Origin of the sequence: Algoriphagus iocasae (assembly GCF_014206875.1) — a bacterium.
GTDB lineage: Bacteria > Bacteroidota > Bacteroidia > Cytophagales > Cyclobacteriaceae > Algoriphagus > Algoriphagus iocasae.
This window is the reverse complement of record NZ_JACIJO010000001.1, coordinates 519,043-576,713: the sequence shown is the minus strand read 5'-3', so window position 1 is coordinate 576,713 and position 57,671 is coordinate 519,043. Positions and strand designations below refer to the sequence as shown.

46 protein-coding genes (2 of these 46 only partly in view) are annotated in these 57,671 nt (G+C 38.5%); 27 read left to right on the top strand and 19 right to left on the bottom strand.

Annotated elements, in window-relative coordinates; genetic code table 11:
• From gatA to FHS59_RS02415, 11 genes are all read left to right on the top strand, one after another.
• Positions 1–1,111: the 3' portion of an Asp-tRNA(Asn)/Glu-tRNA(Gln) amidotransferase subunit GatA gene (gatA, locus tag FHS59_RS02465; protein WP_184492827.1), read on the top strand. The gene continues 317 nt to the left of window position 1, outside the view; only the last 1,111 of its 1,428 coding nucleotides appear in the window; the start codon falls outside the window, past its left edge; it ends in the stop codon at positions 1,109–1,111.
• 15 nt (positions 1,112–1,126) lie between these two features.
• Entirely contained in the window at positions 1,127–2,521 is a 1,395-nt protein-coding gene (locus FHS59_RS02460; protein ID WP_184492826.1) for a LysM peptidoglycan-binding domain-containing protein, read from the top strand.
• Between the two features lie 123 nt (positions 2,522–2,644).
• Positions 2,645–3,742 (top strand): DUF4837 family protein, encoded by a 1,098-nt coding sequence (locus tag FHS59_RS02455; RefSeq protein WP_184492825.1) that lies wholly within the window; start codon positions 2,645–2,647, stop codon positions 3,740–3,742.
• A 22-nt stretch (positions 3,743–3,764) separates the two neighbouring features.
• On the top strand, positions 3,765–6,038 hold the full coding sequence (locus FHS59_RS02450) for an NADP-dependent malic enzyme (protein WP_184492824.1): 2,274 nt from the start codon (positions 3,765–3,767) through the stop codon (positions 6,036–6,038).
• Positions 6,035–6,634 carry a Holliday junction branch migration protein RuvA gene (gene ruvA, locus FHS59_RS02445; RefSeq protein ID WP_184492823.1) on the top strand — a complete coding sequence of 200 codons (600 nt, stop codon included), beginning with the start codon at positions 6,035–6,037 and terminating at the stop codon, positions 6,632–6,634. The genes FHS59_RS02450 and ruvA overlap by 4 nt, the downstream gene beginning before the upstream one ends.
• A gap of 177 nt (positions 6,635–6,811) precedes the next feature.
• Positions 6,812–13,780 (top strand): T9SS outer membrane translocon Sov/SprA, encoded by a 6,969-nt coding sequence (sov, locus tag FHS59_RS02440; RefSeq protein WP_184492822.1) that lies wholly within the window; start codon positions 6,812–6,814, stop codon positions 13,778–13,780.
• A gap of 56 nt (positions 13,781–13,836) precedes the next feature.
• Positions 13,837–14,211: a glycine cleavage system protein GcvH gene (gene gcvH / locus FHS59_RS02435; protein WP_184492821.1), complete on the top strand. Its 375-nt coding sequence runs from the start codon at positions 13,837–13,839 to the stop codon at positions 14,209–14,211.
• A gap of 22 nt (positions 14,212–14,233) precedes the next feature.
• Positions 14,234–14,593: a VanZ family protein gene (locus FHS59_RS02430; protein ID WP_184492820.1), complete on the top strand. Its 360-nt coding sequence runs from the start codon at positions 14,234–14,236 to the stop codon at positions 14,591–14,593.
• Positions 14,594–14,660: 67 nt separating this feature from the next.
• A complete protein-coding gene (locus FHS59_RS02425) occupies positions 14,661–15,335 on the top strand; it encodes an energy transducer TonB (protein WP_184492819.1) in 675 nt (224 codons plus the stop codon).
• Positions 15,336–15,480: 145 nt separating this feature from the next.
• The gene (locus FHS59_RS02420; protein WP_184492818.1) at positions 15,481–16,152 is read left to right on the top strand and encodes an energy transducer TonB; all 672 of its coding nucleotides are present in this window, start codon (positions 15,481–15,483) and stop codon (positions 16,150–16,152) included.
• A gap of 99 nt (positions 16,153–16,251) precedes the next feature.
• Positions 16,252–17,829: an N-acyl-D-amino-acid deacylase family protein gene (locus tag FHS59_RS02415; protein ID WP_184492817.1), complete on the top strand. Its 1,578-nt coding sequence runs from the start codon at positions 16,252–16,254 to the stop codon at positions 17,827–17,829.
• A gap of 9 nt (positions 17,830–17,838) precedes the next feature.
• Here the strand turns inward: FHS59_RS02415 and FHS59_RS02410 are convergent, their stop codons facing one another.
• From FHS59_RS02410 to FHS59_RS02400, 3 genes are read right to left on the bottom strand one after another with little or no spacing between them, the layout of a single operon-like run.
• Positions 17,839–18,720 (bottom strand): YicC/YloC family endoribonuclease, encoded by an 882-nt coding sequence (locus FHS59_RS02410; RefSeq protein WP_184492816.1) that lies wholly within the window; start codon positions 18,718–18,720, stop codon positions 17,839–17,841.
• Between the two features lie 15 nt (positions 18,721–18,735).
• On the bottom strand, positions 18,736–22,023 hold the full coding sequence (locus FHS59_RS02405) for a TolB-like translocation protein (protein WP_184492815.1): 3,288 nt from the start codon (positions 22,021–22,023) through the stop codon (positions 18,736–18,738).
• Between the two features lie 22 nt (positions 22,024–22,045).
• Positions 22,046–23,092 (bottom strand): NAD(P)/FAD-dependent oxidoreductase, encoded by a 1,047-nt coding sequence (locus FHS59_RS02400; RefSeq protein ID WP_184492814.1) that lies wholly within the window; start codon positions 23,090–23,092, stop codon positions 22,046–22,048.
• Between the two features lie 56 nt (positions 23,093–23,148).
• Here FHS59_RS02400 and FHS59_RS02395 point away from each other — a divergent pair, with 56 nt between their 5' ends.
• Genes FHS59_RS02395 through FHS59_RS02375 form a run of 5 tightly spaced genes read left to right on the top strand, consistent with a single transcriptional unit; the run spans position 23,149 to position 30,218 of the window.
• Positions 23,149–23,802, top strand: coding sequence for an MBL fold metallo-hydrolase (locus FHS59_RS02395; protein WP_184492813.1), 654 nt, complete (start codon positions 23,149–23,151; stop codon positions 23,800–23,802).
• On the top strand, positions 23,799–24,491 hold the full coding sequence (gene pssA, locus FHS59_RS02390; RefSeq protein ID WP_184492812.1) for a CDP-diacylglycerol--serine O-phosphatidyltransferase: 693 nt from the start codon (positions 23,799–23,801) through the stop codon (positions 24,489–24,491). Before FHS59_RS02395 ends, pssA begins: the two co-directional genes overlap by 4 nt.
• On the top strand, positions 24,488–27,736 hold the full coding sequence (gene porU / locus FHS59_RS02385) for a type IX secretion system sortase PorU (protein WP_184492811.1): 3,249 nt from the start codon (positions 24,488–24,490) through the stop codon (positions 27,734–27,736). Before pssA ends, porU begins: the two co-directional genes overlap by 4 nt.
• The gene (gene porV / locus FHS59_RS02380) at positions 27,733–28,947 is read left to right on the top strand and encodes a type IX secretion system outer membrane channel protein PorV (RefSeq protein WP_184492810.1); all 1,215 of its coding nucleotides are present in this window, start codon (positions 27,733–27,735) and stop codon (positions 28,945–28,947) included. The genes porU and porV overlap by 4 nt, the downstream gene beginning before the upstream one ends.
• Entirely contained in the window at positions 28,947–30,218 is a 1,272-nt protein-coding gene (locus FHS59_RS02375) for a M16 family metallopeptidase (RefSeq protein WP_184492809.1), read from the top strand. Before porV ends, FHS59_RS02375 begins: the two co-directional genes overlap by 1 nt.
• Here FHS59_RS02375 and FHS59_RS02370 read toward each other — a convergent pair whose 3' ends face one another.
• Genes FHS59_RS02370 through FHS59_RS02360 form a run of 3 tightly spaced genes read right to left on the bottom strand, consistent with a single transcriptional unit; the run spans position 30,219 to position 32,497 of the window.
• A complete protein-coding gene (locus FHS59_RS02370; protein WP_184492808.1) occupies positions 30,219–31,169 on the bottom strand; it encodes a glycosyltransferase in 951 nt (316 codons plus the stop codon).
• Between the two features lies 1 nt (position 31,170).
• Positions 31,171–32,100 carry a GNAT family N-acetyltransferase gene (locus tag FHS59_RS02365; RefSeq protein WP_184492807.1) on the bottom strand — a complete coding sequence of 310 codons (930 nt, stop codon included), beginning with the start codon at positions 32,098–32,100 and terminating at the stop codon, positions 31,171–31,173.
• The gene (locus tag FHS59_RS02360) at positions 32,072–32,497 is read right to left on the bottom strand and encodes a sugar 3,4-ketoisomerase (RefSeq protein ID WP_184492806.1); all 426 of its coding nucleotides are present in this window, start codon (positions 32,495–32,497) and stop codon (positions 32,072–32,074) included. The genes FHS59_RS02365 and FHS59_RS02360 overlap by 29 nt, the downstream gene beginning before the upstream one ends.
• Before the next feature lie 115 nt (positions 32,498–32,612).
• Between FHS59_RS02360 and FHS59_RS02355 the strand changes: the two genes are divergently transcribed.
• Positions 32,613–33,224: an IMPACT family protein gene (locus FHS59_RS02355; RefSeq protein ID WP_184492805.1), complete on the top strand. Its 612-nt coding sequence runs from the start codon at positions 32,613–32,615 to the stop codon at positions 33,222–33,224.
• Here the strand turns inward: FHS59_RS02355 and FHS59_RS02350 are convergent.
• Genes FHS59_RS02350 through FHS59_RS02340 form a run of 3 tightly spaced genes read right to left on the bottom strand, consistent with a single transcriptional unit; the run spans position 33,217 to position 36,452 of the window.
• On the bottom strand, positions 33,217–33,819 hold the full coding sequence (locus FHS59_RS02350; RefSeq protein WP_184492804.1) for a 3'-5' exonuclease: 603 nt from the start codon (positions 33,817–33,819) through the stop codon (positions 33,217–33,219). The genes FHS59_RS02355 and FHS59_RS02350 overlap by 8 nt on opposite strands.
• Complete coding sequence (gene nhaC / locus FHS59_RS02345) at positions 33,816–35,273, bottom strand: Na+/H+ antiporter NhaC (protein WP_184492803.1); 1,458 nt, start codon at positions 35,271–35,273, stop codon at positions 33,816–33,818. The genes FHS59_RS02350 and nhaC overlap by 4 nt, the downstream gene beginning before the upstream one ends.
• A gap of 51 nt (positions 35,274–35,324) precedes the next feature.
• Entirely contained in the window at positions 35,325–36,452 is a 1,128-nt protein-coding gene (locus FHS59_RS02340) for an NAD(P)/FAD-dependent oxidoreductase (protein ID WP_184492802.1), read from the bottom strand.
• Between the two features lie 79 nt (positions 36,453–36,531).
• On the opposite strand from FHS59_RS02340, the gene FHS59_RS02335 reads away from it, so the two are divergent.
• Positions 36,532–37,011, top strand: coding sequence for an Mpo1 family 2-hydroxy fatty acid dioxygenase (locus FHS59_RS02335; protein WP_184492801.1), 480 nt, complete (start codon positions 36,532–36,534; stop codon positions 37,009–37,011).
• On the opposite strand, the gene FHS59_RS02330 is transcribed toward FHS59_RS02335, so the two are convergent.
• A complete protein-coding gene (locus FHS59_RS02330) occupies positions 37,005–39,293 on the bottom strand; it encodes a patatin-like phospholipase family protein (RefSeq protein ID WP_184492800.1) in 2,289 nt (762 codons plus the stop codon). The genes FHS59_RS02335 and FHS59_RS02330 overlap by 7 nt on opposite strands.
• A gap of 217 nt (positions 39,294–39,510) precedes the next feature.
• Between FHS59_RS02330 and FHS59_RS02325 the strand changes: the two genes are divergently transcribed.
• Positions 39,511–40,008, top strand: coding sequence for a DUF4494 domain-containing protein (locus tag FHS59_RS02325; protein WP_184492799.1), 498 nt, complete (start codon positions 39,511–39,513; stop codon positions 40,006–40,008).
• A 50-nt stretch (positions 40,009–40,058) separates the two neighbouring features.
• Here FHS59_RS02325 and FHS59_RS02320 read toward each other — a convergent pair whose 3' ends face one another.
• The 3 genes from FHS59_RS02320 to FHS59_RS02310 all read right to left on the bottom strand — a co-directional run bounded on the left by FHS59_RS02320 (position 40,059) and on the right by FHS59_RS02310 (position 42,514).
• Positions 40,059–41,087, bottom strand: a complete 1,029-nt coding sequence (locus tag FHS59_RS02320; protein WP_184492798.1) for a DUF6515 family protein — start codon at positions 41,085–41,087, stop codon at positions 40,059–40,061.
• An 18-nt stretch (positions 41,088–41,105) separates the two neighbouring features.
• The gene (locus FHS59_RS02315) at positions 41,106–41,837 is read right to left on the bottom strand and encodes a DUF2092 domain-containing protein (RefSeq protein WP_184492797.1); all 732 of its coding nucleotides are present in this window, start codon (positions 41,835–41,837) and stop codon (positions 41,106–41,108) included.
• A gap of 68 nt (positions 41,838–41,905) precedes the next feature.
• Positions 41,906–42,514: an HD domain-containing protein gene (locus tag FHS59_RS02310; protein ID WP_184492796.1), complete on the bottom strand. Its 609-nt coding sequence runs from the start codon at positions 42,512–42,514 to the stop codon at positions 41,906–41,908.
• 71 nt (positions 42,515–42,585) lie between these two features.
• On the opposite strand from FHS59_RS02310, the gene FHS59_RS02305 reads away from it, so the two are divergent.
• A complete protein-coding gene (locus FHS59_RS02305) occupies positions 42,586–43,656 on the top strand; it encodes a PAS domain-containing protein (protein ID WP_184492795.1) in 1,071 nt (356 codons plus the stop codon).
• A 42-nt stretch (positions 43,657–43,698) separates the two neighbouring features.
• On the opposite strand, the gene FHS59_RS02300 is transcribed toward FHS59_RS02305, so the two are convergent.
• Positions 43,699–44,571 carry an SDR family oxidoreductase gene (locus FHS59_RS02300; RefSeq protein ID WP_184492794.1) on the bottom strand — a complete coding sequence of 291 codons (873 nt, stop codon included), beginning with the start codon at positions 44,569–44,571 and terminating at the stop codon, positions 43,699–43,701.
• A 191-nt stretch (positions 44,572–44,762) separates the two neighbouring features.
• Between FHS59_RS02300 and FHS59_RS02295 the strand changes: the two genes are divergently transcribed.
• Positions 44,763–45,572, top strand: coding sequence for a hypothetical protein (locus tag FHS59_RS02295; RefSeq protein ID WP_184492793.1), 810 nt, complete (start codon positions 44,763–44,765; stop codon positions 45,570–45,572).
• A 105-nt stretch (positions 45,573–45,677) separates the two neighbouring features.
• On the opposite strand, the gene ahcY is transcribed toward FHS59_RS02295, so the two are convergent.
• Entirely contained in the window at positions 45,678–46,997 is a 1,320-nt protein-coding gene (ahcY, locus tag FHS59_RS02290; protein WP_184492792.1) for an adenosylhomocysteinase, read from the bottom strand.
• Between the two features lie 82 nt (positions 46,998–47,079).
• Positions 47,080–47,841, bottom strand: coding sequence for a biotin--[acetyl-CoA-carboxylase] ligase (locus FHS59_RS02285; protein ID WP_184492791.1), 762 nt, complete (start codon positions 47,839–47,841; stop codon positions 47,080–47,082).
• A gap of 58 nt (positions 47,842–47,899) precedes the next feature.
• Here FHS59_RS02285 and rsfS point away from each other — a divergent pair, with 58 nt between their 5' ends.
• The 4 genes from rsfS (at position 47,900) to FHS59_RS02265 (ending at position 52,046) form a co-directional block, all read left to right on the top strand.
• A complete protein-coding gene (gene rsfS, locus FHS59_RS02280) occupies positions 47,900–48,247 on the top strand; it encodes a ribosome silencing factor (RefSeq protein WP_184492790.1) in 348 nt (115 codons plus the stop codon).
• A 64-nt stretch (positions 48,248–48,311) separates the two neighbouring features.
• Positions 48,312–50,381, top strand: a complete 2,070-nt coding sequence (gene ftsH / locus FHS59_RS02275) for an ATP-dependent zinc metalloprotease FtsH (RefSeq protein ID WP_184492789.1) — start codon at positions 48,312–48,314, stop codon at positions 50,379–50,381.
• A gap of 61 nt (positions 50,382–50,442) precedes the next feature.
• A complete protein-coding gene (locus FHS59_RS02270; RefSeq protein ID WP_184492788.1) occupies positions 50,443–51,219 on the top strand; it encodes a UDP-2,3-diacylglucosamine diphosphatase in 777 nt (258 codons plus the stop codon).
• Positions 51,216–52,046 (top strand): hypothetical protein, encoded by an 831-nt coding sequence (locus FHS59_RS02265; RefSeq protein ID WP_184492787.1) that lies wholly within the window; start codon positions 51,216–51,218, stop codon positions 52,044–52,046. Before FHS59_RS02270 ends, FHS59_RS02265 begins: the two co-directional genes overlap by 4 nt.
• A gap of 33 nt (positions 52,047–52,079) precedes the next feature.
• On the opposite strand, the gene FHS59_RS02260 is transcribed toward FHS59_RS02265, so the two are convergent.
• The 3 genes from FHS59_RS02260 to FHS59_RS02250 all read right to left on the bottom strand — a co-directional run bounded on the left by FHS59_RS02260 (position 52,080) and on the right by FHS59_RS02250 (position 55,111).
• Positions 52,080–52,937 (bottom strand): inositol oxygenase family protein, encoded by an 858-nt coding sequence (locus FHS59_RS02260; protein ID WP_184492786.1) that lies wholly within the window; start codon positions 52,935–52,937, stop codon positions 52,080–52,082.
• A gap of 38 nt (positions 52,938–52,975) precedes the next feature.
• Entirely contained in the window at positions 52,976–54,553 is a 1,578-nt protein-coding gene (locus tag FHS59_RS02255) for a solute:sodium symporter family transporter (RefSeq protein ID WP_184492785.1), read from the bottom strand.
• A gap of 132 nt (positions 54,554–54,685) precedes the next feature.
• On the bottom strand, positions 54,686–55,111 hold the full coding sequence (locus FHS59_RS02250; protein WP_221444429.1) for an FKBP-type peptidyl-prolyl cis-trans isomerase: 426 nt from the start codon (positions 55,109–55,111) through the stop codon (positions 54,686–54,688).
• Between the two features lie 183 nt (positions 55,112–55,294).
• On the opposite strand from FHS59_RS02250, the gene FHS59_RS02245 reads away from it, so the two are divergent.
• Both FHS59_RS02245 and FHS59_RS02240 read left to right on the top strand, forming a co-directional pair.
• Positions 55,295–56,677 (top strand): sigma-54-dependent transcriptional regulator, encoded by a 1,383-nt coding sequence (locus tag FHS59_RS02245; RefSeq protein WP_184492784.1) that lies wholly within the window; start codon positions 55,295–55,297, stop codon positions 56,675–56,677.
• Positions 56,667–57,671 carry the 5' portion of a sensor histidine kinase gene (locus tag FHS59_RS02240; protein WP_184492783.1) on the top strand. Its footprint extends 339 nt past the window's final position, so only the first 1,005 of its 1,344 coding nucleotides appear in the window; the start codon lies at positions 56,667–56,669; the stop codon falls past the right edge of the window. Before FHS59_RS02245 ends, FHS59_RS02240 begins: the two co-directional genes overlap by 11 nt.

Here is a 57,671-nt window from a genome sequence, read left to right as displayed (position 1 = left end):
AAGATTAATCGATGAAGATGCCATTATCATTGGTAGGCTGAATTGTGATGAATTTGGTATGGGAAGCTCTAATGAAAATTCGGCGCATGGAAAAGTGTTAAATGCGTTGGATGAAAACAGAGTACCTGGTGGATCTTCGGGAGGCTCCGCAGTAGCCGTACAGGCAAACCTTTGTACCGCCTCTTTGGGTACAGACACCGGTGGTTCGGTAAGACAACCTGCAGCTTTCACAGGAATTATCGGTATGAAGCCGACTTATTCTAGGATTTCAAGATGGGGATTGATCGCATATGCGTCTTCCTTTGACACAATTGGCACCTTTACAAGAACAGTAAAAGACAACGCATTGCTTCTGGAAATCATGGCTGGCCATGATGAAATGGACAGTACCTCTTCCAGAAAGCCCGTTCTTCCTTATAGCCAACTTCTTCATTTTGACAAGAAGGCTAAAGTTGCCTATCTCAAAGAATCAATTGAATCTCACGCATTACAGCCTGAAATCAAGGAAAATACGCTTTCAATTCTTGAGAAGCTAAAAGATGAAGGACATGATGTCCAAGAAGTTGAATTCCCTCTATTGGAATATATTCTTCCCACTTATTATATCCTTACTACGGCAGAAGCTTCATCGAATCTTTCCAGGTTTGACGGAGTAAAATATGGCTATCGAACTCCAAACGCTCATAATCTGGAAAGTATGTATAAACTGACCAGAAGCGAGGGATTTGGGGAGGAAGTAAAAAGAAGAATTATGCTTGGAACTTTCGTGTTAAGTGCGAGCTATTATGACGCATATTTCACTAAAGCTCAAAAGGTCAGAAGATTAATAAAAGACTTTACTGAAAATCTTTTGAATGATTTTGATTATATTATAATGCCAACTACGCCAACGACAGCGTTTAAGTTTGGAGAGCATAGTGGCGATCCGGTAGCGATGTATCTGGAAGATTTATTTACAGTTCAGGCTTCGGTTTCTGGTGTTCCGGCTATTTCTATTCCTAATGGAAAAGATGCTGAAGGAATGCCGATCGGATTACAAGTAATATGCAACTCATTTAAAGAAGCTGAGCTTTTTGCCTTCAGCAAATACTTAAGTGATTTAACCTCTTAAAACTCTTATCAACTGATGAAAAAAAACTGGAACAATACTTTCTTACTTGTGATTTCGACTTGTTTGATACCATTGTCCCCGGCTTTTTCGCAGGACGATCAGAATGTGGCAGCAACAAATTTCTCTGAGGAGGAAGTGATGCCAAACTACCACTACGAATACATTCCTGATTTCACATATGACGAAGTAGCCGATCGCATTTCCAAAATGGATCATGAGATGGCTTTTGAGTTGAATGACAGGATTTTTTCATTTATCCAATATTTCACTGTTCGTAATAGAGATTATACCAGAATGGTCTTGGCAAGGAAAGACTTGTTTTTTGACCTATTTGATGAAACTCTCAATAAGCATGAAATGCCTGTTGAGATCAAATATCTTTCTATCATCGAATCTGGCTTAGATCCTCAAATCAGGTCCAGAGTTGGTGCAATCGGACTTTGGCAGTTTATGCCAGCTACTGGCAGAATGTACGGCATGTATGTCAATAATGATGTAGATGACCGAATGGACCCTGAAAAATCAACGGATGCTGCTGCTAAGTACCTTAAATCTCTTTACAGAATGTTTGGGGATTGGGAAGTAGCCATGGCCGCTTATAATTGTGGACCAGGCAATGTAAGAAAAGCCATCAGAAGATCAGGAGGCAAGAAAACTTTCTGGGGAATCTACAATTACTTACCAAGAGAAACGAGAAGCTATGTTCCTCAGGTTCAGGCAATGTTATACATTCTTAGCCACTTAGAAGAGCATAACTTAAACTTGGAAGAACCAACCTATTACCGCGCTACAGAAAAAATCAGATTCGACAGAGCTCTTGACCTGACCAAATTGGCAGAACTGACTGAGCTATGTGAAAAAGATTTAGAATCTTTAAATCCTTCTTTAAAAAGAGGAAAAGTTCCTGAAAGTAATAAGACAATTGCTTTGAATATCCCTAAAGCAAAAGCATCATTTATCAAGCAAAATCTAGCTTGGTTAAGCGATTCCTTAAACAACTCCCCTACTACTTATCTTACTGACAACGGCGTTCTTACCTTGAAGCCAATTGAAGAGCTTGCAGAAGAACCTCAAGTGAATGCGATTACTTATAAAGTTCGCTCTGGAGATGTTCTTGGTAAAATCGCTTCCCGACATGGGGTTACTGTGACTCAGCTTAAATCCTGGAATAACCTTTATTCCAATCTAATCAGAGTTGGCCAAAACCTGACCATTTATTCAGGCACACCTCCGACTATAGCTCAGACTACTTCCAATTCCTCAGGACAACTTCTCTATACTGTTCAGCCGGGAGATTCTCTATGGATCATTTCCAAAAGACATGCAGGTTTGACAGTGGAACAAATCAAGAGATTAAACAATCTCAATAGTAACAACATCAAACCTGGTCAAAAATTAATCATAGGCTAATATTTTAGGAAGAATTCTAAGTTCAATTCTAAGGTATTTTAACTTCATTTAAATTTTTAAGTAAACCAGAATCCTTATTTTTAAGTTTGCCTTAGTGTATCAACAACCAAATTCAGCTGAATTATGAGAGCTCTTATCTATATTTTCACCCTTATAAGTTTTGGATTATTTCTAACTTCTTGTGAAAATGATCCCAATCGACCAGACAGTACCAAGCCAAAAGCTAGAGGTACAATTGGAGAAATTATTTTAGTGATCGATTCTGCCAAGTGGGCCGGTCCAGTAGGAGATGAACTGAAAGAAATTTTTGAAGCAGATCTTCCTGGGATGATTCGATCCGAGTCAAGATTTAAGGTGAACAGAGTAGATCCAAGAGCAATGACAAGAATGCTCAAAATGTCTACTAACCTAATTTATGTAACCACTTTCGATGATAAGGGTGCCGCTAGTCAGGTAATTAATTCTCAGTTTTCAAAAGAATCAAAAGAAAAGGCAGAAGCTGATCCTTCTTTATACACCCTTCGCATGGAAGATGAATATGCAGTGGGTCAGGAAGTTCTTTACCTGTTTGGTAATAATGAAGAAGAATTGGTTGCAAACCTGAAAAAGAACAAATCAAGGTTAATTAATTTATTTGAGGTAAGAGAAAGAGGAAGGTTGGAGAAAATTATTCTTGCCAGAAAAAACACAGCCGCATCCGCTGAAACAGAAAAAAATCTAGGAATTGAGGTCAATGTTCCTGCATCTTATCAAATTGCTAAGAGCAAACCAGGGTTTGTTTGGCTAAGACAGCCTACTCCTACTGCCAATAGGGCGGATATTAGCCTATTCTTTTACGAGACAGATTATGTAAGTGAAGAACAAACCTTCCCTGCTAACATCGTAGCACTCAGAGATGAAATCACCAAAAATGAAATTTTCGGTGATCCAGATGATCCTAATTCTTTTATGGTTTCTGAAAAACAAATCCCACCTGCTTTCCGAAACATGGTGATAAATGATAATTTTACAACCGAAATAAGGGGCTCCTGGAAAACTAACAACTTGAGTATGGGAGGAACCTATTTAGGTTATCTCATGGTCGATGAAAAGAAAGGGAAACTGTATTATATGGAGGGCTTTGTGTTTTACCCAAATGAAGTTCACCGTGATGCACTTCGCGAAATCGAAACCATCCTTTTAAACACCAATGTTAGTTGGACAGAAGAGCAGGGATCCTGACCCAAACTAACTTAGAGCTTTTATGGCAATTAAAATCCGAAAAGAGGATGCACTCAATTATCACACCCAAGGGAAAGCCGGAAAAATTGAGGTAATCCCGACGAAACCTCTTTCCAGCCAAATGGATTTGGCACTGGCCTACTCTCCTGGAGTAGCCGAACCTTGTAAAGAAATATCAAATGATGTAGAAAATGTCTACAAATACACTGCGAAAGGCAATCTGGTTGGAGTAATTTCCAATGGCACCGCAGTTTTGGGACTAGGAGACATCGGACCAGAAGCATCAAAACCTGTGATGGAAGGAAAAGGAGTTCTTTTCAAAAAATTCGCAGGAATAGATGTATTCGACATAGAGATCAACGAAAAAGATCCAAAGAAACTGATTCAAACAATCAAATCTTTGGAGCCTACTTTCGGAGGCATCAACCTGGAGGATATCAAAGCTCCAGAATGCTTTGAAATCGAGCAAACGCTCAAAAAAGAAATGAAAATCCCTGTGATGCATGATGATCAGCACGGGACTGCAATCATTTCTGGCGCTGCTTTGATCAATGCATTGGAACTGGTTGATAAAAACATTGGTGAAATCATGTTGGTAGTAAACGGAGCCGGGGCGGCTGCTATTTCCTGCACTAGATTTTATATCACTCTTGGAATAAAAAGAGAGAATATTGTCCTATGTGACAAAGATGGAATTCTTAGAACCGACCGAGAAGATCTGGATGAAATCAGAAGAGAATTCAGTACAGACCGCAATCTCCATACATTAAGTGATGCCTTAAAAGGTGCAGATGTATTTTTGGGACTTTCTGCAGGAAATGTAGTCAGTCAGGATCAATTAAAGTTAATGGCCGAAAACCCTATCGTTTTTGCCTTAGCAAACCCAGACCCAGAGATTTCATATGACTTGGCCATCGCAGCCAGAGAGGATTTGATCATGGCTACAGGTAGATCTGATCATCCTAATCAAGTGAATAATGTCCTTGGATTTCCATACATTTTCCGGGGAGCACTCGATGTGAGAGCTACAGCAATCAATGAGGAAATGAAGCTTGCGGCAGCACATGCAATTGCAAAACTTGCAAAAGAGCCTGTTCCTGATATTGTCAATAAAGCATACGGTGAAGATAAACTTGGTTTTGGAAGATTTTACCTCATTCCAAAGCCTTTGGATCCAAGACTTATCACGACTATCGCTCCAGCAGTAGCAAAGGCAGCGATCGAATCTGGAGTAGCCAAAAGCCCAATTACAGATTGGGATTCTTATGAGCTTGAACTTCAGGAAAGAATTGGCATTGATCAAAGATTGATGTCCGTTGTGATCGCCAGAGCGAAGAAAAATCCAAAACGAGTGGTATTTGCGGAAGCTGACAATAGAAAAATATTGAAAGCAGCTCAAATCATTCGTGATGAGAAAATTGCTATTCCAATTCTTTTAGGAAACAAAGAGCGTATTCTTACGCTGATAGAAGAAAACTCCTTGGATCTACAAAATGTGACCATCATTGATCCGATGGAAGAAAGTCAGAAACTTGCGCAGTTTGGAGAAATTTTATTCCAAAAGCGTCACAGAAAAGGAATGACCAAAAGCGATGCTGCCAGGTTAGTCACACAGCGTAACTATTTTGGTGCGATGATGGTAGAAACTGGTCAAGCAGATGCATTCATTTCCGGTTTGACGAGAGATTATCCAAAAACTGTTCTTCCTTCTCTACATACAATCGGTGTAAGACCGGGCACCAAAAGGGTGACGGGTATGTACATCATGAATACGGGAAAAGGGCCTTTCTTCTTCGCAGATGCGACTGTTAACTTAAATCCTACAGCCGAGGAATTGGTGGAAATTATTGGATTGACAGCTGAAGCGGTTAAATTCTTCAATATCGAGCCAAGAGTTGCCGTACTTTCTTACTCCAACTTTGGATCTGCCAAAGGCGACATTCCAGATAAAATGGCGAAGGCAACTGCACTTGCAAAAAAGAAGTATCCTGATTTGATCATCGAAGGAGAAATGCAAGCAAACGTAGCCTTAAACGATGAGATACAGAAAGAAATGTATCCATTCTCCAAACTGATCAATAAAAAAGCAAATACGTTGATCTTCCCAGATCTAAGTTCTGGTAACATTGCTTATAAGTTGCTTGCCGAGCTTGGTAACGCAGAAGCAATTGGACCAATTCTTTTGGGCATGAACAAACCTGTTCATATCCTACAATTGGGAAGCTCTATCCGTGAAATCGTAAATATGGTGGCTGTGGCAGTAGTGGATGCACAATCTGACCAATCAACACTATGATCGATTATTTAAGCGGAAAATTAGTTTTCAAAGATCCCACCTATGTCATTATTGATGTAAACGGAATCGGTTATCATGTGAAGATTTCTTTACAGACCTATTCAAAAATAAAAGATGAGGAGCAGATCAAGCTCCTCACTTTTCTCCATATCAAAGAAGATGCACATACTCTTTTTGGCTTTAAAGAAGAGGGAGAAAAGAAACTTTTTTTACTCCTGATCTCCATCAATGGAGTCGGTCCATCAACTGGATTAATGATTCTTTCTTCCCTAAGCACAGAGGAAATCGAACATGCAATTCTATCTGGAGATGTGGCGACTATCCAGCATGTAAAAGGCATAGGTGCCAAAACTGCTCAACGTATCATTTTGGAACTCAAAGACAAAGTTGGAAAAGGTAGCGGAACAGATTCCAATCCTTCCCAATTTGGCTTCATGAAATCTGACAATAAAGTACGTGAAGAAGCGTTAAAGGCCTTAATGACTCTTGGGTTCCCAAAAGCTGCGGCAGAAAAAAACATCGCAGCAGTATTGAAAAAAACCACTGGAGAAATTTCATTAGAAGAATTAATTAAAGCATCTTTAAAGACACCATAATTTGAAGCTGCATTGAACTTTCGGAAGTTACTGACTTTTTGCAGGAGGAGGTATTTCGGTGGTTTGCCCAAATACTTCATCCTGTTTGGGTTTTTTATTGCCTTTTCTACTTCCCAGGCACAACAAACCGTAACCGATAGCCTCCAAACGCGAATCGATTCTCTTAACTATAGGAGAATGGCTCCCTCATTTTTGCTTTGGCAAAATATGAGGACAAGCCCTCTTTACCCCTACCGAAACCCCTTCATAAAGCCTCAATCGCCATTTTTACCAACTCCACTTACTGAACAAAATGTCCAGGTCCTGGTCGATTCTACGCTTAGATATAATATCGTAGAAGAACTCGATAGTACTCGGGTTGGAAATGAACAGGAATACGATTTTGACGAATTTTCTAAAATTCAGGAATATAAAGTAAGGCAGGATTACTGGAGAAGCAGATCTCGTGGTGGAGATGGAGAAAGTGCTGTGGAAGGTCGAGGTTTAATTCCTCCTTTGACTGTAAGTCCATCTTTTGATCGGATTTTTGGTGGAGATCAAATTTCAATTGTTCCCACTGGTTATGTGAACCTCGATTTTGGAGCGATTTTCCGAAGGATTGATAACCCTACCCTACCTATCCGTCAGCAGCAAAACGGAGGATTCAATTTTGACCAGCAAATACAAATGGCGGTCAATGGTTCGCTTGGAGAGAAAATGAAGATCGGAGCAAATTTCGATTCCAATAATTCTTTTGATTTTCAAAACCAGCTGAAGCTAGAATACAATGGATTTGAAGAAGACATCATCAAATCCATTGAAATCGGTAATGTCAGTATGCCGGTTCAAAATAGATTGATCCAGGGTGCTCAAAACCTTTTTGGGGTCAAAACTCAATTGCAATTTGGTAAAATGAGCGTCACCGCTGTCGCTTCCACGCAAAGAGGACGGAGAGATCAATTGATTATTGATGCCAATGGTCAAGGGAGATCTTTTGATATCCAAGCATCCAAATACGATGAAAACCGCCACTTCTTTTTAGCGCATTTCTTCCGTGATAATTACGAAAGATGGCTTCGTGGACTTCCTCAGGTGCTATCTGGAGTGAATGTAACCAGAATTGAAGTTTACATCATGAACAGGGCTTCCAATACAGAAACCCTGCGAAACTTTGCGGCTTTCATGGATTTAGGTGAAGGCCAAAAACTCTTAAATCCTACTAATCCAAATATTGGTCCAGGAACACCAGGTGCACCTGCTGCTAATGGCTCCAATTTGCTCTTTAGCAATATTTCAAACAATCCTACTTTCAGGCCATTTGACACAGGCGGCAGAGCCATAGAATCAAGCCTGGGTCTCAAAAAAGGAGTTGACTTTGAGCAAATAAACGGATCAAGAAAATTAGGCCCGACGGAATTCTATTTCAACCCCCAACTAGGTTACTTATCACTTTTCAGAAAGCTTCAAAATGATGAAGTACTTGCTGTTTCATTTGAATACACATACAATGGACAGGTTTACAAAGTCGGTGAACTGACCGAAGATTATCAAAACCGCCAGGAAGACGAATTGATTTTCTTGAAATTATTGAGACCTGCCCGAATTAATCCTCGAGTTCCTACTTGGGACTTGATGATGAAAAACGTGTATAACCTCAATGCCAATCAGCTCCTTCGTGAAGGTTTCCAACTTCAGGTAATCTACAGAGATGACAGAACTGGCTTGGACAACCCATCATTACTGGAAGGTGAAAATGTCAAAGACAAACCACTGATCAGATTGACTGGGCTTGACAATTTAAACCCTCAAAATGACCCAGCTCCTGACGGAAACTTTGATTATGTCGAAGGGCTCACCATATTTTCCGATAGAGGCTTATTGGTCTTCCCGGTTTTGGAACCATTTGGATCAAATTTAGAGAAGAATTTCCTCCCAGGAGAAATTGTACTCAAAGACAAATATGTCTATGACACTTTGTATCGTACTACCCAAGCGGATGCCGAATTAGTCACCAGACTAAATAAATATTTTATTAAAGGCCGATTGACAGCTGGTTCAGCGTCTGAAATCCAATTGCCTGGATTAAATATTTCTCCAGGATCTGTGATTGTACAGGCAGGAAATATTCCTTTGACAGAGGGAGTTGATTTTACAATTGATTATAATGTCGGCAGGGTCGTTATTATCAATGATGCAATTCTTCAGTCCGGAAAACAAATTAGCATCAGTTTCGAGAAAGCGGATCTTGTTTCATTCCAAACAAGGAGCATGTTGGGAACAAGGATGGACTACCTCTTTAGCGATAAATTCAATCTTGGAGGTACTTTCCTTTACTTAAATGAAAGACCAAACGTCACCAGAATTGCTACTGGAAATGAAACCCTAAGAAACAGTCTTTGGGGCTTAGATGCCAACTTTGCTGACGAATCCAGGTGGTTGACAAAAATGGCTGATGCCCTTCCATTTACCAATACCAAAGAGACTTCCCTTGTCAATATCAGTGGAGAATTTGCGCATTTAATACCGGGAACATCCAACCAAGTCGACGGAGATCAGGCATCTTACATTGATGACTTTGAGGCAGCCGTAACACCATTTAATCTGGGGGGAGCAGCCAATCAAAACTGGAAGCTTGCCTCTACACCTGAAACAGACGACAACCGATTTGACCTAAGTAATCAAACAGAAGATCAACTTGGAGCTACTTATAGAAGGGCGCGTCTTGCTTGGTACAACATTGATAATATTTTTTACCGTGAAAGCGGCCCAGGTGTACCTACTAACATTACCAGAGAAGACCGTAGAAATCACTATGTGCGAAGGGTTGTTCCTCAGGAAATTTTCCCTCAACAGGACAGAACAGTAATCATCACTCCAGAACCACTTTTTGAACTCGCTTATTTTCCTAGCGAAAGAGGGATGTATAATTACAATACCAATCTGACTTTTGATGGATTACTTCCTAATCCAAAACTTAATTATGGAGGGGTGACCAGAGCCATTACCACTGAGGTGGATTTTGACAGAACGAATATTGAATACATCGAATTTTGGTTGCTAGATCCATTTATTGAAGGAGAAAACGGAAGGGTTCTCGATGGGATTTTTAATGAAAACAATACAACTGGTGGTAAGCTGTTTTTGAACCTTGGCGATATTTCGGAAGATGTCATGAAAGATGGACGGCATGCTTTCGAAAACGGACTTCCAGCCGATGGTGATCCTTCAGAAACCTCTTCAAACGAATGGGGGAGAATTACGAGAGAACAATATCTATTACCAGCATTTGACAACTCAGAATCATCCAGAGAAAATCAAGATGTGGGTTTGGATGGTCTTAAAAATGACGATGAAGCAGGCTTTTTCAATTCCAGATTCCTAAGCCGTTTAAATGTATCTCAACAAGCCAGAAACATCATTAATCAAGATGTTTCGGCTGATTTATTCCAATATTATCTGGATGAACGCTTTGACCAGGAAGATGCCAAAATCCTTGAAAGATATAAGAAGTTTAACGGCATGGAAGGTAATACCCCAGTTTCTGCTAACCAAAATCTACCTTATACCCCATCTGGCTCCAATAATCCTGACAACGAGGATTTGAATACGGATAACACTATCAATGAGCTTGAGAATTATTACGAATATGAAATCGACTTAAAGCCTGGAAATTTAATTGTAGGCCAGAATTATATCGTTGACAAAGTCACTCACAATGAAGGAGGAGAAAGTGTAGACTGGTATCTATTTAGAATTCCAGTAAGACAACCAGATCGCGTCCAGGGGGATATTTCAGGTTTCAAATCCATTCGATGGATGAGAACTTACCTAACTCAGTTTGAGCAGCCTGTTGTATTGAGAATGGCCAATTTCAGAATGATCGGAAGCCAATGGAGAGTCTTCCAAGAATCATTATACGAACGAGGTCTGTTTGAAATTCCCGAGCCAGATGTTTCAAATGTCAGAGTGGATGTTGTTGGTATTGAGCAAAACAGCCAAGGTAGCGCCACCCAAAGTCCGTATGTACTTCCTCCGGGTATAAACCGAGATCGGGATAATACTTCTACTGTAGAAAGAAGATTGAACGAGCAGTCATTAAGAGTTTGTATTGAAGATTTGGCAGCTCATGATGCAAGAGGGGTTTTCAGAAATATCACCCAAGATTTGGTTCAATTCGAAAGAATCAAAATGTTCCTTCATGCAGACAGTGAAGATGCAGTTGACGGAGAAATCACCGCATTCCTTCGAATGGGTACGGATTACACAGATAATTATTACGAAATCGAAGTTCCTCTATTCATCACTCCAAAAGGCACGAGAGACCCAAGGCAAATCTGGCCATTGGAAAATGAAATTGACATCGCTATTCAGGAAATCGTTGGAGTCAAAGTGGAAAGAGACAATAATCAAGTCCCTCTAAACCTTCCTTTTTCGCAGCAAATCAGACAATATAAAGTGACTGTGGTCGGTAGACCTGAACTTAGTTTGATCCAAGGAATGATGATTGGTGCCAGAAATCCAGGAGATACTGGTGGATCAAGTAAGAGTATTTGCTTCTGGGCAAATGAATTAAGAGTAACAGGCTTCACCAAATCCAATGGTTGGGCAGCAAATGCCTTGTTGAATGCAAAAATTGCTGATGTGGCGGTCGTTTCTGCCTCGATTAGGCATAATTCTATTGGTTTTGGCGGGTTGGAAACCAGATTATCTGAGCGAGCTCGTCAGTCGACAACTCAATACGACATTTCTACCAACATTGATATTCATAAGCTTCTACCTGAACAATTGGGAATCAGCATTCCAATGTATTTCAGTATAGAAAACTCTTCGACAAGACCTGAATACGATCCACTAAACCCAGATGTCCCATTTGAGATAGCTTTGGGTAAATTTGAAACAGATTCGGAAAGGGATGCTTATCGAAGGATTGCTCTAGATCAATTGAAAAGGAAAAATGTCAGCTTTAATAATGTCAGGAAAATCAAGACCAATCCTGATTCTAAAAATCGATTCTATGACATCAGTAATTTGTCATTCTCCTATGCATATGGAACGGTCAAGCAGACAAATGCCCAGATTCAAGATTATGATTTCAAGACCTACAAGGGAAATATCACCTATAGTTTCCAGCCTACAGCTTGGACTTTAGAACCATTTAAAAATTCAGAATGGTTGAATTCTCCATATTTACGCCTCATCAAAGATTTTAATATAAATCTTGCTCCTACCCTCATTTTAGCAAGATTGGATGTAGACAGAAGATTTTTGCGATCACAATACAGAAACGATCAACTCAGTACTTCGGGGGTTGATCCTTTGTTCCAAAAGAGTTTCTTCATGAACAGATTCTATACACTCAATTGGGATCTTACCAGAAATCTCCGAGTGGATTATTCCTCTAGGATTATGGCTGTAATTGATGAGCCTGAAGGTGATTTGGATTCTCAGGCCAAGCAGGATTCGATAAGAAACAATTTCTGGAATTTTGGAAGAAAAACGAATTACAACCATTCTGTCAACCTGAATTACACCATTCCTTTTGACAAATCTCCGATTACTGATTGGATTAGGGCAGATTATAAATACAATGCTACTTACACTTGGCAAACAGGAGCTATTGGCCAAAAAGACACCTTAGGAAACGTCATCCAAAACTCCCGCGATCAATCTATTACAGGAAAACTTGATTTGATCAGATTATATAATAAGAGCAAAAAACTAGCAGCTCTGAATGCCCCTAAAAGACCGAATGTTCCGGGCAGAGGAAACGTCCAAGCCGAAGATACAATCGGAACGCCTTTCAGCAATAAACTTCTAAAAGCCTTGATGATGGTTAAAGAAGTAACCTTTAATTATGGGCTATTAGAAGGCACATTCCTACCTGGATATTTACCAAACACTGGTTTACTGGGGATGGACAGGGCATTTAGCAATCCTGGTTTGGCATTCTTATTTGGAAGTCAAGATCCTGGTGTGAGGTACTCATTGGCAAATGGTGGATACATGGCTCCAAGTTCAGAATTAACCCAACCTTTCCGCCAAAACAGAGCGATGAACCTGAGATTGGGAAGTTTAATTGAGCCTTTCCAGGACTTCAGGATTACACTGACTGCAAGCAAAAGGGAAACGGGAGATTATCAGGAAATATTCAGGAATTCGATGGACAACCCTGGTGACTTTGTATCAATAAGTCCAAATCGACTGGGAGCATATAGTATAACCACGATTATGATAGGGACAGCATTTTCTAAAGATGACTTTGAAAATAACTCGCCTCTATTTACTGACTTCGAAAATAATCGATCAGTTATCAAAGGAAGGTTAGATGCAGAAAATCCAGCTGCTGGAGAATATTCAATTAATGGCCAAGACGTATTAATCCCTTCATTCTTAGCCGCATACAGAGGACAAAACCCTTCAGAAACCAAATTAAATCCTTTCCCGAAAACTCCATTACCTAACTGGAGATTGGAATACCGAGGATTATCCAGATTGAAAGGCCTAAGTGATATATTCAGTAGCATCAATATACTTCATGGTTATACTGCTACATATGACGCAAGTAATTTCTCCAATTCCCTACAATACCAGCAAGGATTGGAACTTTATAATACCCTTCAAAGAATACCAAGGGCGGATGCCACCAATGATGAGGGACAGTTTATCCCTATTTATGTGCTAAATCAAGTAGTGATGACGGAACGGTTTTCACCATTGATTGGACTTGATCTATTGACAAAGGATCGATTGAATATCGCTATCCAATACAATAAGGAAAGGAATTTGGGTCTTAACTTCTCAAACTCTCAAGTAACAGAGCAAAGAAGCAATGACTTCGGAGTTGACATCGGCTATACAAAAGCCGGGGTAAAAGTGCCTTTCAAAATCCAAGGGCAACAAAAAATATTGAAAAATGACCTGACTCTTCGCTTAAACACAAAAATCGTAGATACTAGACAGGTTCAGAGAAAAATAGAAGAAGGAAGTACCATCACTAATGGAAACTTAAATATCCAGATCAGGCCGACAGTTGGATATTTAATCAATCAAAACTTAAGTGTGACACTTTATTTTGACAGAACCATCAATGATCCTCGCGTCACCACTGCTTATAGAAGATCTTCTACTTCTTTTGGAGGACAATTAAGATTTAATTTGTCACAATAGATTTTATTTAGCCTGATTCCTTTTAATTTTGGGACTCTTTACTAAAAAATTCAATTATGAATATTCCACAAGAATTAAAATACACGAAAGACCACGAGTGGGTAAAAATCGAAGGTGATATCGCAACCATCGGAATTACTGATTTTGCACAATCAGAACTAGGAGATATTGTTTATGTGGAAGTTGAGACTGTGGGTGATTCACTAGAGGCAGAAGAAGTTTTTGGAACAGTAGAAGCTGTAAAGACAGTATCTGATTTATTTATGCCGATTGCTGGTGAAGTAACAGAATTGAACGAAAAATTAGCCGATGAGCCAGAACTTGTCAACTCTGATCCTTACGGAGAAGGCTGGATGGTGAAAGTTAAAATTTCTGGAGATACTTCTGGACTACTTTCATCTGAGGAATACGCGGAATTAGTAGGAGCTTAATTCATAAGTTTTGAGATTAATCTTGAGTTTAGCCTGGCTGATCACCATTTCAGTTGCAATGCTTACTCCAGGAGATAAATTTCCAGAAGTGGATGTATTTAACTTTCAAGATAAATTCATTCATTTTATCTGCTTTAGCGTATTAAGTTTTCTTTGGTGCGGAGTAGGAATATCGACTGAAAACAAGGGCAAATTCAGCAAAAGACTTCTTATTAACTATTTGATTTTCGGGGCTTTAACCGGAATTATATTGGAGTACTTGCAACAATTTGTACCCTTTCGTACGTATGATTATATGGACATGACAGTGAACCTGATAGGTGGAATCGCAGGATTCTTCACATATTTTAAGCTGTCATCTACAAAAAACAACTTGGAATAATCGTCCTAAATTCTTAGACTTGTTATTCTAAAATAGAAAAAAATTAACCTGTATAAACCAATTCACCATGGAAGCAAAAAAGACTCCTAAGGCTGACCTAACCAAAAAATCAGGAATGTTCCTGAATCTTGGTTTAGCAGTGGCTGTAGGCGCTACTCTTGCTGCATTTGAATGGAAGTCATTTGACGACGGTGCTCTAAAGGACCTGGGCCAGGTGACTGACAATTTCGAAGAGCTGATTGATATTCCAATCACTGAGCAGCCGCCACCACCACCACCACCAGTAGAACAGCCTATCATCGAGGAAATCCCTGACGAAGTAGAAATCGAAGAAAAAATCGAGGTTAACTTTGATGTGGATGTGAAAGAAGAAACTGTCATCAAAGAAGTTGTAATCGCTGAGGCTCCTGTTGAGGAGAAAGCTGATGAGATCTTTGACGTAGTGGAAACTCAACCAAATCCTCCAGGTGGAATGTCAGGTTGGAATCAATACCTAAGCAAGAACTTGAAGTACCCTACTCAAGCGAGAAGAATGGGAATCGAGGGAACTGTAATTGTGGTATTCGTTGTAAACACAGATGGTTCTATTCAAGACGTTGACGTTTTGAGAGGAATCGGAGGAGGTTGCGATGAAGAAGCAATCAGAGTAGTTTCTTCAGCTCCAAAGTGGGAACCAGGTAAGCAAAGAGGTAGACCAGTTCGTACTAGAATGAGACTTCCAATCAGATTTAAACTGAGCTAAAAAATAGAGACCCGACGAATCGGGTCTTTTTTTTGCCCAATTTTTAACAACTTTTTAATTAGTTAATAAATGTTACTGAGTTAGTCTTTTGGTTTTGAAGTGGTTAAATTCTTAGGAATTCATTTTTACCTAAACAAACAAAACCATGGAAAACAAAAAGAACCCAAGTTCGGACATTGGTCGATTGTCCGGTATGATTTTTAATCTGGGGTTAATGCTCAGCGTTGCTTCAGTATTGGTGGCTTTCGAATGGAAAGCTTATGAGGACTACCAAATCAAAACCTTTGATAAGGAAGATAATACCTGGGATATTTTGGATATACCTGTCACCAACCAAGATCCCCCTACACCTCCCCCGGTAATTCAGCAACCAGAAATTGAAATAATAGAAGACGACATTATCATCGATAAACTGGATGCAGTCATAGATTTCGGAATCGAGGAAGAGCCAATTCCAATTGATCTAGCTCCTAGTGGTCCTCCTGTGGTGGAAGATCCCGATGAAATCAAGGAGTTTGTAGAAGTTCAGGCCTCTTTTAAAGGAGGAATGGAAAAATGGTATGAATACCTCAAAAAAAATCTCAAGTATCCTACTCAGGCTAGAAGAATTGGATTAGAAGGGACAGTGATTGTGAGATTTGTGGTCAATACTGATGGCTCTATCCAAGACGTTGAACTTGTCAGAACTGTAGGAGGAGGTTGCGACGAGGTCGCTTTAGATGTGATTAAAAACTCACCTAACTGGCTACCAGGAAGAATGAAAGATAGGCCTGTCAGGTCGCGAATGACCATGCCTATTAAGTTTCGACTGAATTAAACCAATTTAAACTCGCACGAAAGCTTACATCGATTGATGTAAGCTTTCTTTTTTATATATAAATTCAGTTCTTACAAATGACCAAAACCACCCCTTCATATGAAGACGCTCTATTATTTCTTTGCATTTCTGTTACTTTTTTCCTGCCAATCCAAAACAGAAGAGTTTGATATTATCATTAAACACGGGACAATTTATGATGGATCAGGAGGAGCACCTTTCGTTGGGGATATAGGGATTAAAGGGGATCAGATCATAGCCATTGGAGAAATTGATCAAAATGCTGATAAGATTATTGATGCAACAGGTTTAGCAGTATCTCCAGGTTTTATAGATATGCATACTCATTTAGAACCAATCATGGAACTTCCTTTGGCAGAAAGTTTACTCAAACAAGGAGCAACTTTTGCACTAGGAGGTCCTGATGGAGGTGGTCCTTGGCCATTTGGGACTTATTTGGATAGCTTAGAGAAAATGGATCTGGGATTGAATGTTGGTTTTCTTGTAGGGCATAATACAATTAGAAAAGAAGTGATGGGGATGGAAGATCGAAAGCCATCTGATGAAGAGTTACAGCTTATGGAATCTTATGTCGAAACAGGAATGAATGAAGGTGCATTTGGTATTTCTACAGGCTTAAAATATTTACCTGGCACTTTTTCGGAACTTGATGAGGTAATAGCACTCTCAAAAGTTGCGGCAAAACAAGGAGGTATTTATACCTCTCATCTTAGAGAGGAAGGTTTGGGTTTGATTGATGCGGTCAAAGAAGCAATCGTCATATCTCGAGAGGCTTCCATACCGGTTGTACTCACACACCATAAAGCAATCGGTGTGAAAATGTGGGGAAAAAGCTCTATAACTCTTGCCATGGTTGATTCGGCAAGAAACCTTGGGCTGGATATCATGATGGATCAATATCCATATGCTGCAAGTCACACTGGTATCAGCGTTTTGATCCCAAGTTGGGCAATGGAAGGAGGGAAATTTGAAGAAAGAGTATCAAATCCAGTTCTAAAAGACAGCATTAAAGCTGGGATCATTTTTAATATTTTAAATGACAGAGGTGGCAATGACTTGAGAAGAATACAATTCTCTAGAGTGAGTTGGAATAAAGATCTAGAAGGCGAAACACTTCTAGATTGGCTGGAAATGGAGAAAATGGAGCCAACTATGCCCAATGCTGCGGAGCTGGTGATCCAAGCACAGCTAAATGGAGGAACAGGCACAATTTACCATGCAATGGATGAGAATGATGTGGAAAATATTATGAAGCACCCTATGACCATGGTCGGATCAGATGGACGACTTTCCTCACCCGGAGAAGGGCATCCTCATCCGAGAGCTTACGGAACATTCCCAAGAATTTTAGGCTATTATGTGAGAGAAAAGCAAATCCTTTTACTTCCTGAGGCAATTCATAAAATGACTGGGCTTTCAGCTAAAAGAATTGGTTTGAAAGATAGAGGATTGATCAAAGAAGGATTCTTTGCGGATATTACCATTTTCAATCCAGAAACAATTATCGATAAATCCACTTTTACAGATCCCCATCAATACCCAGTTGGGATCGAGTATGTCCTAGTCAATGGAACTGTAGAAATCGATAAAGGAGAATTAACGGGAAAAACGAATGGAAGAGTGATTAGAAAAACAACACAAAAAAAGGGGCTTTAAGCCCCTTTCTTATAAAACATTCATCGATTGTTCTTTTATTTTCTCAAGTTCATCCTTCATCAGAATAACTGATTTCTGTATCCCTGCATCATTGGCTTTAGAACCAATAGTATTGATTTCTCTTCCGATTTCCTGGCTAATGAAACCAAGTTTTTTACCCTGATTTTTCTCCTCTTCCATGATTTTGGAAAAGTATTTCAGATGAGTATCTAATCTTACTATTTCTTCTGTGATATCAAGTTTCTCGAAATAATAAATCAGCTCTTGCTCAAACCTATTCGCATCAAAGGAATTTTCATCTAACCATTCTGAAAAATGGTTTCTGATTTTTTGCTTGATTCTCTCTTTCCTTTGACCTTCTTCTTTTGCGATAACACTTAGACCTTCGGCAATTGTCCTGATGTTTTCCTCTAATTTCTCTTCTAAAGAATTGCCTTCGTCTTTTCTGAAACTATCACAGTTTTGGAGAGCCTGAATCAATACTTTTTTGATTTGCTCCCAATCTTCTCCTTCTTCTTTTACTTCAGCCGAAACATTACTGATCACATTAGGGGCTTGAAGTGCAAGTTTGAAAACATCTTGTGTAGCATCTCCCACCGCTTCAGCCATTCCTTTGAATTTATTATAGAAAGCTGTAAACAGTTCTTCATTGATAGAAACAGGAAGCTCGCTTGTGCTCTTAGATAAAAACTCAATAGAAACACTCACCTTTCCCCTGTCCAAAACACCCTGAACAAGGTTTCTGATTTCATGCTCTTTATCTGAAAACTGTCTTGGACTACGTATGGAAAGATCCAAAAATTTAGAGTTGAGTGACTTGACCTCCACATGGATGATCATCTTCTCATCCTCAAATCCGGCTATTCCAAAGCCGGTCATCGATTTAATCATAATTGATTTAGAAAATTAGAAATTGATCCCCAAAGTTACATAGAACTTCAGATCTTCATTCTTATAATTTCGAACAGGCTGTGCCACATCGAATTTCACATAATAATTCAGCAAAACAGTACGTAACCCGGCACCGTAACTTTGAAGCCAAGGGTTGTTGAAATTATTCAGGACAATGGTAAAAGGAGATCCTTCCGTATTGATTACTTCTGTATTTTGATCATTTACTTTCTCCCAAGGCGCTGAATTGTTCCATGCTGAAGCGATATCATAGAAACCTACCAATTGGAAGTTTCTGATAAAATTAGAAGTTATGTTTCCTCTGGTCAGATAAGAAAATATTGGGATTCTCAACTCTGTTGTAAATGAGATAACATTCCTGCCTCGTATTTCATCGTAATCATATCCTCTCAAATCTACGAAATCAGCAAACAGGATATTTGAATTTTCGATCCCGTTTGGATTCCTGATGGGTGATACTTCCGGTCTATTGGAAGGAGGTCTATAAAATTCATTAAACAACCAATTGTCCATCCCTCCCACTAAATAGGTCTGTGGATTGTTTCCGAAAAATGAGCCGGCATACAACTTAGAGGCAAGTATGATGTTTTTATGAATCTTCTGATAATTCCTCAAATCCATGTAGAAATTACCAAATGATCTAGAAGAGTGATTTAATGCTTGGTAATGCTGATATCCTACTTTCCCTTTGAATCCAGCTTGGGAATAAAGACCAATTGGCTCGGTTCTATCCACAACAAATTCAGCTTTTCCACCAATATAATTTACATCAAATCTATTTTGATCTGGATCTTGACCTAATATCAAGGAATCAGGATTTAAGTTAAAATATTGTGTTTTTGCCAAAAACGGAGCAATCGTGAACCTAGCGTTGATATTGAAAGGGTAAGAAAATCCAGCTTCAACTTTTGTCAGGACATATTTTTGGAAAGTGATATCTCCTTCAGAAATCCGGATAGTTTTTCTATCCAATCTTGCCTTAAAATCAATTCTACTTTTCAAATATTCATACTCGAAGAAAATATCTCCTCCAGATCTAAAATCCAACGTGGTCATCACTCCTCCGTAAAAGGAATGATTATCCAAAAGATCCGTCATTTTCCCAGTCAAACTTACACCAAATCCTCTTAGCGGATCTACCACAAATCTTGTGTTTATACTATTTGTCAGAAACTGAGGTTCCATCCCTCTTGGACCTGAAACACGCTTTTGTAGACTCTGTTTTCTGAAATTGTCTAAGAGATTGATCTTATTGCTACTTTCATTTGCATTCTCTCTGGCAATTACCGGATTCGGTAATGAATCGAAAGTATAATTATCAGTATCAATTCCGTTTTTAGATTCAAATCTCAATCGATCCAAGTTAATTGAATTAGATTTTTTGTTCTTTGTGGTATCTGAACTTACCTCCGGAGTATTTGGAATAGTAGCCACATCTTCTTTCTCAGTCGGAGGTGACTCCTTTTCTTCCATCAGCCTTCTGGCCGCAATTCGTTCATTCAACGATTTAGCTTGTTCTAATTGTACCCTAGGTGTGCTTGGTGTAAACTGGTCTGCGCTGGAATAATTTTCAATTTTCAGAAAAGCTTCCCGACCATCTCTAACCGCAAAGGCGATTTTGCTCATCCTGTTGGATACGTCAAACACTTCGATACTCTTGTCAAATCCGGAGATCTGGTTCGACACCTGATTACCGACACTTAACCTCATAAGATTATTTATCCCGCTCAGATCACTCAAATACACTAAATTATTACCATTCAGTTTTCTTGGATAGATATTCTTACTATTCGTATTTGTCAATTTAGTCGTCACAATTGTATCGCCCACCTCCATTAAATAGAGGTTATAATTGTTTGGCAAATCACCCAGTTCTATCTGTTTGACATCCAAGGAGTCTGGCAATTCTGTAAAGTTCGAAGAATAAACTATGGTAGAGTCATTTAAAAACATTGGAGTAAGATCATCAAACACATCATTGGTTAACCTTTTTCCTTGTCCCCTAGTATTCAATGTATAGATATCAGACTTACCGTTTGAAATTGCTGACAAAACCATATTCCTACCTGATTCATTAAAATCAAGGCTCAAAATCTGAGTGATGTTTCTTAAGAAAATCTTATCCTGACTGCTTCCATCGATGGATCTTAATCTCAAAGTGGTAAATCCTCTTTTGAAAGAAGCGATAGCTAAATTCGCTGAGTCTTTCCAAGCAATTACAGGAGATAAAAAGTTGGGTTCTTGGTCTTGGTAAACTGCCCCACCTTGCAAAATAGTGCGCTCATTTCCGGAACTGATTTCTCTTACCTGAATTTTATACTTCCCGCCGTTATTGATGACATAAGCCACATTGAGCCCATCAGGGCTGAATTTTATGTCATTTATTTTTCCAATTACTTTTGGGGAAGTACTTGCAACAGCATTCGACTCATCAATTTTTCTAAAATTTGAATCCACCTGCTGATTGATTGTCAAATAGTATTTTCTCCATTCGGTTTTGAATGTTTCATAATTCAAACCCACTGTATTTGCTATACTATTTTCTTCATTTCTATTGATTCTGGATAGGTTAAGAATACTTGAAATGTATCTTCTCCCATACCGCTCGGCGATATAATTCCAGACAGATTGCCCAACCAAAGCCGCCTCATGTTCTTTCAACTTTAAGATCTTGGGATTATCCTCTTCCCTCAAATAATGCCTCACAAAATCATCCATCTCCATACTCCAGCCAGAGGCTAAGTATAAAGCTATCCCATCGATATACCATTCAGGAAAGGCATTGACTAAGTTTGACTGAAATGCATCTGCAACGCTCGATCCATAAAGCATTTCTTGGATGATAACTTTGGAAGTAGCATAAAGCAAATCTTCCTTAAATTTATCCACTTCGCCCTTGTAGGAAATTTCAGCGATTAACCTGTTGAAATCCGTTTGCCCTTCTTCGAAAAGCTCCTGCTTATTTAAATTGAGATTGCTTTGGAGTAATTCCTCCGGAGAATTATAAATGTAAATTTTTGGCTTGGTATAGGCGACATACCCGATCATCTGAGTAAGCCGATCAAATTCTGATTCCAGATATTCAATCGCCATTTTGGCATTGGCTCCTCCACGGTCATAATAATACACCTCAAAATTATTTGAGGTAAAATAATACCATTCGAACTGCTGGTGTTGAACTCTGTTTTTACCGAATCGATCTTGGTCAAATTGACCCAGAACAAAAAATGAATTCAACCATAAACCAGCAAAAATCAATATTCGGAACAGGTGATATCGCATTCGTATTGCTGAAAGATGTTTTTTAAATATAATTAAAATACCTCGCTATGTCTACTTCCTTTGGGATCGTATCTTCTCCCAGTAAATATGCAGCCATTATTTTACTAAAATAAGGAACTAAGGAAACCCCTTTGGCTCCAAATCCATCGAATATGTAAACGCTTTGAGCCTCTGGATGTTTTCCCAAAAATGGTTTTCTATCTCTTGTCGCTGGTCTAATCCCAGTTTTATGAGATATTATTTCCTCCACGGGCATTTTCACCAAGTCTTTAAGTTTATCCAGAATCTCCATTTTAGCTTCCTCTGTGGGGCCTAAATGTAAATCATGTTTGGTATAGGTAGAGCCAACTCGATGGATGCCATTTCCTAAGTGAACCCGAAATACTCCTCTATTTACGATGTAATCAGGGTAAAAGGCTTGTCTCACTTCCAAAATCTCTCCTTTGACTGGGGCGAATGGTAGGAATCCAAAGAATCTAGAATCCATTGCTCCCAATCCATTACAATAAATTATGGCTTTTGATTTCAGTTCTTTATACTTCCAAAATTCCCCATCGTAGGCCAGCTCTTTCTCATTGAAATAATCCTGAATTAATTCTTCAGAAAAATATTCCTGCATAGAATCTAAAAAGGAATTGATCTTCAACCAGCCTGATTGCTTTAACAAGACTCCCCCAAAAGGGTCCTTTAAATGTTCACTTTGGCTTTCTTTGAAAATATTCTCCAGATACAACTGAAAACCACTTTCTGCACTGTTACCCATCCATTCATTCTGCTCTTCAATAGACAGAAAGGGGCGATAAATTGCTTCTTCCACCAAAAAACTTTGCCCAGTGATTTTTTCCAGTTCTTGGTAAAAGGTTTTAATCTCAGGAAATAAAAGGTCAGCATTCCATGTTTTAACCATTTTTCTTCCGGTCACTGGATTATACAAACCTGCTGCCACCCTACTAGACTGATTGCCCGAGGGTTGATCTATGATCCTAATTTTTTTTCCAGCTTGCTTTAATCTAAACCCAAGTGCAGAACCTGCAATCCCTTGTCCGATTAGCAAAAAATCAATTTCCATGGCTCAAATTAAAGGTATAATTCTTTATTTTGTTGCCTTGGCACAAAACAATTCCTATGCTTCACATCAAGTCTTTTACATTCAATCCTTTTCAGGAAAACACCTATTTGCTCTATGATGAAACAGGTGAAGGTGCACTGGTTGATCCTGGCTGTTATGAAGCATCTGAAAGACAGGAACTAAAGGATTTTATTCACGAAAACCAGATTAAAATCAGGCAAATTCTAAATACACATTGCCATATTGACCATGTCTTGGGAAATGCCTGGGCAAAAAGAACTTTTGGTGCGCCTCTTTATATTCATCAGGAAGATTTACAGGTTTTAAAATCAGTGGAAGTGTATGCCCCTAATTATGGATTTCAAGGATATGAAGCTTCTGAACCTGATGGCTTTCTGGCAGAAGGAGAGACAGTATCCGTAGGCAATGAAACTCTAAAAATAATCTTTGTACCTGGTCATGCTCCTGGCCATGTTGTTTTTTACCATCAGGAGTCTAACCAACTTATTGCAGGGGACACTTTATTTAAAGGAAGCATAGGTCGCACAGATTTACCAGGCGGAAATCATAATTTACTTCTCAGTAAAATTAAATCGGAATTGTTTTCCTTACCTTCCGAAACGGTGGCTTATCCTGGTCATGGCCCAAAAACAACCATCGGGTACGAAAAAATTCACAACCCTTTTGTGGGTGAAAGAGCAATCTATTGAAAATCAAATCCCAAATACCAAACGCTGTCACCTTACTGAATCTGCTTTCAGGAATGATTGGCATCATATGGGTACTCAATGGAAACATCGTTTCCGGTGCCTGGTTTATCCTATTGTCAGCATTTTTTGATTTTATAGATGGCTTTGCTGCAAGATTATTAAAAGTTCAAGGTGAGATGGGAAAGCAACTGGATTCTTTGGCAGATTTAGTTTCTTTCGGCGTGCTTCCTGGTTTTATTCTCTTTGCCATGGCAAAAACAACAAGTCAATTGGAATGGCTTCCTTACTGCACTTTAATTCTTCCTTTATTTTCAGCATTTCGATTGGCTAAATTCAACCTCGACACCCGCCAATCAGACCGCTTTATAGGAGTTCCTACTCCAGCATCTGCATTATTTGTAAGTACATTGCCTCATTTTGCAATCCATTGGCCTAAAATCGGGACAATCGTTACAGCGCCTTTTTTTCTTGTTGGGATTGCTGTGACATTGGCTATCCTTTTGGTTTCTGAAATTCCTTTGATAGCCTTGAAATTCAAATCATTTTCATTTTCCAAAAACAAATTCCGGTATTCTTTAATAGGAATCAGCTTGGCACTATTTGCTTGGTTGGGGTTGGCAGGCATCCCATTAATCATCCTTTCGTATATTGGATTGTCTCTTGTGGAAAATGCAATCGGAAGTGAATGAAAACCAACTCTAGGACGAAAATATTCTTAGTATTTCTTAGTCTATTCTTTTGTTGGAATTCCTATTCTCAAAGCAGATTTTTTTCTTTCAAAATCACGGAATCCGGCGTCTATAAACTCACTCCTCAGCTTCTTGCTAACCTTGGCGCAAGCTCGGCAAATGACATTTCCATTTATGGTTATCCCGGGATGCTCCCTCAAATTCTGGAACAAGAGCAATTAGAATTACAGGAAATCCCAATTTCTGTAAATGGCGATGAGGTTCTCTTCTTTTTAGAAGGGCCACATGTTTTTAACCAAAAGCCCGAAAATGGATGGGCTTATAGACATCACTTATTTGCTGACAGCCTAAGTTATTTGATTGAGGTAGGAAGGCAGGGAAAGAAGATTCCGATTCAAAAACCTACAGAAAGCAATCAAACACCTAGTACCCTTTACCAATTAAAGGCTTTTAAAGGAGAGGAAAAGAACATTTTAAACTCAGGCAAAACCTGGTTTTCGGAACCGATTTTCCCTGGAAGTTCCAGAACGATTTCAATATTTACTGAAAACAAAAATGGGGAACCTTGGAAACTCTTTGGAAACCTTATGGCAAGCGCCGTATCTCCTTCTACCCTAGAAATTCTTACAGATGATATTAGTGTTTTAAGCTTAAATTTTGACCCGATCCCTGCCACAACTTATGGTATAAAAGGAATTGAAAATGAAATTGATTTAGATCTGACACCTGAAAATTCGAAACTTGATAGAATCAGGATTCGGTTCCAAAGCTCGGATTTAAATGGTTCCGCGTATTGGGATAATTTGGTTCTTGGCATCCCTTTTACCAGTGACCAACTCAAAGCGGGAATTTATTTTCAATGGGCAAATAGCCCTTTATCCATTTATCCAAAACCCGATTTTTCGTATTGGGATATCAGTGATTTTTATAACCCCATCCAATTAGATTTATCTGAAAATATTGATGTAAGTCTTTCTAAACTCATCGTATTTGATCCAGATGAAGTAAAGGAAATTCCCAAAACTAAAGAAATCAGCATTTCCTTACGTGAATCCTCCGGCGCTGAATTACTGATTATTTATCCAAAATCCTTATCATTTGCTGCAGAAAAGCTAAAAAATCACAAAACAGCTTTGGGAATCTCGACAGAGGCCATTGATATCTCTGACATTTACGAGTCTTTTGGTTATGGAAATAGAGATCTGGTTGCCATCAGAAATTTTATCGCTTCGAGATTTCAACCAGACAAATCATTGAAAAATGTATTGATTTTAGGCAAAGGCACTTTTGATTATAAAGGTAAACTTGGCGGAAGGCCAAATTTGATCCCAATTTATACGAGTGATAATAGTCTGAATCCATTGACCACTTATAGTTCGGATGATTTTTTTGGCTTGGTGGATTTTGGACAAGGGAAATGGGAGGAGTCAAAAGAAGGAGATGAATTAGTACAGATAGGAGTAGGAAGGATACCTGTTATCAATTCTGAAGAGGCACTTATCGCTGTCAATAAAATCATTGCCTATGAAACCAAACCTGAATCGGGATTCTGGAAAAGGGATTTGACATTTTTAGTGGATGATGGAGATAATAATATTCACATGCGCGATGCAGAGCGACATGCAAACTTTTTAATGAACAGCTCTCCTGAAATCAAACTGGACAAAATATATCTGGACAGTTTCGAGCAAGAAAAATCAGGTGAAAGACAACAATCTCCCCAAGCTAAAGCTGCTTTGGAAAAAACTTTAGAAGAAGGAACTTTAGTTTTGAATTACATAGGCCATGGAAACGAAACGACCCTGACTGCGGAAGAAATTTTCAAAGTTTCCGATATCGAAAATTGGGCCCAGCAAAAGAATCTAGCCCTTTGGGTGACCGCAACCTGTGAGTTTGGGAGGCATGACAGCCCTTTTATTCGATCAGCTGCGGAAGAATTACTTATTGCTAAAGGAAAAGGAGCAATTGCACTTTTTAGTACTGGGAGACCTGTGTTTTCTAGCGTAAATTTTTCAATCAATGAAGCTTTCATTCAAGAGCTTTTCAAAAAAGAAAACAATCAAAGTCAGGATTTAGGAAGCATTTATAAAAACACCAAAAACAAAAGTTTAAATGGGCCTTTAAATAGGAATTTCACTTTGATCGGGGATCCCAGTATGAGATTAGCGGAGCCTGATTTAGGAATCCGAATTAAATCTATCAAAGATTCTAAAGGCACTTTACTTGAGAATATCCCTAGAGGTCAAGAGGTGATATTAGAGGGGGAAATCATTGATCCTTTGACAGAATCGAATCAAATCGGTTACCAAGGGACTTACGAAATCGAAATTCCTGGGTATCCTTCTTCAATAGAAACATTGGGAGATGAAAACCCATCTTTTCAATATAGGGAACAATCCGAAGTTCTTTTTAGAGGTAAGGGAGAGGTACAAGACGGTAAGTTTATTTCCAAATTCTTTTTACCGACAAGTTCAAGGAAAGAGGAATTTTACAGTCAAATCCGAATGGTTGCAATGAATCCGCAAACTAAAGTTGAATCATATGGATCAGAAAAATACAGTGTCTCGGAGGGAGCTGATTCATCTTTAGATGAGGAAGGTCCTGAGATTCAAATATATTTTAACGGAAATGCACCATCATCCCAAGCATTTCCTTCTCAAACATTACTGACCAAAATTGATTTAAAAGATATCAGCGGCATTGACATTTCTGGTCAGACGCCTGGGCAAGAAATTAAAATTCAAATTAATGGCGGAGATTTTATTAAATTAAATGATGAATTTTATGCTGCCGATAATGACTTCAAAAGCGGAAGTCTTGAGTTTTTACTAACAGGTTTAAATGAAGGAGAAAACCAAATTCTAATTGAGGCTTGGGATAATTTAGGAAATCAAAGTATCTTGCAGGTCGAAATTATGGTAAAGGGAAGCGAGGACCTGAAAATACTTAGACATATTACCTTCCCAAATCCAACAAATGCTGTTAGTAATTTCTTAATTGATCACAATAGACCTGGAGAAACTTTACTAGTTACAATTTCAATATATCAATCTACAGGTCAGACAATATTTACAGAATCAAGACGTTTGATCAGAGCCTCATCTCAGATAGATGATATATCATGGATATTTTTACAAAACCAAACAAAATATCCAGCAAAAGGAACTTATATTTACAAAATAACGCTTCAGTCAGAAACCGATAATTCCATGGCGGTTGCAAGCGGTCAACTAGTTATTAAATGAAAATAATGGCCATTAGAAACAGGAAAAACATACTCCTACTCGTTTTCACCCTGGCTAGTTTTACAACTTTTGCTCAGAACAGCACGATTATTTCCGGTCAGGATCAAACGAGGAGAGTGATCACTACTGCTGTGCCTTTTTTGAACTTCGCACCTGATTCCAGGCACTCAGGAATGGGTGATGTCGGAGTTGCTACATCTCCTGACGCTAATTCTGCTGCCTGGAATTCAGGTAAACTTGCTTTTATCAAAGAGGATATGGGATTCTCCCTTTCTTATTCTCCATGGCTAGGTAAGCTTGTGAATGACATGTCTCTAAGTTATTTAACGGGAGTTTTCAAAATCGATGAAGTTTCTGCTTTTGGATTTGAAATGAGGTATTTCAACATGGGAGATATTCAGCTTACTGATGGAAAAGGAAATGAGCTGGGAGAATTTAATCCAAGAGATATCGCCATCGGCGGAACTTATTCCAGAAAACTTTCCTCCAATCTTGCACTGGGTATCTCGGCCAGATTTATTCACTCCAACTTATCCGGAAATATTTCTTCTTCTGGAGGAAATGAAAGCCGGCCAGGAATCAGTGTCGGAACAGATGTTGGCTTATATTATGAAAAGCCAATCTATTCAGGAGCCAATGAAGGCACTTGGTCCTGGGGTATCAATATCTCTAATATAGGTCCGAAAATTACTTATAACAGTGCTGACGATTTAGACTACATCCCAACCAACCTTCGTGTGGGAACTGCTTATTCGATGGAGTTAAATCCAATGAACACCTTGACTTTTGCTTTGGACTTTAACAAACTGCTGGTTCCAACACCTCCAATTTATGCAATGAATGAAGACGGAACGTTAGTAACTGACGAAGATGGAAACTTGGTTATCAGTCAAGGGAAAGACCCTAATCGTCCTTTGATTTCTGGTATGTTTGGCTCATTTGCTGACGCTCCTGGAGGATTTTCTGAAGAGGTACAAGAGGTTACAATTTCCTTTGGCGTAGAATACACCTATGCAGAAAAGTTTAATTTGAGAACAGGTTATTTCTTTGAGAATCAAAGTAAAGGTGGTAGAAAATATTTTACCATGGGTCTGGGCTTCGATTTGAAAAGAATCGGGTTTGACTTTTCCTACCTAGTACCTCAAAAACAAAATCACCCACTAGCAGAAACCTTACGTTTCTCCTTACTTTATACAATTCCGAATCAATAATGCTATTAGATAGGTCGAAAGCTCCCGAATTTCGTGTTCCGGAGGATTTTGAACTTTCCCCTCCCTTTGAAACTCAATTGAGCAATGGTGCTCGATTGTTTTTTAATAACACTCCAACTCTTGATGTTGTGAAAATTGAGGTGATAGGAAAAGGGAATAAAGCTTCCCTTCCAATCTCTCAAAATCTCATTCCTGCCTTCACACTAATTCTTCTTCAAGAAGGGATCAAATCAAAATCCAGCGAAGAAATTGCAGAATTCTTTGATTTTCACGCAAGTGAAGTCAATCCTATTTTATCCTTTGCACACGAAGGCTTGGGGCTTTTGACTACCAAAAAACATTTGGGAGCAGTTCTGCCTGTTTTTATTGAGTTATTTACCGAAGCCATCTTTCCTTTGGAAAGCCTTGAAAAAAGAAAATCGCAAAAACGATTAGGTCTGAAGCTGGAAAAAGAAAAAACAGCCCTCAGAGCTGGTCAACTTTTCAGGAAATCTCTTTTCGGTTCTGATCATCCTTATGGTGCAGAACCGATAGAAAGTCATGTTGATGAAATTACCGTCGAAAGATTGGAGTTTTACTATCGTGAAATGCTATGGCAAAACATTGAAGTTTTTGTCAGCGGAAACTTCTCTAATTCAGAACTTGAAAAAATCTCCGATCAACTATCAGCAATACCAAATAGAAAAGAAAGTGAAGAAGTGTTGATTCCAGAGATAATCACCAATTTGCAATGGATAGAATCGAGGGAAAATGCTGTGCAAAGTAGTATCCGAATGGGCAGTTTTTCTATACCAAAATCACATCCCGATTTTATCGGCCTTTCGGTCCTCAACACGATTTTAGGAGGGTATTTTGGTTCAAGGCTGATTAAAAACATCAGAGAAGACAAAGGTCATACCTATGGAATTTATTCAAGTTTGGCAGAAATTGGTCTTTCAGAATATTGGGTGATTTCAGCGGATGTTCAAAAAGCATTTTACCAAGAAGTAATACATGAAATCTATCATGAAATCAATAAACTCGCTGATCAACCAATCCAGGATGATGAGCTTGAAGTAGTTAGAAATTATATGATTGGGCAAATGCTTAGTCGATTTAGTTCACCTTTTGATTTGATGGATAGATTTCGAGCGGTGCATCATTCTGGGCTAGATTTCAGCTATTATTTCAATAAACTGAAATACTTGAAAAGCTTCACAGCAAACGATCTTCAGGCACTGGCGCAAAAGTACTACAAGGATAAAAAACTCGTGGAAGTAGTAGTGGGGTAATTAGGTGATTTTCACATAAATTCCTGATATATCCACTTTATATCTTTGCCAGATTTTATAAAATAAAAATAGCGGGCTTTTTATCCCTATCTCCTCTCCTAGCGCTACAAATCCTTTTGCCACTTCAAAATTAGCAGACCAAAGTGCATGTTTTAATTCAAACATCACTCGCTTTTTCAAGGCAGTATTTTCATCTTCATTCTCATTCATTTCCTTGATTTTCTGACATACCAATAAAGTACTTGGCAACATCTTAGACTTGTAAGGAAGGTATTGATTACTAGATAGTGAATCAGCATGTTTGCGTTTCAAAACCCCTACATGATCGGAAAATTCCAAAGGGTATTTCCTTGCCAGCCTGACCTGAATATCAAAATCTTCATAACTCAGATTTTCATCGTATCCACCTTCTTTCACTAAAATAGGACGATTAAAAACTACTGTTGGTGAACAGATAAAATAACTTTGGACAATCGTCTCGTAAATTTTTCTGGTCTCAATTTCATGAACCAACTCCCCACTGGTGGTCCTTTTGTAGAATGTTTTTACAACTTGATTTTCATCAAGAATGTATGCGTCCGAAAAAACAAAAGCGGTATTTCTTGAAGTCTTTAATATTGAAATAGAAATCGATAAATGATCAGGATACAAAACATCATCCCCAGCAAGATCGATGACATATTGGCTTTCTAAGCCTTTTAAAACATCATTGAAAGCTTTCAGATACGGCTGGGGTTCCGAATGACTGATTAATTTAATTTTAAGCGAAGAAGAATTCTCTTTTATCCATTTTTGGATAATATCCAAAGAATCATCAGAACTCCCGTTTTCTATGATAAATAATTCCTTGTAAGGATAATCCTGCAACTTGACGCTTTCCAGGCATTCCTCAATCCATTCTCCATGATTGAAGCAAATACAAATGATAGAAACCAAGTCTGAATTCGCCATTTCAAATCATTTTAGTCCAGGTGATTTTATTGGAATAGTCATTTGAGAATCTCGATTTAAAAAAAAGCAAAGGATGATTTGCCTTTTCACCCAAATCCGATGATCCTAAATCAATCAATTTAACTTTTTGTTCTGCCGCAAGTTTGAAAAGTTGGTATAAAAGAATTTCACCTACATTCTTAACCGCTGTTTTTGGATCAATAGCCGACAAGAAATAATAGATCGTATCCGGAAAAAGTTTAACCGCGAGACAATGCGCGATAATTTGATTTTGGTGTGACAGGCTTATCAAAAAATACCTTTCCGGAAATTCAGCCACTTGTTGGATAATCCGATTTTCCTCTACTTTCACCACAAATCCTCTATCTCTATTCCATTCTTTAATCGACTTAAGGAAACTGAAATTATTGATCGATGCACATGAAACTGATATTCCAGATTCATTTATTTTTCTTTCAAAACGCGCCTGTTCTTGTGAAAACCACTTTTTGATTTTCTTTTTCCCCAAGAAAAACTGATGGCTTAAAATATTTTCCTGGCGAAAACCATTTTTGAAAAGCAAGTAATTGATCAAGTCATGATTTTCTTCATAAGGTTTAGGCGCATTGATGATTTCGACGGAAGAAATCCCTCTTTCATTTAAATAAGATAGGATGCGGGAAATGAACCATTCAATCGACTCAGAGTGTATTTTCTCTAAAATAAAAAAACCTCCAAATGGAGCATTTGGAAGGGAAACAGCCTGTTTTTGAGAACTAATAGCAAACGTTATAAATGCCTTTTTCCGATTCTTTTTGAGCAAAAAGAAATCCATAAGTTCCGTAGAACTATCCAGAGGAAAATTTGAAATCAAATAATCCTTTGGGAATACCCGGGAAGGCTCGACAAGTAGTTCGTACCCTTTATTGATTTCTTTTTTTGTAGTGGTCAAATTCGTTTTTGTCTCTGATATAATCTTCTTCTGAATATTTCTGATCACAAAGTGCCAACAATATGGCATCTTCTGAAAAGCTTACTGAAACCCAATGCAAAGGAGGAATGAAAAGCCCTCTCGAGAAAGTTTCCAATTTGAACAATTGCTTCTGCCCCTCTGTTGAAGTCACTTCTATTTCTAATTCTCCATGAATTGCAACTAATACTTGGGATTCTTGATAGTGGGCATGATTCCCTCTTGTTTCACCCGGCTTTACTTTTGATACCCAAAAGCACCTTTGAATCCCATTTGGGAAGAGATGCTCCTGATCCCAATAATTTATATCACCACTTTCTCTGGATTCTCCAGGAAAATCAAAGATTGTAGGTACTTTTTCTGTCAACTCAACTTTCATTTTCACAATTCAGCAATAGACTTAAAATTAATAGAATTAGAATGGATTTAAGGTTACTCAAAAGTTAAATTTCTAATTTAGCTTTTGAATTAACTATGCAAAGGCTTCCCATTTCATGAACCTAGAGGAATTAGACGATACGTATTTAACCATCCAAAATGTGAGTGAGGGTCTTTTCAAAGACCGGAGTAGTAAGTTTTTTTATTTCGCTTTTCCTGTAAGAACAGAAGATCAAATCAAAGAGAAGCTTGCTGAGTTACGAAAGACTTATTACGATGCCCGCCACCATTGTTATGCTTATGCTCTGGGAAAAGACGCTGATATTTTTCGGGCTGTAGATGATGGAGAACCAAATCATTCTGCCGGTGACCCTATTCTTGGTCAAATTAGGTCAAACAATCTGACAAATATTCTGATCGTTGTGGTGAGGTATTTTGGAGGAACTAAACTGGGAATGAGTGGACTGATCCAAGCCTATAAAACTTCAGCAGCAATGGCAATAGAGGAAAATGTCATTGTGGAAGAAAAGGTATTAGAAACAGTCAAAATTAGATTTCAATATCCTTCCATGAATGAAGTCATGAAATTAGTAAAGACCCATGAGCTGGAAATTACTGATCAGGAAATGGGGTTAGATTGTCAAATGACGATTGAGTTCCGAAAAGGAATCGAAACTATTCTTTTAGATAGCTTAGAGGAAATCGAAGAGTTGGAAATTCTTACTTAAAAAGCGAATCTAAATATCCTTCGGACTTTAATTTTTGGAAGATCTCCAAGCAAGCCCAAGCATCTGTAGCAGCGTACCTTTTTTGCTTTTCAGTTAATTCTTCAGCTTCCCAATTTGAAACTTGCTCCGCCTTTGATATTCTCATATTTAAGACCATTCCACAAAGATTTCTGACTCCTACGTTATGGAACCCTACCTTTTTCAACTCATCATTCAAATCAAAAAATGATTGCGGATAGAAGGAATCAGTCAACTTTGCCAATCCTTTGATATCATCATGGACAGCAGCGCCAACTTTTACAATCGATTCTTTCTCCAACACATTTCGAATGGCATCAGGAAAGCCACCTATCAGATTCAAACGAAATAAGAAAGCCTGAGTTGAAGTAGATAATTGAAGAAGAGCTACCGGATTGATGACTCCACGACGAAATGCCGGTTTGGTTTCTGTATCAAATCCAATGATTCTCTGTTTTAATAAAAATTCAGCAACCTCCTCTACATCTTCCTGCTGATCTATCAAAAACATTTCCCCCTCAAACTGACCAAGCGGGAGTTGATTTATTTCTTCTTTACTTATCCTTAATGGGATCATGCTAATTCTTCTTCTTTCTCGTAATAGTTTATCCCAATTTTAAAATACCCATATAAAATTGTCATAAACGGACTGATGATGTTAAAAAAGCAGTACGGGGCATATACTAAAGTGGCAACTCCTAAAACGGATGCTTGGGTAGCACCACAGGTATTCCAAGGAACCAAAACGGATGTTACTGTCGCTGAGTCTTCTAAAGTCCTGCTCAAATTCTCAGGTTTTAGTCCTCTTTTCTTGTAAACATCTGCATACATTCGGCCAGGAACCAAAATAGCAAGGTATTGATCTGAGGTAGTAATATTGAAAAACACACATGTTGCAGCAGTGGATGCAATCAATGAACCAATGGTATGGACTTTTCTAATGATTGCTTCAGCTAGTACACGTAGCATTCCGCTTTCTTCCATAATCCCTCCAAATACCATGGCGCAAACGATCAACCAAATGGTATTAAGCATTCCTGCCATTCCTCCAGTCACCAACAATTCATTGACCACGTCATTGCTAGTCACTATGCTTATTTCTCCATACATGGACATCATCAAAGCTTTAAAACCTTGATATGCGTAGCTTCCATCTTCCCCCGCGATCAAAGCGATTATTTCAGGTTGGAAAATTAAAGCAAATACTCCACCTAAAAGAGCTCCTGCAAGCAATGCTGGGATAGCAGGTACTTTTTTAATAATCAAAACTAAGACTACAACTGGAACGATGAACAGCAGACCATTGATATTAAATCTCTCAAGAATCACCACAGAGATGGCTTTCACATCATCTACAGAGCCATTGGTTTCATAATTGAACCCAATGACTATAAATAGAATAAGAGTGATCGTCATCGACGGAACGGTAGTTTTAGCCATATACCGAATGTGTGTGAATAAATCTGTTCCTGCCATTGCTGGTGCCAAATTGGTTGTATCGGACAATGGAGACATTTTATCCCCGAAATAAGCTCCTGAAATGATCGCTCCAGCAATAATCCCTTCATCAAAGCCCAAGGCTTTTCCAATTCCTAAAAGCGCCACACCAACAGTAGCTACTGTTGTCCAACTACTACCAGTTGCTACGGATACAATGGTACTTACAATACAAGCTGCTACAAGAAATATGGTAGGATTCAGGATTTGGAGACCATAATAAATCATCGCGGGAACAATCCCGCTCAAAAGCCAGGTTCCTGCCAATGCACCGATCAAAAACAAGATCAAAATACTGGACATTGCTGAACTGATACTCTTGATGATTCCGTCCTGAAGGATTTCCCAACTGTATCCCAATCGGAAAATTGCGACTATTGCAGCTACAGTGGATGATAGAATCAATACAATTTGATTGGATCCTGAAAGTCCATCAGTTCCGAAAACTTGAATATTTATGACAAGTAGAATTATTAAAAAAATCAGGGGAATAAGGGCGTCAAAAACCTTTGGGGCACGTACAGTTCCTTCCATTAATAGCTGGTTAGTGAATTTAAGGTTTGAATCTAATCAAAAAAAATTACTTTATTTTTCAGAAATCAGCTTAGAAATCTCTTTTCCAACCTGCCAGCCAATGGCAACTCCCATTCCTCCAAGTCGAACGGCGATGGCACCTTTTTTTCCTACCGATTGAATAATAGGAAGTTTCTTATCACCAAATGCCATAATCCCTGTCCATTCATACTCCCATTGAATTTCTTTTGCCGGAAATATCACCTTTTGAGCAAGATCTGACAGATGGGATTTAATTTTTGGATTGACAGAAAAGTCTATTGAATTCTCTCCTTCAAAATCTATATTTCTTGCTCCCCCCAACAATAATCTCCCATCGATTTTTCTAAAATAAACATAGCCTTTGTCCATGTGAAAGCTGCCTTTCCAAGGTATTTCAAAGTCCAGTTTCTTAGACACCAAAACCAACCCTCTTCCAGGTTCAAGTGGAGTTTCCGGCAACAATTGCTTGGTAAAAGCATTGGTACAAATGGCTACCTGACTTCCTGTCAGCTCAAAAGTTTGCTGTTTCCTTTGGTCACTTAATTTGAGAACACCAGTTTCCACATCTACTTCTTCTACATTCACTCCAGTAAACAACCTCACTCCTAATTCTCCTGCTAGTTTCCAAAGACAACTCAGATACTTCCCCGGATCCAGTTCACCCTCAAATTTATTTTGAATCACACTTTTTACACTTCCAGCAAAACCGAATTTCTCTTTATTTTTGACCTCAGAAAAAACATCCTCTTTAAAAAGCTTTTTGAGCATCTTATTTATTCCTTCCAATTGGTCCAACGCACCTAATTGATCATCACTCAATAATTCATAGCCCTTACTAGCCTGGTATCCCAAAGCTTTATCACCGAATTTTTTTCTGATTTGTTGAAGTCCTTGGTGTCTTTTTTTGACTAATGACAAAACCTCTTCTTGGTTCATGTGCCATAAATCATCCAAGATTTCCGTTAAACTTCCAAAGCAGGCAAATCCTGCATTTTTAGAACTAGCTCCTGAAGGGAATATACCTCGCTCCAGCACTGCAACAGAGGCTTTTGGATGCTTTTTTGCAAAGTGAATTGCCGTAGATAGACCGACAAATCCTGAACCGATCACTATCAGATCATATTTCAAAAAATTCTTTTGTTCCCAATAGCTAAACATTTTCTATTCACTTTATCTGAATGATAACTAGATTTATTAATTTGAATATTAAATCTAGTTGAATTAATCCCAAAATACCATGAGGAAAATAGATGCTTTGCTATATGAGTATGGTTTAAGCCATCAAAATCAAACTAACAAGTTGATTCATTGGATTTGTGTCCCGTCAATTTTTTTCAGCATAGTGGGTTTGATTTATTCGATCCCTGCTGAAAGCATTCATCAATTCCTTCCGTTTTTAGAGGGCTTTGCCAATTGGGCCACTTTTGTTTTGGTAATCGTTTTGATTTATTATGTCTCGCTTTCGCCTCCTTTGGCATTGGGGATGTTCTTTTTTTCTGCCATGTGTATGGCTCTAGCTAATTTTATCAACATTTCATTACCCGGTAAATTATGGTTGGTTAGTATAGGAATTTTTGCCTTAGCTTGGGTTTTTCAGTTTTGGGGACATAAAATAGAGGGTAAAAAACCTTCATTTCTAAAGGATGTCCAGTTTCTATTGATCGGGCCAGCTTGGCTCATGCACTTTGTTTACAAAAAAATCGGCATTGCTTATTGAATTGAATCAGGTTCTGAAGTTGGACTTTTGATTTCAAAAATCTCTTCTAATCTTTGAATACTCTTCTGATTTTTCTTTGTAAAAATACTTGCCAAAATAGATTTCTTCTCTCGGGCCGTGAGTCTCCAGTTTAAAGAAGCTCGCTGCATAGTCTCCTGGCTTCCGCTCAGTTCTTCCGCCTGAACTTTCTCAGGGGCATATTCAAACTCTACCTTTTCCACATCAAATGGCATTGATTCATCCATGTAATTGAATAATACCTCATTTTGGATTGTCTGGATATTGTCCCAGTTGGAATAGATATTTTTTAAAGGAACAAAGATTTTCTCAAGAATTTTGGGAGGGGTAGTCGGAGGTATTTCTGTGGATTTTTCAGAGTCTCGGATAGTTATTAAAACCACACCAGAGGTGTTTTCATAAATCCACTTTTGGAATACATACATAAATCGAAGTGCATCCTGAATTCCAAAATTATCAGAAAGCCCTGTATCCATCACTTCCATGGTAGGGATTGAGGGGAGTTGGATGTTTGGAGTTATAAATGGAAAAGTAGCACTCATCCTCAAAGCTGATAAAAACCTTAAATTTTGAGGATTATGGTCCTGAAAAAATCGGATAAAATCAACGGATTGTTTTTTCTCATCCATCCCAGTTCTATCCAGCATAGAGGTGCCCAGATATGACATAGAGTTTGGTGAAATCACCAATTTTCGCCCATCATTTGTGATCAATGTAGTCACTGGGAGCATCGGAATTATTGCTTTACTCTCTGGTTCACGATATGCCGAAATCGGCTTATCCATGATTCCTTCAGTATTAAGGTTTAATTGATTCTCAAAAGCAAAACCCCGGTCTTTCAAATATTTAAAACCTCCATAGTCAAAATATTGATTTCGGATTAATAAGTCGTTTACTAAAAGTGTAAAAATAATAGGGTTGAGATTATCTGCAGAAATCTGATCCAGGTATTTAGGATCTTTTGGATCAATCGTTTTATCAGATTGAGACCTAAGATAAATTTCCCTGAAAAATGCTTCACCTATCACTCCTCCAGAAGCACCAGTAAACAGTTCTGTATGCTTAATCACCTCACCATCCTGAATCTTATAAATGGACTGAAGCACGTGGAGAGTCCACAATGCAGCCCTTTGTCCCCCTCCACTTGCCGCAATCAATACCAGTTTTGGTTTTATCTCATCTGGGAATTTTGCTTTCCAATTTGTTAAAATTTCAGTGGTTTTTTTTCTGTCTTTTGCCACTGTATCTGGATGAAGTAATTGATCCAGACGTTGAAGGTTGTATAATTCAGGTTTGATCTTGTAATTCAAACCAAATGCTTCATGAGGTCTGTTTAAGAATGAAAAATTAGAGAAGTAATTCAATAAGAAAAGTGCTGCAATAACGACCGGTGTGGACCATTTTCTTAACCAAAAACTGACCGCCCCAACTAACATCACTAATATTGCCAAGAGCAAAGTCGCACTCATAGCGGCGGGTAGCTGAAGAATTGGCTTTTCCTTAAAAAATCCCAGAAACAAGACAAAAAGAATCAAAAAGACCTGAATTAGAAATAAATTCAAATGGTTTTGATCAAAAACCCTTAACAGTTTTGTTCCTTCGAACCTGGAAATATCAGGCCTTACTTTTTCCAATCCCAAGCGGAGATTTAGGAAATACAAAACCTTGTCTTGTTTAGTTTTTAGCTCTTTATATTGGCTGATAACGTTAGCTCGAGTCAATCTAACTTTTCGAAGTCTCTTGTCCACAGAACCCGCAAAAAGGATAAAAAAGTCTTTGTTTGTAATGGCGAAATAGCCAAAAATTAGAGCATAAGTCAGGAGACTTCCCCCTGCAAAACCCAAAAAATATCTGACCACTATCCATTCTGAATCTAGGTCGTTTCCTAGCTGAAAAAGGATAAACCGGATACAATAGATCAAATAGAAAACAGTTGGGATGATCGAGTTATTGATGCAATAATGGATGAATGGTTTTGGTAAAACCGCCAGAAATTTAAACTGACTGCCATCCATTATATAAGTGGTCATGTGAAAAGCCATAGTCAATACGGCAAAACCAATTCCCACCATCATGAAACTGATCCAAGAAACCTGATGAAGGTATTCAGGATCTAAAAAAAGAAATGGAATCCCTAACACCACACCAAATTTTTCCAGAATAATGCCTAAAAGCATAATCCAGATAAAAATTAGAGCTAGGTTTTTTCTAAAGTGAAGTAAAAGAAGTTGTACTGGAAAACTATACCAGATTTTATCGCGCATACTCAACTATTTCGTTTCAATTTACAGTTTTTATCAAACCCTCACCAATTCATTTCAATAGAGTGAAAAGATTTTTCAACAGATTTTAGCCATCTAAAACATCGGTCTAATTATCAACCACTTAGTTATTATTGATTTTTTAGTAGGGTACTTTTAACATGAAACATATGGTTCTTCAACCGATAAGATTTAGATTCACGATTTAATAAGAAGAAAGATGAGAACTTGGTTTTTGTGTAAAGTAAAATACGCTAAGGAAAATGAAGAAGGGTTGTTGAAAAACATCTCTGAGCAATATTTGGTGGATGCAGTATCATTTACTGAGGCCGAAGCAATAATTTATGACCGTTTAGGATCTCAGATCCGTGGAGATTTTCAAATCACTGGTCTGAGTAAGAGTAATATTGTTGATGTTTTCTACTATGAGGACGCTGACATCTGGTACAAATGCAAGATTTCCTATTTAGTATCTGATGGAGAAAGTGGGAAAGAAAAGAAAGTAACTCAATATATGATCGTTACTGCTTCTGATATCAAAGAAGCCTTCGATAGAATTCAGGAAAGTTTAAACAACATGCTGGTTAGCTTTAGAGTACCAGACATCGTAGAAAGCCCAATCGTTGAGGTATTCCCATACGAAAAGGACGAGGTGGCAGAGCAATTACCAGAAGGTAATTTCAGACCTTTATCCGAAGTTAAAGCAGATGAAGAATAAATAGAAAAGGCCTCAATTGAGGCCTTTTTCATTAAAATCAAAACTCTTCTTTATTCTTCCACTTCTTCCACTTGCACAATTTCATACATATCTTTCCCATCTTCCTGTACTGGCATATAGTAGGTATCTCCAATTTTCACATAAGTTTGATCTCCTACTTTAACTTCTTCACCGCCGTCTGGTAGTGCATCGACTACTGCCCCTGCAGGTGGAGGAACCACCGTGTACCCACCATCACTTTTTTCATAAAATGTCCCACCATAATAGTAATTATTCACTGTAGGGCTCACCTCCACTTCTTTTGATTCCTTCGGAATAACTTTTACAGTTGCCCCTTGAGGAGCTTCAACTACCACATACCCGTCATCAGTTTCTACATAAAATACCCCTTCATCATAATTATAGTCTTTATCATCTACCGAGACTACTATAGCAGTTACGGCTATTGTAGCAGCCAAAAAGCCCCAAGGATGCCAAACTGGACCCCAATAAAATGGAGTATAGGGATGATAATAATAGGGTCTGAACCAGCTAAAGCCAAATCCTCCCCAAACATAAGGAGGTCTAGGATATGGTCTATATGGAGGCCTATAAGGTCTATAATTCCTTACATTATTGTTTCTAATATTGACGTTATTCCTATTGTTTACATTGATATTAACATTGTTATTGTTAACATTTACATTGTTTCTTCCGCCATTCCCAATGTTATTTCTACCTCCATTTCCAACGTTGTTATTTTTAATATTGGCAACTTTACTATTATTGTTGTTTTTGGAAGTCACTCTATTAGAACCTCCATTTAGGGTAGGTTTGTTGCTTGAATTTTTCGGTCGTGAAATTTGGTTGCTCGAAGATCTCGAATTGTTTCGGCTTGCAGTAGGTCTGCTGGTCGCAGGTCTACTAGTTGTAGTAGGCCGATTCATTTGTCTCGAAGGAGCTTGTCGAGTGGTAGCTGGTCTTGCAGCTGCTCTCCCCCCTCCCCCTCTCATTCTTTGAGCATTGGCAAGCTCAGTCGACATCATCAAACTTGCAATACCAATCCCCAAAACCCATATTTTAAATTTTAAAGTTTTCATAACAATATTTTTTAGGGGTTAATTTTGTGACATCCAGGTGATTTGCTTTGCGCCTGGAGGAGGAGAAAATTCAAAAATTGTATCCGGATATTCTGAATTCAATATCCAATTTGAAAAATCAGTCTGATGCTGATGCGCATATGCTCCATCAAAGTAAGTAATGACAGTTTTCATTGGCAGAAAATAATTATCATTCGAAACCCAAATTTGTACAGTCATAGAATCATTGCTCCCAGCAACATGAAAAGCCGGCTTACCATTGATCTCAGCCATTCCTAAATACTCGACATGGTCCATGTTAGAAACAAAATCTTCAGAAAAACTAGGATACAAAAAGTCAGCGGTCGTCAACTCTATTCCAAAATCCTCATAAAGCCAATCAATCGTTTCAATCAAATTATCCGGAGCATCTGCCACTGTATATATGTTGTTTTTGAATGAAAAATAGACAACTTCCTCCCCATTGTAGGAATATTGATCTTCTTTATTTTCACCATGGATCCTTACCGAAAACTTATTAGGACCCTTTATTTTTACATCAGTTTTGGAAAACACCTTGATAAAGAAATTTTCTGCATAAACCACATCCTTGGACATCTCCGAGGTAAAACCTACAGAACCCAATTCTCCAAAAATTGAGCTCATTCTATCTAAAATCATGATTGCGGTGGTATCCACTATTTTTTCTTGTGCTTTCACCAAAAAACTGAAGAAAAGAAGCATAACCACTAGGCAAAACCTTTTTGTCATAAAATTTAATTATTAGTGAAAAATCTTATCAATTTAAAAAATTCTTACATACTAATTAACCTAATTCATTATTCAGTTGGATTAATTTGATGATTAATTACAAATCTAATCAAATCTTCCATGCTCATCTTTGCTCTTTCGGAGGCATCTTGGATATCCTCCCTGCTTACCTGAGCAGCAAAGGTCTTATCCTTTAATCGCTTCTTGACACCCTTTACTTCCATACCTTGGTAACCTGTGGGCCGCATCAAGGAATAGGCGTGGATAAAGCCACTGAGTTCGTCAAATGCATAAAGCATTTTATCCATTTCCGTCTCTGGTTCTACACCAAAGTATTTTGGCCCGTGTGAGGCGATCGCCCGAATGATTTTTGGATCAATTTCTCTTTTTTCAAGTTCTTCAATGATTTTCTTACAATGCTGATCTGGCCATTGATCCCAATCAGCATCATGGAGAATCCCTGCCAAATACCATTGATGTTGAATTTCTTCAGAATAGCCCTTTTGAGCAGCAAAACTCTTCATCAAATGTCCAACCTGTTTCATGTGAACTTTCAGTTTTTCATTTAAAACCCATTCATCTAAAAGTGAGATTGCTTCCTCCTTTGAAATCACATTTCCTTCATTTGTGGGATTTCCGAATTCGCTTCTATTAAGATTTAAATCATATTCAATCATTTCATATATGTTTTTATGTATTTTAAATAATATTTAATGTAATTAGTGATATTTTATTTTACATTTGATCAATGATTAATACCAAAGCCTTAGAAGTTTTAAGTCAATTAGCGATCACTTCGGAGTATTTTATGCAAGTGACCTTTGATAGAACTGGACTTGTTCTTAGTTCCGATTCTGGCATTGGGCCTATTCCATCACTCTTTGAAAAGACTAAAAAACCTGTACATTTTTCAGATTGTTTCCTTTCAACCGATTGGGTAAAATATGAAAATAATAGAATAAAAGCTTGGAACAACCACCACCAATCTTTTATGGTTGACCTTCAAAAAATCAATTACCCACCAGGCAATTTGTTAAAGACTAAATGGGAATTTTTCTTCATATCGGAGGATTTTGGAACCTGTCTAGGATTGGGGCATCCGGTTGATCCTTTAAAGCCCTACAATATCAAGCTGGGAGATTTCATGGATAACGATGAATCTTCCTCTGAAATCATCGACACTATATTAGAAGATAAATTGCTTGGATTCTGGGAATTCAATCCTTTTGATAAAGTCAACACCATTAGTTCCGGATTAGCTCAGGTCCTAGGATATACTGAATCAGAAATAGAAACCCTTGGCAAAATCACATGGGAGAAACATATTCATCAGGAGGATTATCATCTTTTAACTTCGGACTTGACAAATCATTTTAGGTCAAGTGGCAGTATTCCTTTTAAAAAAGAATTTCGATTGATATCAAAAAGAAACCAGACCATTTGGGTCGTAGCTTTTGGTAAAACTATTCAATGGAATTCCGAAGGAAAGGCTAAAAAGGTCCAAGGAATTATCTTGGATATCACAGAAAAAAAGAAACAGGATCTATGGATGAAAGAACATCAGTTTTTCCTGAAAGAACTCGCCTTTCAGCAGTCTCACACACTGAGAGCCCGTGTAGCAAATATTTTAGGGCTAATTGATATTCTGGATATCGAACAACAATCAGTAGAATCCAAAAGAATAGTCGATATCATCAAAAAAGAGACGGTTCAATTGGATCAAGCTCTTAAAAAGAACATTAAAGAATCTGTGAATCAAAACAAGAATTTTGAGGCAGAGCCAAGCAAGACCTCTTTAAGAGACACTAAGAATTCCTGATTTTCCATTTAGCTTTTAGATAGCCCCAAACGATTTTGGGGCTCATGGCTTTTTTCCCCTGGAAGCCTCCATCATGTCCCACATTCCCTCAGGTATTTGATCCAAATTATTAAATTCCCCAGCTCCTTTCAGCCACTCTCCTCCATCTATGGTGATAACTTCACCATTGACATAAGAAGAAAAATCGGAGACAAGATATGCGGCTAGATTAGCCAATTCCTGATGCTCACCAACCCTTCCTACAGGTACTTTCTTTGCTGGATCAAACTTTTTTACCAAATCACCTGGCAATAATCGACTCCAAGCCCCTTCTGTTGGAAATGGCCCTGGAGCAATGGCATTTGATCGAATCCCATATTTCGCCCATTCCACTGCCAATGACCGAGTCATCGCTAAAACTCCCGCTTTAGCAGCTGCAGAAGGCACTACATATCCTGAACCCGTCCAAGCATAAGTAGTCACTATATTTAGAAATACTCCAGGTTGCTTCTCTGCTATCCAATATTTACCCGCTGTCAGGGTTACTTGAGAAGTTCCTTTTAGAACAATATCCAAAACAGTATTAAAGGCATTGGTAGAAAGCCGCTCTGTTGGACTGATGAAATTTCCCGCGGCATTGTTTAAGACCACATCAATTTGACCAACAGCTTCAATTGCCTTTGCCCACATCTCTTCCACTTGTTCAATCTCACGAACATCGCATGCCAAAGGAATAACCTTTCCTCCCTTTTGGGACATCATTTCATTGGCTGTGTCTGTCAATACATCCAATTTTCTACTGGTAATTATAATGTTTGCTCCTAATTCCAAAAAATACTCCCCCATTGACCTGCCTAAACCGGTCCCTCCTCCAGTAATTAATATATTTTTACCTTCCAAAGCTCCATCGCGAAGCATACCGTTTAAATAATTCATAAATATTTTGGATTCATTCTAAGCCAAGATAGGCATTCGGCCTAGTAATTGAAAGGAAGTTTTCGAATCGAAAAGTTTTTGATTTTGTCCTATCAATTCTTAAGAGATCAAGAATGAAACATGAAAACGCAATGGAAAAACCCCTTGTCTTTCTTGATTCAACTGGAGTTTTAAATGAAATAATTAGACCAATGAAAAGATTCCACTTTTTCTATATCCTAATTCTAGTCCTTTCATCAAGCTGTCAAGAAGACGCGGATAAAGTAATTGGTACAGATCTACCTCAGGAAGCTTTGCAACTATTCGAAACCTCTAAAGCATGGAGCGAAAGTCTTTATTTTGGCCTTCTTAGTTTTGAAGAATACCAAGCCATGGATTCTACAAGCACATTACCGGGATGTCCATCACTCCTAATAGAAGATGATACTAAGAAAGTGATACTTGATTTTAATTCTGAAAACGAATGCGATCAATCTGGCACCTTAACTAGGTCTGGCAAATTGATTTTAGAATTTTCTATTAGTAGTACACCTACTGCAAATTGGGCGATGTCGTATGATAACTATTCCTTCGAAGGAGATACAATTCGCGGAATTAGAAATTTCTCTTCGGAAAATGGAAATGAAATAACAGAGTTCTTCAATCCTCTAACGATCAAAACCCAAAAGGATCTGACTACCAAACTGACAGGGAATCTTAAGCATACAAAAGCGCCTTTGATTTCAAATTCTATTGGAATTATGTCAGGTGGAACCATGGAAGGAATGAATCCTGTGGGAAGGGAAATTTCAATTGATATCCCATTTGATAGGTTAATGCTAACCACTTGCTTTCAAAAAAATGAATTAATCCCTGTTGCCGGAACTGAAACTTGGACTATTGGGCGTGGAGTTGGAAAACAGGTCACTCACCAGTTAACATATGAGTTGATCGATTCTTGCCAAGTGGCTGCAAATGTACTCCTACCCGACGGAAGGCAGCTTTTGCTTAACCCTGAATGAAATTCTTTCCAAAAAGAAAATAGCACTCAATTCTAAACCCCTATTGATCTTGCAAAGGCATAAAAAAAGGCAGCTTTAAAGCTGCCTTTTTAATGTTTGATACTTTTAGTATCTGTAATATTCTGGCTTAAACGGCCCTTCTACCGTTACACCGATATATTCTGCTTGCTCTTGAGAAAGAGTTTCTAACTCAACTCCAAGTTTTGACAAATGCAATGCAGCAACTTTTTCATCTAAATGTTTTGGAAGAACATAAACTCCTGGCTTGTATTCATCCGTATTTTGCCAAAGCTCCAATTGAGCCAAAGTCTGGTTGGTGAAAGAATTGGACATTACAAACGATGGGTGACCTGTAGCACAACCTAAGTTCACCAAACGTCCTTCTGCCAAAATGATCACTTCTTTTCCATCCAAATCATAAAGATCTACCTGAGGTTTGATCACATTTTTAGTATGGCCATAGTTTTTATTCAACCAAGCCATATCGATTTCATTGTCAAAGTGTCCGATGTTACAAACGATCGCTTTGTCTTTCATTGCTTTAAAGTGCTCTCCGGTAAGAATATCTTTATTACCAGTTGCAGTTACAACGATATCCGCATCTTTTACAGCATCCACCATTTTCTTCACTGCGTATCCATCCATAGCTGCCTGAAGCGCACAGATTGGATCAATCTCAGTCACAATAACTCTAGCACCAGCACCTCTCAAAGAAGCAGCAGATCCTTTTCCAACATCACCATATCCAGCAACAACAGCAACTTTTCCAGCCATCATCACATCTGTAGCCCTTCTGATAGCATCTACCAATGATTCTTTACATCCATATTTGTTATCAAATTTAGACTTGGTAACAGAATCATTCACGTTGATGGCAGGCATTGGAAGAGTTCCATTCTTCATTCTTTCATACAATCTGTGAACACCAGTAGTGGTTTCTTCAGAAAGTCCCTTAATTCCAGCAACCAATTCAGGATATTGATCTAGAACCATGTTGGTCAAATCACCACCATCATCCAAAATCATGTTCAATGGTTGACGATCTTCTCCGAAGAATAAAGTTTGTTCGATACACCAGTCAAATTCTTCTGCTGTCATGCCTTTCCAAGCATATACAGAAATACCAGCAGCAGCGATAGCAGCGGCAGCATGATCCTGAGTAGAAAAAATATTACAAGATGACCAAGTCACTTCAGCACCAAGTTCCACCAACGTTTCTATCAAAACGGCAGTTTGAATGGTCATGTGAAGACAACCCGCAATTCTTGCATTTTTCAATGGCTTAGAAGCTCCAAACTCCTCACGAAGAGCCATTAAACCTGGCATTTCTGCTTCTGCCAATTTGATTTCTTTTCTGCCCCACTCCGCTAAAGAAATATCTTTAACCTTGTACTTTACGTATTTTTCAGACTTGATTTCTGACATATTATTGATAGTTAACGAATTAAATTCTCATAAAAACTTCGGCAAAGGTACCGCATAAATCTTTAAATCTAAAATTCAGCGGCTATTCTAAGAAGACAACTTCTTTCAGATCAAACTCTCTCAATCCCCTTGTTTCATCTGCAATCTGCAACTTTCCAGAATCATCGACTCCCTGGATTTCTCCAAGGAATTCATTTCCATCAGATTGAAAAGCAGCTTTTTGATTCAACAAATACAAATGGCTTAAATATTCTCTTCTGATTTCATGGATTTTCCCTTTTTTCAACTTCAAATAACTTTGCTCTATTCTGGTGATGATCAATCTAAAAAGCTCATTCAGGTCAAAATTGTTTTGGGATATTTTTGCCAAAGAAGTAGCCTTGGGATTTGAAAAAGAAATCTGGTTGACATTTATGCCAATTCCGACCACAGAATATTCCCAGGAACTTCCAGTCAAAATATTTTCAATTAAGACTCCCCCGATTTTCCCAAACCCAGGAACCACAATATCATTCGGCCATTTTACTTTGGCGTTTGGAATATAATCGTCTAAAAAACTCCTGATCCCTATTGCAATGCTCATATTGAGAAAAAACTGTTCGGAGATATCCAGAAAATCAGGTTTTAAAACCAGTGACATGGTCAAATTTTTCCCAGCTTCAGAAACCCACACATTTCCTCTTTGTCCCTTTCCGCTCGTTTGGTGACCGCAAATAACGATAGTCCCTTCTTTAGCCTGACTTTTCCTGACCATCTGAAGAGCTATGTCATTGGTAGAATGACAGTCTGGCAGGAAATGCACATCTTTCCCCAAAAAAATGGTGTTGGCAAGAATTTTATACATAAATTTTAGATTCTCTGGAAATCATCAATATTCCAGTTCATAAAATTAAAACAATAATATGACAGCAGAAGAGCTGAGCAAAGTAATCGTCAAAGGGATGGAGGAAAAAAAAGCTTTCGACATCATTCTGATGGACTTACGAAATATTAAAAATTCAATGACCGATTTTTTTGTGATTTGCTCCGGCAATTCCGATTCACAATTAGATGCAATCTCAGATTCTATCGAGGAGCATGTCATCAAGGCAGGAGACAAAGGTCCTTGGCGAAATGAAGGAAAAAACAGCAAAAATTGGATTTTAATGGATTATGTGAACGTAGTTGCTCATATATTCCTTAAGGAGAAGAGGGAATTTTATGGCTTAGAAGAATTGTGGGGAGATGCAAAAGTCACCCGAATCAGCTAAAATGTCTCAAACTTTAACCATTCTATTCCGTTTTACTTAAGTTTACAGAATTACCCATTAAGCGATGAGCGATAAAAATAAGAACAAAAAATTTGTACCAAAGGCACCACAGCAAAAGCCAAATTTTCAACTTTGGTTGATCATAGCAGCTGTTTTGGTGCTTCTCGGCCTTACCTGGATTCAGCAGAGGTCCTCTGTAGTAGATATTACACAGAAAAAATTTGAGGATATGTATTTGGCTGGCGACGTAGCAAAAGTCGTAATGGTCAAAAATATGGAGCGGGTAGATATCACCTTGAAGCAATCTGCCCTTGCTGAACCAAAATATAAAAATGAATTAGAATCTAATTCTACACTTTTCAACCAGTCAGGTCCTCATTATTCCTTTCAGGTTGCCTCCGTTGATAAATTTGCAAATGATTTTGATGCTCTAAAAGAACAGGCAGATCCTGCAAACAGAATTGATTTAGAAGTTTCTACTGAAGAAAACTGGACAAGCTACTTCGGCAGCTTTGGTTTCTTGATCCTCTTATTTGTCTTCTTCTGGTTTATGATGAGAAGAATGGCAGGCCCATCTGGTCCAGGAGGTCAAATATTCAATGTGGGTAAATCAAAGGCACAATTATTTGATGCTGAAAACAAAGTCAAAATCACTTTTGACAATGTGGCAGGTCTGGATGAAGCCAAAGAAGAAATTCAGGAAATTGTTGAATTCCTTAAAAACCCAGGAAAATTCACCAAACTAGGTGGTAAAATCCCGAAAGGAGCTTTGCTTGTAGGACCTCCGGGAACAGGTAAAACTTTGCTTGCTAAAGCTGTGGCAGGTGAAGCTGGAGTTCCATTCTTTACTCTTTCAGGTTCTGACTTTGTCGAAATGTTCGTCGGTGTTGGTGCTGCCAGAGTAAGAGATTTATTTAAGCAGGCGAAAGAAAAAGCGCCTTGTATCATCTTCATTGATGAGATTGATGCCATTGGTAGGTCTAGAGGAAAAGGCCAAATGCCGGGTTCCAATGACGAAAGAGAAAACACGTTGAATTCTCTTTTGGTAGAAATGGATGGTTTTGGTACAGATTCAGGCGTAATCGTTTTGGCTGCTACCAACAGACCAGACGTATTGGATAGTGCCTTATTGAGAGCGGGTCGATTTGATCGCCAGATCTCCATTGATAAGCCAGATATCGTAGGAAGAGAAGCGATTTTCAAAGTTCACTTGAAGCCAATCAAAACTCATGCGGATGTAGATCCTAAGAAATTGGCAGCGCAGACTCCAGGTTTCGCTGGAGCGGAAATTGCAAACGTATGTAACGAGGCAGCTTTGATCGCTGCTAGAAGAAATAAGACTGCTGTTGACATGCAGGATTTCCAAGATGCGATTGATAGAACTATCGGTGGTCTTGAAAAGAGAAACAAAATTATCTCTCCAGAGGAGAAGAAAATTGTTGCTTATCACGAAGCTGGTCACGCAGTGGCAGGTTGGTTCTTAGAGCATGCTGATCCATTGGTAAAAGTAAGTATTGTACCAAGAGGTATTGCAGCTTTGGGCTACGCCCAATATTTACCGAAGGAGCAATTCCTTTACCAAACAGATCAGTTGGTAGATGAAATGTGTATGACTTTGGGAGGAAGGGCAGCTGAAGAAATCATCTTCAATAAGATTTCAACAGGAGCATTGAGTGACTTGGAAAGAGTGACAAAGATGGCTTATTCGATCGTTTCCATTTATGGAATGAATGATAAGATCGGGAATGTCTCCTTTTATGATTCCAAAGGAGATGGCTATAAAATGACCAAACCTTACTCTGAAACAACTGCTGAAACCATCGATGAAGAAGTAAGACAGTTGATCCAAAAAGCCTATATCCGAACCAAGGATTTGCTAACACATAGAATCAAGGAATTGGAGATTTTGGCTAAAGAACTTCTAGAGAAAGAGATTCTATTCCAGTCTGACTTGGAAGAATTGATCGGTAAGAGACCGTTTGAAAAGGAAACTACCTATCAGGCTTACACCAATAAAAAGGAAAGTGCTCCTGTTCCGGTGATTGATCAATTAGAAAATCCAACCTTGGATCCGGATGAAAATACTGCGGATGAGCAAAATTCAGTCACGGAAACGAAGGAAGAAAATTCATAATAATTAAAGCCCCTTCTCAAAGGGGCTTTTTTTTTAATCCTATCCCCGATTATCTTTAATCATGCAAGCCGCGTCACTTCACCTCGAACTTGAAGGTAAAAAAGTATTTTTTGCCTCAGATTTTCATTTGGGCGCACCAAATTCCGAAACCAGTAAAATTCGGGAACGAAAAATAATCCGATGGTTAGATAGTATCGAAGAAGAAGCTGCAGCAATATTTCTGGTGGGAGATCTTTTCGATTTCTGGTTTGAATACGGTAAAGTCATCCCAAAAGGATTTATTCCTTTCATTTCCAAAATCTCCCAACTAAGAGACAAAAACATTCCTGTCTATTTTTTTACCGGAAATCATGATTTATGGATGAAAGGGTATTTCACGGAAGAATTAGGAATCCCGGTTTTTCATGAACCAATAGAGTTGAAAATAGGGAATGTCTCCATGATGGTAGGTCACGGCGATGGACTTGGACCTGGAGACCACAAGTATAAATTCCTTAAAAAGGTATTCGTGCATTCCTTATCCAAATGGCTTTTCAAATGGCTTCACCCGGATATCGGAATCAAAATCGCCCATGCCTGGTCAGGCCACAGCAGGATCACAAACATAGAAAAGGATGAAAATCGTTTTTTAGGAGACGATGAATGGCTTTGGGCATACTGTAAAGAAGTCGAACAAACCCATCATCACGATTTCTACATCTTTGGTCATAGGCATTTGCCCTTAGAACTTGAAGTGGGTGAAAACTCCACATATTTCAACTTAGGAGAATGGGTCAGTCAATACACCTATCTTGAATTTGATGGAAATAAGCCTATTCTAAAAACATTTGAAGGATGAGGTTTCTGTCAGTTTTTCTGCTCATAGCTTTCCCTCATTTTTCTTTCAGCCAAGAGAATAATGTTTTGGATAAAGCCATTTCAGAAATTACTGTTTCAAACTTAGACTTGGTTTCATTTGATACGAAAGATCAGATTTTCGCCAGTACAAATTCTGGTGATATTTACCAATTCCAAGCCAGTGGAAAACAGTTGAACTTGTTTTCTCCAACAAGGCAAGGTCGATTGCAACAGCTAGAAGCGGCTTGGACTGTTAATATTTTCAGCTTTTCCTCAGACCTTCAGGAATACCGAATCTTGGACAGGTTTTTAAATCTCCTGTCCGAAAATGGGTTCTTTCAGGCAAATATCAACTTGGCCAAAGCAGCTACTCTTGGGAACAATAATATTATCTGGGTTTGGGATGAATCCGACTTAAACCTCAAAATCCTCGATTACCGCCGAAATACTGTCATTCAATCTCAACCATTAAACATCATTCTGAATCCTGAAAAACTTGAAGTCACGGAAATCAGAGAGTTTAAAAACAGACTTTTTATGAATGTAAAAGGAGAAGGTATTTTTATGTTTGACAACCAAGGCAACTTTATCAAAAAAATCAACTTGGTCACCGACCAAAGGCTTTGCTTCTACAATGAAAATCTTCTTTGGCTTAATGGAGAAATGGTCATGGCTATCTCTTTGCAAAACCAAGAAAAGATAGAGATCGGCTCAACAGGTGGAAAAGACTTTGAAAGTATTTCAATAGGTCAAGAAAAGATCGCTTTAATTACCCAAGATAAAATCAAGGTTTTCGACATCCCCGTATGGATCAAAAGCTTACAATAAAAAAACCAAAGAGCGATCTTCGGTTTTTTTGAATTAGAATTTCAATGTATCCGGAAGGAACTTCGAAGCCAGATCTTCATAATACGGCCGTAATTCTTTCACATTTGGCGGCACAGCTGCTTTCGAATAGAGATCGTAAGGATTAAACTTATCCACCCATTTAAACAGCTGATGGTCATCTTTATTCATCAAATGAGCATAAGCATTTTCTCTATGCTGGGCATAAAAACTATGATACCGTAACATTGCCAAGCCCTCTTCTGGAAGGTAATCCTTCATAATCTGATAGATGTATTCATCATGTCCCCAAGACATATGAACATTATCAAGACCGCAGTTTGGTTCGTACACTCCATATTTTGTATTGAATCTTGGATCTTTGCTGTCCGGGTTTTCTTTGAAAAACTCAGGATAAACAATTTTATCTGAATGCTGGCAGCCAACAGGAAAGGTATCCCCTACCACACACCACTGAGGTTCACCAAAAAGACATAACACCTTGCCTAGGTCATGAAGAAAGCCTGTCAAAACAAACCAATCTGGATGTCCATCAGCACGAATTGCCTCAGAGGTTTGGAGTAAATGCTGGGTTTGATCCAAATCAGTATCAGGATCAGAATCATCAACGAGTGTATTTAGAAATTCCACTGCCTCCCAAAGCGTCATTTCTTTCTTATCAAACTTGAGAAACTCTTTTTCTTTCCCTAAAACAAAATCATAGGTTTGATTCAGGTGGTTGATTCTATAGAATTCCTTCACGGTTTCCCTTTGAGGATCTTCGTAATTTCTAAATTCTTCTTTCGCTTTTTCCGGCTTTCCATTTTCCGGATAGCGTTTCAAAAGATCCTCTTCCCAGAGTTCTTCCATTTGATGTGGTGTCACTTCTTTCATTTGTCGAAATTTACTTTAAAATAAAGATTTTCATAAGATTAATTCCCTAGCCAGATATAAATCAGGATTGTCAAAACCACTAAAACCAACCCCAGAAGTTTCGCATATTTCCAAGGATGCAATTCTTCTGGACTAATATCCGAAGGCTTAAATTTATTGGTATTTGGATAGAAATAGGACACCGAAAACATCACTGCCATATTCAACAAAAACTCGATTCCCCAAATATGAACGAAATGAATGTCCACTTGGAGAATAAATACGGTTAAAACATAAAATCCCAATCCCACAAATAATCCGGCTTTGGCTCCTGCAGCAGAAATCTTCGGTAGAAATAAGCCTGCGATAATGATCGATGCGATTGGGATAAAGAAAATTCCGTTTAGCTGCTGCAAAAGCTGATACAATCCATCTGGAGCTCCTGCGACCATCGGTGCTGCCAAAATCGCACAAATGGCCAAAACTATGGAAGTCACTTTCCCAACCCAAACCAATTCCTTGTCAGTGGCATTCAGCTTCAGGTGTCTCTTATAAATTCCCAAACTGAAAATTGTGGCAGTACTGTTCAGCACACTATTAAATGTGCTTAAAACTGCTCCCATCACCACTGCAGCAAAGAATCCAGTCAAACCTACTGGCAACACTTTTTTAATCAATTCAGGGTAAATCAAATCCTGATTATCATAAAGACTATCTCCGAAATAATAAAACCCAATCACGCCTGGAAGGATAATTATCAAGGGAATAAACAACTTCAAAACTCCAGTATAAAGTAATCCTTTTTGGGCTTCAGCAAGGTTTTTAGCCCCAAATGCTCTTTGAATAATAGTTTGATTCATACACCAGAAATAAAGCTGGTTGATCATCAGACCGGTGAACAGCGTCTCAAATGGAAGGACTGAATCCCTCGCTCCTATCACATTAAATTTTTCGGGGGCAGCCTTATAAACCTTCGATAATCCCGCTACCATATTCCCATCACCGATATCCCAGAGCGCAAATCCCAAAACCAGTAGGCCTCCTAAAAAAAGACCAATTCCATTGATCGTGTCAGAAAATGCTACCGCCTTCAGACCTCCGAAAATGGCATAAATCGATCCGATGATCCCGATCACAATGACTGTTAACCACAAACCTTCCTGTTGACTGATTTGAAGCGTTTCTGAAACATTGAATATACTTTCCAAATTGATCGCTCCAGTATAAAGCACAATCGGAAGCAATGTCACGACAAATGATACAATCAAAAAAAGCGCAACGAGAGTTCTGGTGATTCTATCAAACCGATATTCCAAATACTGTGGAATTGTCGTCAATCCCATCCTGAGAAAACTCGGGATAAAATATAATGCCCCGATCACCAGTGCGATGGCCGAAGTGACCTCCCAAGCGATAATGATGAATCCATTTTTATAAGCTGATCCATTCATTCCGATCAGATGTTCAGTCGAAATATTGGTCAGCAACATGGAGCCTGCGATCACTAATCCAGTCAGGCTTTTTCCTCCTAAAAAATATCCGTCCTGTGTATCTAATTTATCTTTCCGAAGCTGATACCAAGAAAATATTGCTACAAAAGCCGTGAAGGCCAAAAATGAAATAATTGTCAGGGTCATGTTAATTGAGCGTATTAAGCAAAACTTAATATACTTCAGATAATTAAAAAATTGCTACCTGATCTATGCAAACGATTCCTGAAAACGAAAAAAGCCCAATCGCTTGGGCTTTTTTCTTTAGTTCTAATTGACTTATCCGATTTTCACCAGTTCAATGTCAAAAATCAAATCTTTTCCTGCCAACTGGTGGTTTGCATCCAAAGTGATTTTCGTATCATCAACATGAGTTACAATCACTGGCATTGGCTGACCATTTCCTCCCTGAAGAGTTAACTGCATTCCAATCTCAGGCTTGATATCAGCAGGCACTTGCTCCACTGGTACATCAATCATCATATCTTCCCTCTTCTCGCCATAAGCTTGAGCAGCAGGAATAGTCACAGTTTTTTTATCGCCAACAGCCATTCCATCAACAGCTGCATCAAATCCTTGAATCATTTGACCCGCCCCAACAGTGAATCCAAGTGGTTCTCTGTTCGCTGAAGAATCAAAAACACTTCCGTCTTCTAACTTTCCGGTGTAGTGCACTTGCACCGCATCGCCTTTTTTAGCTTGCATGATATTTCATTTGGTTAAAGCACAAAGTTACATAAATCTTTTGGGCCTAAAAACCCGGACAGTTCTGTCCGATTTCAGTATAAAATCGTACATTTATGAACACTTTTGAAGTAAAAAATGGGTTTAAAGGCGCTAATCGGCCTTGGCATAATTTTCCCCTTATTATAGACCAAACAAAAAACCATGGAAAATCAAGATCTGGGAAGAATACTCATAATTGACGACAATGAAGATTTACTCTTTGCTGCGAAAATGCTATTGAAGAAGCACGCAAAAGAAGTATCTATAGAAAAAGACCCTAGAAGAATCCCTTTTTTGATCAACAATAATTCCTACGATGTCATTCTTTTGGACATGAACTTCCGGGAAGATACGACCTCTGGTAAAGAAGGATTTCATTGGCTGAAGCAAATCAAAGAAATTGATCCGAAAGCAGTAGTGATTTTGATTACGGCATTTGGCGATGTGGAAATGGCCGTACAGGCATTGAAAGAAGGTGCGACTGACTTCATTTTGAAACCTTGGCAAAACGAGAAATTGCTAGCTACCCTTTCTTCTGCAGTCAGACTCAAAGAGAGTTATAATGAGGTAGAAAAGCTGAACAAAAAGCAAAAGCAGCTTCAGTCTGATATGAAAAAGCCTTACAGCGACATCATCGGACAAAGTGCTTCTATGAAAAATATCTTCTCCATCATTGATAAAGTGGCTCAGACTGATGCCAATATTTTGATTTTGGGAGAAAATGGAACAGGTAAAGAATTGATCGCAAGAGCTATTCATGATCGCTCGCTTCGCAAAGATGAGATTTTCGTGGGTGTGGATATGGGAGCAATTACAGAAACCCTATTCGAATCAGAGCTTTTCGGGCATAAAAGAGGTGCATTTACGGATGCCAAAGACGATCGTGCCGGAAGATTTGAAGTGGCTGATAACGGTACACTTTTCTTGGATGAAATCGGGAACCTTTCCATGCCTTTGCAATCTAAGTTGTTGACGGTATTGCAAAAAAGAGAAGTCACTCGAATTGGTACCAACAAAGCAATTCCTGTTGATATCCGACTGATTTGCGCTACCAATATGCATGTGCATGAAATGGTGATGGAAAACACATTCCGTCAGGATTTGCTTTATCGAATCAACACGGTGGAGATCTTCCTTCCTCCACTTCGTGAAAGACAGGATGATATTCCGGTTTTGGCAAATCACTTCCTCAAAAACTACAGCCAGAAATACCGTAAAAATTTCACAGGTTTCAATGCTTCAGCAATGGACTTGTTGCAACGGTACAATTGGCCTGGAAATATCAGGGAATTGCAGCACGCCATCGAAAGAGCCATCATCATGGCCGAAGGTGAAGAATTGGATTCAAGAGATTTCTTCTTCCTTTCCTCTAAGCCTGCATCTGATAAAGCACCTGCCAACAACACCTTAAATCTCGATGACATGGAGCGAAGTACCATTCAGAGAGCGATTGATAAAAACGGAGGAAATATCTCCAAAGCTGCTAAAGAGCTCGGTTTGACCAGAGCATCTCTTTACAGAAGACTGGAAAAATATGGATTATAAAGTTGGCTTACTGGGTAGAATTGCCTTTCTAGCCGCTACCCTTTTCCTTTTGGCATACACAATTTTCAATGATTGGGGAGTCTTTATGATTTCCCTTTTCTTGATTTTGGTGGTGATCCAAATCATTTTCTTCCTGAAGTATTCGGAAAGCTCTTTTAAGAAAGTCCGGGTATTTCTGGATAATATTAAGCAAGACAAATACTCCCAACTCTATCCTGTCAAATTTGACGGGACGGAAACTGATGACCTTCATATAGAATTTAACGCCATTCTGGCAAAGCTGAAAGAAGATCAAGCTGAAAAGGAAGCCCAATACCAGTATTTCAGATCCGTTTTCAAACACCTGAGTATTGGCTTGATCACCTTTGGTGAAACTGGGAATATTCAAATCATCAACACTTCCGCAAAGAGGATTCTCGATGTAGAGGAACTGAAAAATATTGCCGAAATCGAAGGGATCAACAAGGAACTTCATTTGGCCATCCATAATTTGCGCACTGGCGGAAGTGAACTGATTAAAATCGCCCACCCTGACGGGATTATGCAGCTTTCCGTTTACGTGATCGAGTTGCTGATGCGTGGCGAGAAATTCAAATTGGTTTCTCTTCAAAATATCCAATCTGAACTTGAAGAAAAGGAAATGGAAGCTTGGCAGAATCTTGTCAAGATTTTGACGCATGAAATCATGAATTCCATCGCTCCTATTTCTTCCCTGGCAGGTACCATCAAAGAAGAAATCGAATCCAAAATGGACGATGTCAGCCTAGTGGGCCCATCAGACATGGAAGATTATCTGATGGGAATCAGCACAATCGAAAAACGAAGCCAAGGTCTGATCAATTTCGTTTCTGACTTTAGAAGTCTGGCACATATTCCGCCACCGAAGTTTAGCAGCATTGGCATTGCGAAGCTATTTGACCAACTCGAAGTACTTCTTGCCCATCAATTGGAAAGTAAAGGGATTTCTTTGCGAAAAGAGCTAAATCCGCCTGAG

Bases quoted from the DNA above. Each gene is read 5' to 3' on its own strand.
- FHS59_RS02425 (WP_184492819.1), top strand. From the start codon at position 14,661: ATGGAAGCAAAAAAGACTCCTAAGGCTGACCTAACCAAAAAATCAGGA.
- FHS59_RS02360 (WP_184492806.1), bottom strand. From the start codon at position 32,497: ATGAAAGTTGAGTTGACAGAAAAAGTACCTACAATCTTTGATTTTCCT.
- FHS59_RS02285 (WP_184492791.1), bottom strand. From the start codon at position 47,841: ATGTATAAAATTCTTGCCAACACCATTTTTTTGGGGAAAGATGTGCAT.
- FHS59_RS02335 (WP_184492801.1), top strand. From the start codon at position 36,532: ATGAGGAAAATAGATGCTTTGCTATATGAGTATGGTTTAAGCCATCAA.
- FHS59_RS02300 (WP_184492794.1), bottom strand. From the start codon at position 44,571: ATGAATTATTTAAACGGTATGCTTCGCGATGGAGCTTTGGAAGGTAAA.
- FHS59_RS02370 (WP_184492808.1), bottom strand. From the start codon at position 31,169: ATGGCGAATTCAGACTTGGTTTCTATCATTTGTATTTGCTTCAATCAT.
- FHS59_RS02270 (WP_184492788.1), top strand. From the start codon at position 50,443: ATGCAAGCCGCGTCACTTCACCTCGAACTTGAAGGTAAAAAAGTATTT.
- ruvA (WP_184492823.1), top strand. From the start codon at position 6,035: ATGATCGATTATTTAAGCGGAAAATTAGTTTTCAAAGATCCCACCTAT.
- nhaC (WP_184492803.1), bottom strand. From the start codon at position 35,273: ATGGAAGGAACTGTACGTGCCCCAAAGGTTTTTGACGCCCTTATTCCC.
- FHS59_RS02310 (WP_184492796.1), bottom strand. From the start codon at position 42,514: ATGATTGAATATGATTTAAATCTTAATAGAAGCGAATTCGGAAATCCC.
- FHS59_RS02325 (WP_184492799.1), top strand. From the start codon at position 39,511: ATGAGAACTTGGTTTTTGTGTAAAGTAAAATACGCTAAGGAAAATGAA.
- FHS59_RS02320 (WP_184492798.1), bottom strand. From the start codon at position 41,087: ATGAAAACTTTAAAATTTAAAATATGGGTTTTGGGGATTGGTATTGCA.
- FHS59_RS02455 (WP_184492825.1), top strand. From the start codon at position 2,645: ATGAGAGCTCTTATCTATATTTTCACCCTTATAAGTTTTGGATTATTT.
- FHS59_RS02315 (WP_184492797.1), bottom strand. From the start codon at position 41,837: ATGACAAAAAGGTTTTGCCTAGTGGTTATGCTTCTTTTCTTCAGTTTT.
- FHS59_RS02460 (WP_184492826.1), top strand. From the start codon at position 1,127: ATGAAAAAAAACTGGAACAATACTTTCTTACTTGTGATTTCGACTTGT.
- FHS59_RS02420 (WP_184492818.1), top strand. From the start codon at position 15,481: ATGGAAAACAAAAAGAACCCAAGTTCGGACATTGGTCGATTGTCCGGT.
- porU (WP_184492811.1), top strand. From the start codon at position 24,488: ATGAAAACCAACTCTAGGACGAAAATATTCTTAGTATTTCTTAGTCTA.
- FHS59_RS02245 (WP_184492784.1), top strand. From the start codon at position 55,295: ATGGAAAATCAAGATCTGGGAAGAATACTCATAATTGACGACAATGAA.
- FHS59_RS02410 (WP_184492816.1), bottom strand. From the start codon at position 18,720: ATGATTAAATCGATGACCGGCTTTGGAATAGCCGGATTTGAGGATGAG.
- FHS59_RS02400 (WP_184492814.1), bottom strand. From the start codon at position 23,092: ATGGAAATTGATTTTTTGCTAATCGGACAAGGGATTGCAGGTTCTGCA.
- ftsH (WP_184492789.1), top strand. From the start codon at position 48,312: ATGAGCGATAAAAATAAGAACAAAAAATTTGTACCAAAGGCACCACAG.
- FHS59_RS02395 (WP_184492813.1), top strand. From the start codon at position 23,149: ATGCTTCACATCAAGTCTTTTACATTCAATCCTTTTCAGGAAAACACC.
- FHS59_RS02305 (WP_184492795.1), top strand. From the start codon at position 42,586: ATGATTAATACCAAAGCCTTAGAAGTTTTAAGTCAATTAGCGATCACT.
- sov (WP_184492822.1), top strand. From the start codon at position 6,812: ATGGCTCCCTCATTTTTGCTTTGGCAAAATATGAGGACAAGCCCTCTT.
- FHS59_RS02450 (WP_184492824.1), top strand. From the start codon at position 3,765: ATGGCAATTAAAATCCGAAAAGAGGATGCACTCAATTATCACACCCAA.
- FHS59_RS02255 (WP_184492785.1), bottom strand. From the start codon at position 54,553: ATGACCCTGACAATTATTTCATTTTTGGCCTTCACGGCTTTTGTAGCA.
- porV (WP_184492810.1), top strand. From the start codon at position 27,733: ATGAAAATAATGGCCATTAGAAACAGGAAAAACATACTCCTACTCGTT.
- FHS59_RS02295 (WP_184492793.1), top strand. From the start codon at position 44,763: ATGAAAAGATTCCACTTTTTCTATATCCTAATTCTAGTCCTTTCATCA.
- FHS59_RS02265 (WP_184492787.1), top strand. From the start codon at position 51,216: ATGAGGTTTCTGTCAGTTTTTCTGCTCATAGCTTTCCCTCATTTTTCT.
- FHS59_RS02330 (WP_184492800.1), bottom strand. From the start codon at position 39,293: ATGCGCGATAAAATCTGGTATAGTTTTCCAGTACAACTTCTTTTACTT.
- ahcY (WP_184492792.1), bottom strand. From the start codon at position 46,997: ATGTCAGAAATCAAGTCTGAAAAATACGTAAAGTACAAGGTTAAAGAT.
- FHS59_RS02375 (WP_184492809.1), top strand. From the start codon at position 28,947: ATGCTATTAGATAGGTCGAAAGCTCCCGAATTTCGTGTTCCGGAGGAT.
- gcvH (WP_184492821.1), top strand. From the start codon at position 13,837: ATGAATATTCCACAAGAATTAAAATACACGAAAGACCACGAGTGGGTA.
- FHS59_RS02405 (WP_184492815.1), bottom strand. From the start codon at position 22,023: ATGCGATATCACCTGTTCCGAATATTGATTTTTGCTGGTTTATGGTTG.
- rsfS (WP_184492790.1), top strand. From the start codon at position 47,900: ATGACAGCAGAAGAGCTGAGCAAAGTAATCGTCAAAGGGATGGAGGAA.
- FHS59_RS02415 (WP_184492817.1), top strand. From the start codon at position 16,252: ATGAAGACGCTCTATTATTTCTTTGCATTTCTGTTACTTTTTTCCTGC.
- FHS59_RS02355 (WP_184492805.1), top strand. From the start codon at position 32,613: ATGAACCTAGAGGAATTAGACGATACGTATTTAACCATCCAAAATGTG.
- FHS59_RS02250 (WP_221444429.1), bottom strand. From the start codon at position 55,111: ATGCAAGCTAAAAAAGGCGATGCGGTGCAAGTGCACTACACCGGAAAG.
- FHS59_RS02340 (WP_184492802.1), bottom strand. From the start codon at position 36,452: ATGTTTAGCTATTGGGAACAAAAGAATTTTTTGAAATATGATCTGATA.
- FHS59_RS02350 (WP_184492804.1), bottom strand. From the start codon at position 33,819: ATGATCCCATTAAGGATAAGTAAAGAAGAAATAAATCAACTCCCGCTT.
- FHS59_RS02260 (WP_184492786.1), bottom strand. From the start codon at position 52,937: ATGAAAGAAGTGACACCACATCAAATGGAAGAACTCTGGGAAGAGGAT.